The organism is Streptomyces sp. NPDC004658 (assembly GCF_040609555.1).
Lineage (GTDB): Bacteria > Actinomycetota > Actinomycetes > Streptomycetales > Streptomycetaceae > Streptomyces.
The window spans coordinates 1-47,987 of record NZ_JBEXKG010000051.1; the positions used below are offsets into that span (position 1 = coordinate 1).

Here is a 47,987-nt window from a genome sequence, read left to right on the forward strand (position 1 = left end):
CCGAGCGCGGCGAGGAACCGGCCGGGCCCCCCCCCCCCCGCGGCCCGGACACCACGGCGAGCGGGGGCGCCCGCACCCTGCACAGGACCGGCCTCCGCGAAGCCGCACGCGTGCGGGAGCAACGGGCCCCTCCGAACCGTCACGGCAGGCCCACCCCCGGTGCCACGGCGCCCCGTGCGGTCAGCGTTCGTCTTCCTGTTCCGGCGTCTCCATGGCCTTGGTCAGCTCGCGCCGGTAGTCGGCGTAGGCCGTCCGCAGGGCCTCCCCCGGCCAGTCGGGGGGCAGCAGTACGGGCGGCAGGACCGGGTCGGTGAGCAGGTGACGGACGGCCGCCGCGTACGCGGTGAGGCGGACCGCCGGATGGTCGGCCCGGGTCGCGTGGGCGAGCAGTGAGCGCGCGGTGGCCGCCCAGCCGGCCAGCGGCCAGAGCCGTGCGGCCAGGTCGCGCGGGGGCTCGTCGGGGCGTGCGGCGTACGTCAGCGCCACCTGGCGCAGGTCGGCCGGCAGTGGGCGGTCGAGGTTGGCCGGCCGCAGCCACACGCCCTCGCGGAGCTCGGCCAGGCGCAGGCCGGTCAGCCGGGCGCGCAGGTCGGCGCGTTCGGCGGGGCCGCGGCCCGTCGCCGTGATCACCACCATCTCCCAGTCGCCGTCCCACGCGCGCGTGCGAGGACGCACGGCTTCGTCCTGGCGGCGCTGCCGGGCCAGCAGCCGGTCGCTGAGCCGGTAGACGGAGTCGGTGCGCCGCAGATCGCCGGCGGCCACCATCCTGCTCAGCGCGGCCCGCAGCGTGGAGCCGCCGACGCCGAACGGCTCCACCAGCCGCACCAGGTCCTTCACCGGCAGCTGGGGCGGATGCACACCGAGGAGCAGGCTCAGCACGACCGACCGGGCGGACAGCGGTCGCAGACCGGCCGCGTCGGTGTCCGTGTCGTCTGGCTCCGCGGAGACGTTCATGCGCATGGCCCCGTACTGTACGCGCGCCCCCGTGTTGCATCATTGCTACAGCCGCAGGAAGAGTGCAACATGCTGTCATGGTCTCGATTTCCGGGCAGTCGCAGTTGCCGTCGCCGTCCCAGCCGTCGTACGCCACGCACGACGTGACCAACCAGCCTCCGCCGCTCGCGCCCTACGACGCCTCCGCCGACCCGGCCCTGCTGGAGGGGCTGCGCCGGGAGGGCGCGGAGTGGGCCGAGGAGGGCATCCGGCGGCTGGGGGCGCGCGCCGGCAGCGAGGAGGCGCAGGAGTGGGGTGAGCTGGCGAACCGGTACGAGCCGGTGCTGCGCACCCACGACCGCTACGGCCACCGTGTCGACGAGGTGGAGTTCCACCCCAGCTGGCACCACCTGATGCGCACGGCGGTCGCCGAGGGTCTGGCCGGCGCCCCGTGGGCCGACGACCGGCCGGGCGCGCACGTCGCCCGGACCGCGGGCGGCCTGGTGTGGGGGCACACGGAGGCGGGACACGGCTGCCCCACGTCCATGACGTACGCCGCCGTGCCCGCCCTGCGCGCACAGCCGGATCTCGCCAAGGTGTACGAGCCGCTGCTCACCAGCCGGGAGTACGACCACCGGCTGCGCGTTCCCACCGAGAAACCCGGGCTGCTCGCCGGGATGGGCATGACCGAGAAGCAGGGCGGCTCCGACGTCCGGACGAACACCACCACGGCCACGCCCACGGGTGAGGTGGGCGTCTACACGCTGAGCGGGCACAAGTGGTTCACCTCGGCGCCGATGTGCGACGTGTTCCTGGTGCTCGCGCAGGCCCCGGGCGGGCTGTCGTGCTTCCTGGTGCCGCGCGTCCTGCCGGACGGCAGCCGCAACACCTTCCGCATCCAGCGGCTGAAGGACAAGCTGGGCAACCGCTCCAACGCCTCCTCGGAGCCGGAGTTCGACCGGACCGTGGCCTGGCTGGTGGGGCCGGAGGGGCGGGGCGTGAAGACCATCATCGAGATGGTCAACTGCACCCGTCTGGACTGCGTGATGTCCTCGGCGACCCTGATGCGCAAGACGCTGGTCGAGGCGGGGCACCACGCCCGGTACCGCAGCGCGTTCGGCGCCCGGCTGATCGACCAGCCGCTCATGCGCAACGTCCTGGCCGATCTCGCGCTGGAGTCGGAGGCGGCGACGACGCTCACGCTGCGGCTGGCCGGCGCGGCCGACCGCGCGGTGCGGGGGGACGCCGGGGAGCGGGCCTTCCGGCGCCTCGCCACCGCCGTCGGCAAGTACTGGGTCACCAAGCGGGGACCGGCCTTCACCGCCGAGGCGCTGGAGTGCCTGGGCGGCAACGGGTACGTCGAGGACTCCGGCATGCCCCGGCACTACCGCGAGGCTCCGCTGCTGTCCATCTGGGAGGGCTCCGGCAACGTCAACGCGCTCGACGTGCTGCGCGCCCTCGGCCGCGAACCGGACACCACCGAGGCGCTGTTCGCCGAACTCGCCCTCGCGCGCGGGGCGGACGCCCGGCTCGACACGGCCGTGGCCGCGCTCAAGCGCGCGGTGGCCGGAACCGATCAGGCGGGCGCTCGCCGGCTGGTCGAGCGGATGGCGCTCGCGCTCCAGGCCTCCCTGCTCGTGCGGCACGCCCCGCACCCGGTCGCGGACGCCTTCTGCGCGAGCCGGCTGGGCGGCGACTGGGGCCACGCGTTCGGCACGCTGCCCGCCGGAACCGACCTCGACGCCATCCTGGAGCGCGCCCTGCCCGACCGGAACTGACCCCTTCCCGCGCGCGTGCGGACGACCACGTCCCGGTGGCCGGTCGGCGTCGACGGATCGCACACAGTCAGCAGGCGTCTCCGGACCGTTGTCGGTGCCGTGGTGCACACTCCCGCTCAGGTGCCACTGGCCTGGGCGGGGCAGGGAGGACGACGTGTTCACGGGGATCGACGAGGTCGACTGGGCCTCGCTGCGGCACGCGCACGGCAGCGCGGAGGACGTGCCCGGGTGGTTACGGGCCCTGGCGTCCCCGGACACCGCCGAGCGGGCGACCGCGCTCGACGGGCTGTACGACGCGGTGCACCACCAGGGGAGGGTGTACGAGGCGACACCGGCCTGCGTGCCGTTCCTGTTCGCGCTGGCGGCCCGCGAGGAGGTACCGGACCGGGGGTGCGTCGTGGAACTGCTGGTCGGCATCGGCGGGGAGAGCGCAGAAGGCGCGGGCGCGGACGGTGCGGCGAACGCGGCGCGGGAGGCGGTGCGCGCCGGCGCCGAGGCCTTCGTCGCACTCGCCGGGGACCCGGATCCGGTGGTGCGCCGGGTGGCGGCCGGGGCTCTCGTGCGCTTCCTGGACCAGCCCGTGAGGGTCCTGGAGCTGCTGCGGCGGCGCCTGCGGGCGGAGCGGGACGACCACGTCCTGACGGCCCTGACGGAGGCGCTCGCCCGGTTCGCGCGCCGGTATCCCGCCCTCGCCGACGGCGCCCTGGACCTCCTGGCCGAACAGAGCGCACCGCCCTGCGCGCCGGGCCCGCGGCTCGCGGCGCTCGGCCAGCTCGCGCTCCACGCGCCCGTCCGGCTCCCGGCCGACCTGGTGCCCACGGCGGTCCGGCTGCTGCACGAGCGGTCCGCACAGCGCCGGCCGGCCGCCGAGCGCTGCGGCACGGACACCCTGGTGCGCCGGATACGGCGGCTGCGTCCCTCGGACGAACAGGGCGCCGGCCTGCTGCGCACCCTGCACAGCGCGCTCGGAGACCGGGTCCAGGACCGGATCGCCCTGCTCGCCGGGCAGTTGGCCAGCCCGGACCCGGTGGACCGGTGCAATGCCGTCTGGATGTCGGCGGGCCTGTTCCGTGGCTGGCGCGGTGACTTCGGCGCGCCCGTACGGCTGCTCGGCGCCCAGCTGAACACCGATCAGGACCGCTTGCGCGACGCGGCGGTCTCGGTCCTGGCGGAGCTGTACGCGCTGGCCGCGCCCGCGGCGGACGACCTGCACGCGCTGGTGGCCGCCCGGCCCGACCTGTGGACGCACCGCTGGGAGCGCGGCTCCCCCACGCTCGGCGGCCCGCTCAAGGCGCTGGCCAGGGCGGGCGACCCCCGCGCGGTCCCGGCCCTGGCCCAGCTGCTGGCCGGGCCGGTGGCGCCGGTCGGACTGGGCCGCGAAGCCGCGCACCTGGGCCGGGCCGCGGCTCCGCTGGCCCCCGCGCTGCGGCTCCGCCTCGGCCGCGTCCCGCTCGCCTCCCCCACCGCCGCCGTGCACGCGGCCCCGCTGCTGGCGGCGCTCCGGGCCATCGGCGACAAGGAGGCCGTCCCCGGACTGGTCCGGCTCCTGTCGGGCGCCCCCCACGGCCTGGGGGCACGGGACGCGGTCGCCGGCCAGGTGATCGAGACACTGGCGGAACTGGGCGCCGCCGCGCGGACGGCACCGCTGCTGCGCCGGCTGCTCTCCACCCGGCACGCGGCCACCGCGGCGGGCGCGCTGTGGTCGGCGGACGGGGACGCCACCGCCGTACTCCCCGTCCTGCTGCGGGAGTTGGCGCGGGACGACCCGGGCACCCGCCGCGCCGCCACCCGGCAGCTCGGCGGGCTGGGCCCGGCCGCGCGCCCCGCCCTGCCCGAGCTGCGCCGCCTCGCCGCGTCCGGACCGGTGCGGGAGCGGATACCGGCCGCGTGCGCGCTGTGGCGCATCGCCGGGGACCCCGGACCGGTCCTGCCCGTCCTCCGCTCCGCCTGGACGGCGGACCCCCGCACCCGCGTCCCGATCGCCCGGTGCCTGACCACGATGGGCGCGGCCGCCGCGCCGCTGCGCGACCTGATCACCGCGGAACCGGCCCGGAAACGCCGGCACACGGCCCAGGATGGCCCGTACCGCAGCCGTGACATCCCTGACGACGAGGAGCTGCTGAGGAGGTGCCGGGAGCTGTCGGCGGGGCTTTAGCCGGGTGCGGGACGGCTGGGTTCGGGGCGGAGAGGGTCCGATGGGCCGGAGGGTGCCGGCGGTCGGGGCGCCCCGGGATCAGACCGTGCGGCCCCACTGGGGGCCGAGCCGGGCCCACTCCGCGTCCCAGGCCTCCATGCGCCGGCGTTCCAGCCGGCCCCGTACGGCCAGGCCCGTCACCAGGGGGACGGCGGCGGCACCCGAGCCGACCAGAAGCCCTATCAGGACGGATCGGAACGCGGCCTCGGAGGCGGTGGCGGGGCGGTTGACCAGGCTGCCCCGCGGGTCGGTCCAGACGGTGACCGGCGTACCGGGCCTGCTGCCCGGTTCCACCCGGATCCGACCGGTGTGGGCGGAGCCGTCGACGGCCGTCCAGCGGACCTCCGCCCAGACCTGTTCGCCGGAGGAGGCATGACTGCTGTGCGCCGGGGACCTGCCCGGGACCTGCGCGACGACCCGGGCCACGGTGGGCCGCCAGGTGGCCCGCTCCCGGGCGAGTCCGTGCTCCACCGAGCCGGCCGCGGCGAGGCCGGCGAGCACGCCGGCCAGGACGGTCAGCAGACAGGCGCCGAGCACCACCCAGGCCTCCACGACGTCGGCCCGGCGTTTGAGCGGGTTGCGCCGCCAGCGCCACAGCCACACCTTCGGACCACGGAACGCCTTCAAGGGCATCCTCCTCACGAGCGCACCGACCGGCCGGACCGCCCTCCCATACGCGGGAGATCGCCCCGTTGCTCACGACGAGCCGTCTCCCCGACGGTCGCACGAGACACCCCTTTCGCGCAGGCGCATCCCGGAACGGGACCGGCCGATTGTCGCCGTACCCCGGCGACACAGGCGGTGACCTGGTGGAACGTCTACTCCGGGGGAGAGTGTCAGTGGTGGGGTGCACACTGGCCGATATCTGACGGCGATCGGGACAACGGCGTCCCGGAGGTGATCGGCATGACCGAGGTACTGCTCGCGGTGGGCACCCGCAAAGGCCTGTTCATCGCGCGGCGGAGGGGTGGCGGCCCCTGGGAGTTCGACGAGAGTCCGTACTTCAACGCGCAGGCGATCTATTCGGTGGCGATCGACACCCGGGGCGCCCGGCCCCGGCTGCTGGCGGGCGGGGACAGCGCGCACTGGGGTCCGTCGGTGTTCCACTCCGACGACCTCGGCCGCAGCTGGACCGAACCGGCCCGGCCGGCCGTGAAGTTCCCGAAGGAGACCGGCGCTTCGCTGGAGCGCGTCTGGCAGCTGCACCCGTCCGCCGCCGAACCCGATGTGGTGTACGCGGGCACGGAACCGGCCGCGCTGTACCGCTCGGAGGACCGCGGCGAGACGTTCGAACTGGTCCGGCCGCTGTGGGAGCACCCGTCCCGCTCGCAGTGGGTGCCGGGCGCGGGCGGCCAGTGCCTGCACACGGTGCTCACCGACGCGCGCGACCCCGGGGCGGTGACGGTGGCCGTGTCCGCGGCGGGCGTGTTCCGCACGACGGACGGCGGCGCGAGCTGGTCGCCGTCCAACTCGGGTGTGTCGGCGGTGTTCCTGCCGGACCGGGACCCGGAGTTCGGCCAGTGCGTCCACAAGATCGTCAGGGATCCGGTGGACCCGGACCGGCTGTATCTGCAGAACCACTGGGGGGTGTACCGCAGCGACGACGCGGGCGCGCGCTGGACCGACATCGGCGAGGGCCTGCCGTCGACGTTCGGCTTCGCGGCGGCCGCGCATCCGCGCCGGGGCGACACGGCGTACGTCTTCCCGATCAACGCCGACGCGGACCGGGTGCCCGCGGGGCACCGCTGCCGGGTCTTCCGCACGGCGGACGCCGGCCGCAGCTGGGAGCCGCTGTCCAAGGGACTGCCGGAGGAGGACCACTACGGCACGGTCCTGCGGGACGCGCTGTGCACGGACGACGCCGACCCCGCCGGGGTGTACTTCGGCAACCGCAACGGCGAGGTGTACGCCTCGGCCGACGACGGCGACAGCTGGCAGCTGCTGGCCGCACACCTGCCGGACGTGCTGTGCGTACGGGCGGCGGTGATCGACTGACCCCTCATCGCCCGGACTCTCACGGAGGCGGGCCGCGGCGAGGTGCCACCCGTCCTGCTCCGGCCGTCGGTTGATCGCCGGCAGGTGTACGGCAGTAGGGTGACGCCCGTGGCACCACGACCCTTGCATGAAATCGTCGAACCGGGCTGGGCGAAGGCCCTGGAACCCGTCGCCGGACGGATCGCCGCGATGGGCGACTTCCTGCGCGCGGAGATCGCCGCGGGGCGCACGTACCTCCCGGCCGGACCGAACGTCCTGCGGGCCTTCCAGCAACCCTTCGACGAGGTACGGGTCCTGATCGTCGGTCAGGACCCGTACCCCACACCGGGGCACGCGGTGGGCCTGTCGTTCTCCGTGGCACCGGACGTGCGCCCGCTGCCGCCCAGCCTGATCAACATCTTCCGCGAGCTGCACACCGACCTGGGGCTCCCCCAGCCGTCCACCGGGGATCTCACGCCGTGGACCGAGCAGGGCGTACTGCTGCTGAACAGGGCGCTCACCACGGCGCCGCGCAGCCCGGGCGCGCATCGCGGCAAGGGCTGGGAAGAGGTCACCGAGCAGGCGATCCGGGCCCTGGCGGCACGTGGCAAGCCGCTGGTGTCCATCCTGTGGGGCCGTGACGCCCGCAATCTGCGTCCGCTGCTGGGCCGTCTGCCGGCGGTGGAGTCCGCGCATCCCTCACCGATGTCGGCCGACCGCGGCTTCTTCGGCTCGCGCCCGTTCAGCCGGGCCAACGACCTGCTGATCCAGCAGGGCGGGCAGCCGGTGGACTGGCGTCTGCCGTGACCGCGTCGCGCGGCGGACCGGCGCACCCGAAGGGGAGCCCACCGGGCGGCCTCTTCGTGAGCGGCGACGAGACAGGGACCGGCGCAGGGGGGTGACAGAGGCGCTCGCATGACCCGGCGTCGCCTCGGACCAGCGGTTCCGTCCCTGTCCCTCCACCCCGCCGGACGCATGCGGCCGGCATATGCGCCCGGCACATGCCGACCGCACGCGTCGCCGGGGCGCAACTCATCAGACAAATCCGGACGGATACCGCTCACCTGCACCCTCCCCGAACGGCGGAGGCCAGGAAGCCAGTAACATGCGGCGCCATGAGCTCCCCCACTGGACCCGCGTCCGGCCTGCCCGTACGAATGCCGCGACCCCGCCAGCCCGGACGGCACCGCCGTCCGGAACCGCTGGTGGCTCCCGAGGGCGCGCCCGCGCTCGTCCTCGCGGTGCCCGGTGTGCCCAGCACCACCACGCGCAGCCTCGCCGAGGAGGTCGTGAGCATCGCCCGCTCCGAGCTGCCCGGCCTCGACGCCCGGATCGGGTACCTCGACGGGGACGACAGCGAGTTCCCGACGCTCCGTTCCGTGCTGGCGCGCGCCGCCGAGGAGCGCACCGCCCGGTACGAGCAGGCCGTCGCCGCCGGGGTCGAGGGAATCAAGGAGCCCGACGGCCCGGTGGCGGTCGTCGTCCCGCTGCTCGCGGGTCCGGACAGCGCGCTGCTGCGTCAGATCCGTCAGGCCGTGATGGACAGCCGGGTCGCCGCCGACCTGACCGATGTCCTCGGCCCGCACCCGCTGCTCGCGGAGGCGCTGCACGTGCGGCTGTCGGAGGCCGGTCTGGCCCGCGCCGACCGTGCCCGGCTGTTCACCGTGGCCACCGCCGCGGACGGCATCATCCTGGCCTCCGTGGGCGGCGAGGAGGCCGTCCAGGCGGCCGGGATCACCGGCATGCTGCTCGCCGCGCGCCTGGCCGTGCCGGTGATGGCGGCGGCCCTGGACCAGGAGGGCTCCATCGCCTCCGTGGCCGAGCAGCTGCGCACCGCGGGCTCGCAGCAGCTGGCCCTGGCGCCGTACCTGATCGGCCCGGAGATCGACCCGGCGCTGCTGGCGGCCGCCGCCGAGGAGGCGGGCTGCTCCACGGCCGAGGCGCTCGGCGCGTACCCGGCGATCGGCAAGCTGGCGCTCGCCAAGTACACGACGGCCCTCGGCATCGCCCCGCAGCAGCCGCAGAGCGCGCCGGTCCGCTGACACCTCCGGCGTCCGGCCTGCGGACCACCGGCACCTGTACGACTTCAGGGCCCGCTCCTCTCCCGGAGCGGGCCCTTCGGCCTGGCTGTCCCTCACCGTGCCTCCGAGGTCGTGACGGCGCGTCGCGCAGCCGCCGCGGTGGCGGGGGCCGCACGCCCCGGACGACGCCGCCGCGCCCTTCTTCAGCCGAAGACCACGCAGGAGGCCGCCGGAACCCGTACGGAGCCGTCGTAACGGGGAACGCCCGTCGTCCTGTCGACGGCGAACCAGGTCACGTCGCCGGAGCGCTCGTTCGCGGCGTAGAGGAAGCCGTCGTGCTCGGCCAGCGCCCGCGGCCAGTGCCCGCCGCAGGGCACCGTGGCGGTCAGCCGCAGCCCGTCCGCCTCGACGGCGAGGACGGACAGGACGTCCTCGCCCCGGGTCGCGGTCCATACGAAGCGGCCGTCGGGCGAGACGACGATCCCCGAGGGGTAGGCGTCGCCCGAGGGCGCGCCGGGCAGCACGGGCACCTCGGCCAGGGGCTTCAGGGAGCCGGCCGCGGCGTCCCAGCGGCACACCGTGACCGTGGGGGTCAGCTCGTTGACCACGTAGGCGTGCTCGCCGTCCGGGTGGAAGGCGAGGTGGCGCGGCCCGGAGCCGGGGCGCAGGGCGATCTCGCGGTGCACGGCGGGGCTGCCGTCCGCGAGGGTGCACACGCGCACCGAGTCGGTTCCGAGATCGACGCTGACGGCCCACCGCCCGCTGGGGTCGGGCTGCACCTGGTGGGCGTGGGGGCCGCGCTGGCGCCGGTCGTGCGGCCCCGACCCGGTGTGCTGGAGCCGTCCGGAAGGGGCGCCGGCGAGCGTGCCGTCCGGGCGCAGGGGGACGGCGGTGACGCTGCCGCAGCCGTAGTTGGCGGTGAGCACGTGCCCGTCGTACAGGCTCAGGTGGGTGGGGCCGCTGCCGGCCACGGGCACCGGCGGGCAGGCGGGTTCCGGCCGGTCACCGGTGACGCGGTAGGCGGCGACGGCGCCCTCGGCCGTCTCGCTGACCGCGTAGAGCGTGTGCCCGTCCGGTGACAGGGCCAGATAGGAGGGGTCGGGTACGTCCCGCACGGCGGAGACGAGGGTGAGCGCCCCGGTGTCCGGTGCGACCCCGGCGGTCACCAGTCCGGGGCCGCCCGCCGCCGTGAACGATCCGATGAACGCCCGGCGCCTGCCCGCCCTGCCGTCCTGTGTCACCGCTGTCCCCTCTCGGTCGAGGCCGTCGAGCCCGGTCCGGGGCCGACGGTAGCAGTCGATCACCCGAGGTCTAGACCAAGAGGCCGGGGTGGCCGGGCGGTTCTTCCGCGAGTCGGGGCGTTTCGCGCGAAGCGGGGGCGCACTCGGTTCCCGTGCGCCCCGCCCGGGTCACGCCCCGACCAGCCGGGAGCCGGACGGCGCGCGCAGCGGCTCCGCGAGTTCGGCGAGGGCGCGTTCCAGGCCGTGCAGATGGGCCAGGGCGGGTTCGGCGGGCGGCTCGGCGGGGCGGTGGAAGTGTTCGGCGCGCCCTTCGGTGAGGGCCTCGACGGCGGCCTCCACGCGCCAGCAGGCGGCGGCGAGGCGGGCGTCGTGGGAGGCCTCGGGGTCGGCGGCGACCGCGACCAGACCCCGGATCTCGCGGGCGCAGTCGTCGAGCAGCGCCAGGACTCGCCGGGCCCGCGCCCTGCGCGCCGGCATCGGGTTCAGCGGGTGCACCAGCGGGGCCACGGAGAGCCGGACCCGGCCGAGCAGCTGCTCCAGTTCGGCCACGCGCGGCGCGGGGTCGGCCGTGGTGGAGCCGGCGAGGCGGGCGGCGGCCTCGGCCGTGCAGGCGTGCACGCAGCGCAGGGCCCGCTGGATCCAGGCGTCGGTGGTGGCGTGCGTGGTGACCGGCAGCACGAACAGGACGGCGAGCGCGGCGCCGAGCGCCCCGACACCGGTCTCCACGAGCCGCAGCGCGAGCAGTCCGGGGCTGAGGACGCCGAGGAGGCCGTACAGGGTCTCGGCGAGCAGGGTCACCCAGAGCATCATCCAGGTGTAGGAGACGGCGGCCGTGTAGAAGATGCCGAACACGGCGACCGCGACGAGGACGGCCGTCGGCACGGGCGCGCCGTGCACGGGCACGGCGATCAGGAAGCCCAGACCGATGCCGAGGACCGTGCCGAGGACCCGGCGGAAGCCCCGGACCAGCGTCTCGCCACGCGAGGCGGTGTTGACGAAGATCCACCAGGTGGCGCCGACGGCCCAGTACCAGCGCTGTCCGGACACCAGCTGGCCCACGACGAGTGCGAACCCGGCGCCCGCGGTGGCCTGGACGGCCTGCCGGGTGGTCACCCGGGCCAGCCCGGTCCCGGCGGGCGGAGCGGGTACGGCGGCAGGGGGCAGCCGGCGCTCGTAGCACCACAGGCCGAACCGCACGACGGCCGCGCTGAGCACGGAGAGCAGGACGGCGGCGTACAGCTCGGGCAGCTGTCCCGGGGCGGCGTGCAGGAACTGGGCCACGAAGAACGTCATGAAGGCGAACACGCCGAGGCTGTGCCCGCGCGGGCCCCACCGGCGGGCGTAGACGCCGGCGCCGACGACGGCGAGGAAGGTGAGGTCGCGGGCGACGGGGTGGTCGTGCAGCTCGGCCGCGGCGGCGAGCACCGGCACCCCCACGGCGGGCAGCAGAGCGGTGGTGACGGCCTGCCCGCGCACGGTCGGGTCGGCGACGGTGAACAGCGCGAGCAGCGCGGCGAGGCCGCCGGTGACCGCACCGGCGAGGGAGTGCCCGGCGAGTCCGCAGACCACCACCGCCAGTCCGATGCCGAGGACGGCCCGCGCGGCGAAGCGCAGCCGCGCCCGTCCCGGGTCCGGAGCCACGAACATCCTCTTCAGCACTGCTGCCCTCCCCTGGGTGTGCGAGTACACCGGCACAGAAAAGGCGCCGCGGGGGTCCGCAGCGCCATCGACACCTCCATGAGAGCATCACCGGGGTCACTGGCTCAAGTGTGACGCGAATCGCTGGGCCATTGGCACAGCACCGGTCCGGCGCATGCGCTCACCGGAATGCCAACGGACCAGGTCGGGCGGTACGGGCGACTCGGGGTGACCTGGACCATTGGTACAGTCGTCCATCATGGCCGTGGACGCACTCGACACCCGCATCCTGCGGCTGCTCCTGGAGCAGCCGCGCACCAGCGTGCGCGAGTACGCCCGCATCCTCGGCGTGGCCCGCGGCACGCTCCAGGCCCGGCTCGACCGGATGGAACGGGAGGGCGTGATCACCGGAACGGGTCCGTCCCTGTCCCCCGCCGCGCTCGGGCATCCGGTGCTGGCGTTCGTGCACATCGAGGTCACCCAGGGCCATCTGGACGACGTGGGGGACGCGTTGGCCGCCGTACCGGAGATCGTGGAGGCCTTCTCGATCACCGGTGGCGGAGACCTGCTCGCGCGCGTGGTGGGCCGGGACAACGCCCACCTGGAGGACGTGATCCAGAAGCTGATCAGCCTGCCGGGCGTGGTGCGCACCCGCACGGAGGTGGCGCTGCGCGAGCGCGTCCCGTACCGGCTGCTGCCGCTGGTCGAGTCGGTGGGGCGGGCGGCCCGCGCCTGACGCTTGGCATCCTGGACGCCATGAGCGATCTCGGCGCCCTCTCGGTCATCTTCGATCTCGACGGAACGCTGGTGGACAGCGAGCCGAACTACTACGAGGCGAGCCGCCGGACCCTGGCCGAACACGGCGTCCCGGACTTCACCTGGGCGGACCACGAGAGCTACGTCGGCATCAGCACCCGGGAGACGGTCATGATCTGGCGGGAGCGCTACGGCCTGCGCGCCCCGGCGGCGGAGTTGCTGGACGCGACGAACCGCCGCTATCTGGAGCTGGCCCGCACCCGCACGCGCGCGTACCCGGAGATGCGCGCGTTCGTGGAGCTGCTGGCCGGCGAGAAGGTGCCGATGGCCGTGGCGTCGGGTTCCTCCCCGGAGGCCATCGAGGCGATCCTGGCGGGCACCGGCCTGGCCGCCTTCCTGCGCACGGTGGTCTCGGCCGACGAGGTCCCGCACGGCAAACCCGCCCCGGACGTCTTCCTGGAGGCGGCCCGCCGACTCGGCGCGGACCCGGCCGACTGCGTGGTCGTGGAGGACGCGGCCCCCGGGGCGGCCGCCGCCCACGCGGCCGGCATGCGCTGCCTGGCCGTTCCGTACGTACCCGCCCAGGCCGAGGCTCCCGGGTTCGGCACCGCGTCGCTCCTCCTGCGGGGCGGCCAGGCGGAGTTCACGGCACGGTCGGCGTACGCGTGGCTGCGGGACACGGCCCGCTGAGACATTGGCGTCGCCCACCCCCTCCGTCCCGGCGGGACCACCCCGCTCGGCGCGGTGGGGGCGGAGGCGCCCTTTCGGAGCAAGGGCGCGCCGGTCGTCCCCGCGGGAAGACCGTGGACACCTGGGTGGCCGAAGGCCGGCCGGGGCGTGCGGACGGGGAGGCCGTGGTGCGTACGGCGCGGAGGGCGTCGTACGTCTCCTGAGCCGCCTCGGCGCGGGGAGGGGACCGGAGGGGGAAGGCGCTGTTCCGGGGTGACGGGCGGTCGTTCCCGGCGTGCGCGCGCGCCCGTGACTGCATAGCGTGACCCCATGAGCACAGAACAGGCCCGGACCGCCCCCGACGAGCGGCGGTGGAAGGCGCTCGGGGTCTGTCTGGCAGCGGGCTTCATCTCGCTCCTCGACACCTCGATCGTCAACGTGGCGCTGCCCTCGCTGGAGCGCGGACTCGGAGCCTCGGAGGCGACCCAGGCATGGGTGGTCTCCGGGTACGCCCTCACCTTCGGGCTGGCGCTGGTCCCCGCCGGCCGGCTGGGCGACATGCGCGGCCGGCGCCAGGCCTTCCTCTTCGGGCTCGCCCTGTTCACGGTCGCCTCGGCGGCCTGCGGATTCGCGCCCGGCACCGGCTGGCTGGTGGTGTTCCGGCTGATCCAGGGCACCGCGGCGGGCATCGTCGCGCCGCAGACGTCCGGGCTGATCCAGCAGATGTTCCAGGGCTCCGAGCGGGCCAAGGCCTTCGGGGTGCTCGGCACCGTCATCGGGGTGTCCACGGCGGCGGGACCGCTGGCGGGCGGCCTGCTGATCGACGCCGCCGGCACCGACGACGGCTGGCGCTGGGTCTTCTTCGTCAACCTGCCGATCGGAGTGGCCGCCTTCGCCGCGGGCCTCCGGCTGCTGCCGCGCTTCCCGGCCACGGGCAAGCACGAGGAGTTCGACCTGTTCGGCGTGTTCCTCCTCGGCTCGGGCGTGCTCGCGCTCATGCTGCCCCTGGTGCAGGAACAGCAGTGGACCGGGCGGGAGAAGTGGGCGCTGATGCCGCTGGCCGTCGTGCTGCTGGGCGCGTTCTGGGCGTGGGAGAGACGGCAGGGGCGGCTCGGCCGGGCCCCGCTGGTCGACCTGGCGCTGTTCTCCCTGCGCTCCTTCACGATCGGCGCCCTGATCAGCCTCAGCTACTTCGCGGGCTTCACCACCGTCTTCTTCCTCTACGCCCTGTACCTCCAGAACGGCGTGGGCTACAGCGCGCTGGCGTCAGGGCTCACGGTCCTGCCCTTCGCGGCGGCCTCGGCGGTCGGCGCGGCCATCGGCGGCCGGCTGGTGGTGCGCTTCGGCCGCAAGCTGGTCGTCATGGGTCTGGGCGGGGTGGCCCTGGGCGTGCTCGGGGTGGTGGCGGCGGTGGAGCTGGTGCCCGGACGCAATGTGGGATGGGCGTCGGCACTGCCCCTCCTCATCGGCGGCATCGGATCCGGCCTGACGGTCTCCCCGAACACCACCCTCACCCTCACCCGCGTCCCCGTGCACCGGGCGGGCGCGGCCGGTGGAGTCCTCCAGACGGGCCAGCGCGTCGGCTCGGCCGCCGGGATCGCGGTGGTGGGCGCGGTGTACTTCGCCCACCTCGCCAATCACGGCCGCGCCGACACGGCACTCCAGCTCGGGCTGCTCACCGTCGCGGGGATCATCCTGGTCGCCCTCGTCCTCGCGGTCACCGATCTGCGGGAGCGCCAGGTGCGTCCCGAACCGGAGAAGGCCGGCGAGCCGGTCGGGCGCGGCTGGGAAGAGGGGGGCGCCGTGGAGGGCGTCCGGCCCGGCCCGTGAGGGCCGCACGGCCTCCGGCGGAGGGCCTCACGACCTCCGGCGCGGCTTCCCCCGCTTGACGGGCTTCCCGCCGCCCGTACGGGCGCGTGCCGTGCGGCCGGCAGGCTTGCCCGAGGACTTCGCCGACGGTTTGCCGGACGACTTGGCCTGCGACTTCGCAGCCGGTGCCGGGCGGGTGCCGCTCCGGTCGGAGCCCTTGCGCTGCTCGTCGGCCGAGGACGTGGCCGCCGTACGCCCCCTGGTGCTGTTGACGGTGCGTCCGCGCACGATGCCGATGAACTCCTCCACCAGGTCGGTCGTGGCGTCCTCCGGCCAGGACAGGGCGACGCTCGACTGCGGGGCGTCGGCGACCGGGCGGTAGGTGAGGTCCCGGCGGTGGTACAGGCGGGCCAGGGACTGCGGGACGACCAGCAGGCCGACGTTCGCCGCCACCAGCTCGATGGCGTCCTGGGTGGTGGCGGGCCGCTCGAAGGCCGGTTCGCCGGGCGGCGCCTCCCAGTCGAAGACGTCGTCGAGGGGGTGGAAGAGCACCTCGTCGGCGAGGTCGGCCAGGGTCACCTCGTCCGCCGCCGTGATCAGGTGGTCCTTGGGGACGACGACCACGGTCGTCTCGGTGTAGAGCGGGATCGCGCTGAAGAACGTACGGTCGACCGGCAGCCTGACGAACCCGGCGTCGGCCTCCCCCGCGCGCAGCACCTCGGGCGCCTCGGCGGCCGGGACCTGGACGAGGGTGAGCGGGATGCCGGGCAGGCGCTCGTTCCAGATCCTCACCCACTTGGCGGGCGTCACTCCGGGAACGTACGCGAGCCGGAACGACGGTGAATCCTCCGAGCCTGTCATCAGGCCAGGCTACCGGCCCGGCCGGTGACCGCCCGCCACGGGCCGCCGGCACGGCTCTCGGCCACGGCCGCGGCGAGGCCTCGCCGACACGCGCTGCCCGGGTTCCGGCACCGGCCCCGCCAGGCCCCGACCGACGATCACCACCCAGGCTCAGGCACCGGCCCCCACCAGGCCCCGTCGACTAGCGCTGCCCACCCAGCGTCACCGCCCCTGCCAGGGCCCGCCGACAAGCGCTGCCCACCCAGCGTCACCCCCACCAGGGCCCGCCGACAAACACCACCCGCGCGCCGTCACCGCCCCCCACGAGGCTCCGCCGACAAGCGCTCCCCGCGCTCCGGCACCGGCCCCGCCGCCGCGGGCCTCCTCACCGGCCGTGGTCGGCCCTCCGGCCCGCGGCCGATACCCTTGACCGCATGAAGTCGCAGCAGAGCACCCAGACGATGAAGCCCGCGACCGCGGCGAAGAAGCTGGGTGTGTACCTCCCCGCCACCCCCGCCTCCTTCCAGGAGGGTGTGGTCACGCGCGCCGAGCTGAACCAGTTGCAGGCCGACCCGCCCGAGTGGCTGCGCGAGCTGCGGAGCAATGGTCCCCACCCGCGTCCGGTGGTGGCCGCCAGGCTGGGCGTGTCCATCGCGGGTCTGGCCCGCGGCGGGGTCACCGAGGCGCTGACCACCGAGCAGATCGAGGCGCTCCGGCAGGAGCGGCCCGAGTGGCTGGAGAAGGAGCGCGCCACCCAGGCGGAGGTCCGCAAGGAGGCCGCGCGGCTCAAGGAGCTGAAGCAGGAGAAGGCGGCGAAGGCGGCGAAGGCCGAGCAGCGGGACGGCGGCGCCGAGCGCGCCTGATCCGTCAGCCCGTCCCGACGCCCTCCGGCTCCGCCCGGGGGGCGTCGCCCGTTGTGTCGGCCAGGAGCCGGCCGGGAGGGGCAGAGGCACGTGGCGGGCGACACCGGACGGGCCGCCGTTCCCCCGTGCCGGCGGCCCCTCGGACACACTGTGTGTCCGAACAGCCGGTGTCGCCGGGTTGAAGTGTGCGACAGCCGGGGACCGCAGGGATATGCGTACAACTACGTACGCCGACGGGGAGGACGGGTACGCGAGGCAACCGGAGAGGAACCCGTGCGGCTGGAGAAGGCCTACGAGCGCATGATGGCCGTCGCCGTGGCGGCACTGCACGAACGGGAGCCCGAGCGGCTGTGGCCGATGCTGGCCGGCACGCTGGCGGACGTGTGCGGCGGCGAGGCGGTCATCCACAAGCTGGACGAGTGGAGCGAGAGCGAGGGCACGATCGGCACGCTGCCCGACGCCGCCGCGGAGCTGGCCCGGCTGGGGGAAGCCGACCTGGGCCTGCTGCGGGCGGGCTACCCCTTCGCCGGTCACTACGCCGCCGGAACCGACCGGACGCCGGTCAGCGCGCAGCGGGCGGCGGGCCGTACCTGGCCCTCCAGTGCGACGGCCCGCCTGCTCCGCGACGTGCTGGACGTCGACCATGTGCTGGGCGTGCCCCTCCCGGGGAGCGGAGCCCCGATCACCGGGTGCCTGGTGTACCGGGCCGGCACGGACTTCAGCGACGACCACCTGACCGTCGCCGAGCGCGCGCAGCCGCTGCTGGCGGCGGTCGAACGGCAGCGGCTGCTGCTGGAGGAGTGGCGGCGGGCGCTCGGCCCGGCCGGTGCGCCGGACGAGCGGGCGGCGGACTGCGCGCTGACCCCGCGCGAGACCGCCGTCCTGCTGCTGCTCACGGACGCGCTCACCGCCGACGCGATCGGCCGCCGCCTCGGCATCTCGGTCCGCACGGTGCACAAGCACGTGGAGAACATCTATCGCAAACTGGGCACCCGCGACCGCGTCGGCACGGTGCTGCGCGCGCAGCGGCTCGGCCTGGTGCCGGCGCCCGGTGCGGCCGGGGCCACCCGGGGACAGCGTTCGTGACCCGGCACCGGGTCCGTCCGGTGCCGGGGGACTCCGTCCGGTGAGCGGTGCCCCGTCCGGTGAGCCGGCACCCTGTCCGCCGGGTCGGCCGGCGGCGTTCAGCCGAGGAAGCTCAGCCGGACCCGGCGGTCCGGGTTGTCCTTGTTGGTGTCGACCAGACACACCGACTGCCAGGTGCCCAGCTCCAGGCGTCCGCCGAGCACCGGCAGGGTCGCGTGCGGCGGCACGATGGCGGGCAGGACGTGGTCGCGGCCGTGCCCGGGACTGCCGTGCCGGTGCTGCCAGCGGTCGTCGGCGGGGAGCAGGGTGTGCAGGGCGGCGAGGAGGTCGTCGTCGCTGCCGGCACCCGTCTCGATGACGGCGATGCCGGCGGTGGCGTGCGGGACGAAGATGTTGAGCAGACCGTCGCGGCCGGCCGCCGCCTCCCGCAGGAACTCCTCGCAGTCGGCGGTGAGGTCGACGACGCGTTCCCGGCTACCGGTGGAGACGTTCAGCACGCGCGTGGTGAAGGCATCGGACATGCCACCATCCTGACCCATACGCCGGTTTCCACACCCCGTGACGCCCGCGTTTTCCGCTCCACGCGGTCCACAGGACGAGACACCGTTGACCTGTCCGCCGCCATCTGGCTACGTTCAGCCGCATGTTGCGTTCAGCCCTGCTCACCACGCGCGGTCACATCGACCTGCTGCGGGTGGCCTCCGCCGCGTGTCGCCGCGGCCGCTGACGCCCTTCTCCTCGCCCCTCCCCTTCGCGGCTCTCCGTTCGCGGCGTCCCGCTTCCGGTCGCTTTCCCGCCGCGGGGCATCTTGTTCCGCCCGGCGCGCCCGTACGTCCTCCCCGACCTGCCAGTTGAGCGGGACATGACGTAACCGCGCCGAGGCGCGCCTCCTCCAGCCCTCGCTCTCTTCCCGTGGAGCAGCCATGAGCATCAGCCATGCCCCACCTCACTCCCCCGAGCCCGACATTTCGGGTATCTCCACATCACGGGCACCCGCCGCGCAGACTGCCGGTCCCGCCTCCCCCGCCCTCCAGCCCGTCGTCCCCGCCTCCTCCCGCCGCACCCGGGTCCCCCGCTGGGTGCGCCGGACCACGGGCCCGCTCCTGCTGCTGGCCCTGTGGCAACTCCTCAGCACCACCGGCGTGCTGACGGCCGACGTGCTCGCCTCGCCGGGCCGTATCGCGGGGGTCGGCTGGGATCTGATCGCCGATGGTTCGCTGCCGTCGGCCATGGGGACCTCGCTCCAGCGGGTCGCGTTCGGACTGCTGTTCGGCACGGTGACCGGCACCGGACTCGCCCTGCTCTCGGGGCTGTTCCGGATCGGCGAGGACCTGGTGGACGCGCCGGTGCAGATGCTGCGCACGGTGCCGTTCGTCGGTCTCATCCCGCTGTTCATCATCTGGTTCGGCATCGGCGAGACCCCCAAGATCGCGATCATCACGCTCGGTGTCACCTTCCCGCTCTACCTCAACGTCTACGCGGGCATCCGCGGGGTCGACGCCCAACTCATCGAGGCCGGCGAGTCCTTGGGCCTGTCCCGATGGGGACTCGTACGGCACGTGGTGCTGCCGGGGGCGCTCCCCGGAGCGCTGACCGGACTGCGGTACTCGCTCGGCATCGCCTGGCTCGCGCTCGTCTTCGCCGAGCAGGTCAACGCCGACGCCGGCATCGGGTTCCTGATGGTGCAGGCACGGGACTTCCTGCGGACCGACGTGATCGTGGTCTGCCTGATCGTCTACGCCTTCCTCGGCCTGCTCGCCGACTTCATCGTCCGCTCCCTCGAAAGGCTGCTGCTGCAATGGCGACCGACGTTCACCGGACGGTGACCGGGCCCGCCGTCCACGTGGAGGGGCTGACCCGCTCCTTCGACGGGCGCGCGGTCATCGACGACCTCCGACTCGACATCGCACCCGGCGAGTTCGTCGCCCTGCTCGGGCGCAGCGGCTGCGGCAAGTCCACCCTGCTGCGCGTCCTCGCGGGCCTCGACCGGGACATCGAGGGCACGGCCCTGGTGCCGCGCCGCCGGGCCGTCGCCTTCCAGGCGCCCCGGCTCATGCCCTGGAAGAAGGTGTGGCGCAACGTCCTGCTCGGGTTGCCGGGGAGGACCGAACGAGCGCTCGCCGTGCGGGCGTTGGACGAGGTCGGTCTCGGTCATCGCGTCGATGCCTGGCCGAAGACCCTGTCCGGTGGCGAGGCCCAGCGCGCCTCCCTCGCCCGCGCGCTGGTGCGCGAACCCGACCTGCTGCTGCTCGACGAGCCGTTCGGCGCCCTGGACGCGCTCACCCGGATCAAGGCGCAGCGCCTGGTCGGGGAGGTGTGGCAGCGCCGGGGCTGCGCGGTGCTGCTCGTCACGCACGATGTCGAGGAGGCGGTGCTGCTCGCCGACCGGGTCCTGGTCATGGACGGCGGCCGGATCGCCCACGAGCAGCACATCGACCTGCCCCGGCCGCGCGAGATCACCGACCCCCGCTTCGCCGCCCTGCGCGCCCGACTGCTGGAACGGCTCGGCGTCGACACCGCCGCCGCAGCCGCCTGAACGCCCACCCCGCGAACACGAACGGAACCGTCATGCGACGACGCATCGTCCCCGCCGCACTGCTCCTGCCCCTCGCGCTCCTGCTCACCGCCTGCGGCGGGAACACCTCCGCACGGAGCGGCGCCGACATCGACGGACAGGGCTCCGTCACGCTGAACGTCGGTGACCAGAAGGGCGGTTCGGAGGCCATCCTGCGCGCCGCCGGAGAGCTGAAGGACCTGAACTACAAGATCAAGTGGTCGACCTTCACCTCCGGCCCCCCGCTGCTGGAGGCGGTGAACGCGAAGGCCGTCGACATCGGGGGCGTCGGCAACACCCCGCCCGTCTTCGCGGCCGGCGCCGGTTCGAAGATCACCGTCGTCGCCGCCTGGCACGGCACCTCCAAGGGGGACACCATCCTCGTGCCGAAGGGCTCGAAGCTGACCAGCCCTCGGCAGCTCAAGGGCAGGTCCGTGGCCGTCGCGCAGGGCTCCTCCGCGCACTACCAGCTGGTCGCCTCCCTCAAGGCGGCCGGGCTGAGCCTCACCGACGTCCAGGTCAAGTACCTCCAGCCGGCCGACGCGCTCGCCGCGTTCACCTCCGGCAAGGTCGACGCGTGGGCCGTGTGGGACCCGTACACCTCGCAGATCCTCCAGTCCGGGCAGGGCCGCGTGCTCACCACGGGCGACGGCATCACCAACGGCCTGACCTTCCAGGTCGCCGCGCCGGCCGCCCTGAAGGACGCGAAGAAGGCCGCCGCGATCGAGGACTACCTGGCGCGGCTGCGGCGGGCCACGGCCTGGGTGTACGACCACCAGAAGGAGTGGGCCACGGTGTGGGCGAAGGACACCGGGCTGCCGTACGAGGTGGCGCTGGCCTCCGTGAAACGCACCAACTCCACCCGGGTCCCGGTCGCCGTCGACCAGCAGCTGGTCGCCTCGGAGCAGCGCATCGCCGACGCGTTCACCGAGCTGAAGCTCATCCCGCGGAAGGTCGACTTCGCCGACTTCACGGACCCGCGGTACAACGGCGGTCTCCCGCCGTCGACGACCCCGGCCAAGGGCTGAACAGCGGGAAGATCCGTGCGCGGCCGACTGTTGCTTGAAGCGTGAACGAAGTACGTGAGGTCGAGGTCGTCGTCATCGGTGCCGGTCAGGCGGGTCTGGCCGCCGCCTACCACCTGCGGCGCACCGGTTTCGCGCCGGACCGCGACTTCGTCGTCCTCGACCACTCCCCCGGGCCGGGCGGCGCCTGGCAGTTCCGGTGGCCCTCGCTGACCTTCGGCAAGGTGCACGGCATGCACGCGCTGCCCGGCATGGAGCTGACCGGCGCCGACCCGGCGCGGCCCTCGGCCGAGGTCGTCCGGGAGTACTTCGACCGGTACGAGCGCACCTTCGACCTGCGGGTGCGGCGGCCCGTGGATGTGCGCGCGGTGCGCGAGGGCACCGGAGGGCGGCTGCTCGTGGAGACGTCGGACGGCACCTGGTCGACGCGGGCGCTGATCAACGCGACCGGTACCTGGGACCGCCCGTTCTGGCCGCGATACCCCGGGCAGGAGACCTTCCGCGGCCGGCAGTTGCACACCGCGCAGTACGCCGGTCCCGAGGAGTTCGCCGGGCAGCGGGTCGTGGTCGTCGGCGGGGGTGCCTCGGGCACCCAGCATCTGCTGGAGCTGGCCCCGTACGCCGCCGCGACCACCTGGGTCACCCGGCGGCCCCCGGTCTTCCGCGAGGGCCCGTTCGACGAGGAGGCGGGTCGCGCGGCCGTCGCGCTGGTGGAGGACCGGGTGCGTCAGGGACTGCCGCCGCGCAGTGTGGTCTCGGTCACCGGGCTGCCGCTGAACGACGCCGTCCGGCAGGGTCTCGCCGACGGGGTCCTGGACCGGCAGCCGATGTTCGACCGGATCACCCCGGACGGCGTGGCCTGGCGGGACGGCCGGCAGGTGTCCGCCGACGTGATCCTGTGGGCGACCGGGTTCCGGGCCGCGCTCGACCATCTCGCCCCGCTGCGGCTGCGCGAGCCGGGCGGCGGTATCCGGGTGGCGGGCACCCGTGCGGTCGCCGACCCGCGGATCCACCTCGTCGGCTACGGCCCCTCGGCCAGCACCATCGGCGCCAACCGGGCCGGGCGCGCGGCCGTCCGGGACATCCGGCGGCTGCTCGCCGGGGAACCGGTCGCCGCGTGACGCACCGCCGGCTCAACGGAGCGCGGAGGACGCGGACGGCGGCGCCGGCGGACCGTCACCGGTCGGCTGGGCCGTCCCCGTGTTCTCGTGGAGGGCGTTGTACTCGGCCACGTTCCGCAGGTGCGTGTTGTAGTCCGCGGTGAAGCGGGTGTCCCCAGGGGCCATCGTGACGAAGTACAGCCAGTCGCCCGGCGTCGGGTTGAGCGCCGCGCGCATCGCGTCCTCGCCGGGGTTGTCGATCGGCGTGGGCGGCAGGCCCGTGCGCTGGTAGGAGTTGTACGGGCTCTCGGTCTGGGCGTCGCCCTGGCCGGCGCCCGCGGGGGTGCGGTTCAGCCCGTAGTGCAGGGTCGAATCCATCTGCAGCGGCAATCCGCTGTTCAGCCGGTTGAGGATGACCCGGGCGACCTTGCCCATGTCCGCCTTCGTGGCGGCCTCGGCCTGGACGATGCTGGCGATGGTGACCGCCTGGTAGACGTTCATCGCGTTGCGCTGGGCCCCGGCCGCGACGGGTGCGCCGTTGAACTTCCGGTCCGCGGTGTCGATCATGAGTTGCAGCATGGACTCGGGCGTCGCCCCCTTCCGGACGGGATACGTCGCCGGGAAGAGATAGCCTTCGGGGTTGCCCCCGGCCTCGTTCGGCAGTTTCAGGGCGGCCTTGCCGAGGGAGGCCCGGGTGCTGCCCGGGGGCAGCTTGAGCGCCTTGTCGATCGCGTCGTAGATCTGGCTCGCGCGCCAGCCCGCCGGGATCACCAGCGCGGCGGGCTCGGCCTGCTCGCGGCCGGCTGCCAGCGTCAGCAGCGGCACCGCCACGGCGGTGCCGGCCATGACGGCGCCGGTCACCAGGACGGCGAGTCTGCCGCGGCGTGTCAGTCGGGTCCTGCTCCGTGACGGAGTGTTCGTCTGCATGCGGGCACGGTAATACGCATATCCTCCCAAACCCGGCATATAGTCAGTTTGTCGGTGGCGGTCGCGTGTTCAGTTCGCGGGTTGCAGCTGCGCGTCCCGGCGCACCAGGGCCGCGTACCGCCCGTCCCGCTCCAGCAGTTCCTCGTGTGTGCCGCGTTCGGCGACCCGCCCGGAGTCGAGCACCACGATCTGGTCGGCGCCGCGGATCGTGGACAGCCGGTGGGCGATGGTGATCGTCGTGCGGTTGGCCGACAGCGCGTCGATGGCCTCCTGCACGGCGGCTTCCGTGCGGGTGTCGAGCGCGCTCGTCGCCTCGTCCAGGATGAGGACCGGCGGGTCGCGCAGGATGGTGCGGGCTATCGCCAGGCGCTGCTTCTCGCCGCCGGAGAAGCGGTGGCCGCGCTCGCCGACGACGGTGTCGTAGCCGTCGGGCAGCGCCGCTATGTGGTCGTGGATCTGGGCCGCCTCGGCCGCCGCGTGCAGTTCCTCGTCGGTGGCGTCGGGCTTGGCGAAGCGCAGGTTGTCGGCGACCGAGGCGTGGAAGAGGTACGTCTCCTGCGAGACGACGCCGACCGCGCGGGCGAGGGTGTCGAAGTCGAGGTCGCGGACGTCGACGCCGTCCAGGGTCACGCGGCCACCGGTGACGTCGTACAGGCGGGGCACCAGATAGCCGAGCGTGGACTTGCCGGCGCCGGTCGGACCGACCACGGCGAGGCTGCCGCCGGCCGGCACGGTGACGTCGACGCCGTCGAGGACGGGACCGCCCTTGTCGTCGTAGCGGAACTCGACGTCCTCGAAGCGGACCTCGCCCTTGATCTGGTCGAGGTGGACCGGCCGCTCGCGCTCGGTGATGTCGACGGGAAGGTCGAGATATTCGAAGATGCGCTGGAAGAGCGCCAGCGAGGTCTGGATCTGCACGCCGGTCGCGAGCAGGCTCACGGCCGGGCGGAACAGACCCTGCTGGAGCGAGACGAAGGCGACGATGGTGCCGAGGGAGACCTCGGGGCCGCCGAACCGGAGGGCCAGGCCGGCGGTCCAGTAGATGACGGCGGGCATCGCTGCCATGACGATGGAGATCACGGCCATGCGCCAGCGCCCGGCCATGTTCGACCGCACTTCCAGGTCGACCAGGCGCTCGGACTCCTCCGCGAAGGACGCCGTCAGCGAGCCGGAGCGGCCCATGGTGCGGCCGAGCAGGATGCCGCTGACCGAGAGCGACTCGGTGACCGTGGCCGCCATCGCGGCCATCTGCTTCTGCCGCTGGGTGGTGATCTTCTTGCGTTCGTTGCCGACGCGGCGGCTGATCCACACGAACACCGGCAGCAGGAGCAGCGAGACGATCGTCAGCCGCCAGTCCAGGGCGACCATCGCGACGATCGTGGCGACCACGCTGGTGGCGTTGGACACCAGGGAGGTGGCGGTGGAGGTGACGGTGGCCTGCATGCCGCCGATGTCGTTGGCGATGCGGGACTGCACCTCGCCGGTGCGGGTGCGGGTGAAGAAGGCCAGCGACATGCGTTGCAGGCGGCCGTAGACCGCGGTGCGCAGGTCGTGCATGACCCGCTGGCCGACGGTGGTCGAGATCAGGGTCTGCAGCACGCCGAAGACGCCGCCCAGGACGGCGCTGAGGATCATGCCGAGCGCGAGCAGGCTCAGCAGGCCGGTGCGGCCCTGCGGGATGGCGACGTCGAGCGTCTCCCTCAGCAGGAACGGCGTGGCCACCGAGACCAGCGACGAGGCGCCGACGAGCAGGCCGACGACGGCCAGCCGCCCGCGGTAGGGACGGAAGAGCCGCAGGATGCGGCGCACCTGCCGGGGCTGTTCGCCGGCGTCGGCAGGTGGGGTCCAGGAAGGTTCACGGTCGGGGTGCATGGGCTCCTACGGGGCGAGCGGGCGCCGGTCAGGGGTCGGCCGGCGGTGACGGAACGGATCGTAGCTCATTGTTACCTATACTCACAATGAACGGCATCCTGATATTGTTCCCGCATGACCACCCCCGATCCCGACGGCCTGCTCGCCGAGCAGTTGCTGCGGCTCACCCGCCGGGTGCACCGCATCCAGAAGCGCCATCTGGAACAGCGTGACCTGGGCGTCACCCCGGCGCAGTCCCGGCTGCTGCGCACCCTCGCGCACTACGGCTCCCCTCCGCGCATGGCCGACCTCGCCGAGCGCCTGGAGGTCGTGCCCCGCGCGGTGACGACGCTGGTGGACGGGCTGGAGGCGAGCGGCAAGGTGCGGCGGGTGCCGGATCCGGCGAACCGGCGCGTGACCCGGATCGAGCTGACGGACGACGGGCGCGCGACCCTGCGCGAACTGCGCGGCGCCCGCCGCTCGGCGGCCGAGGAGATACTCGCGCCGCTGACCGAGAAGGAGCGCCAGGTGCTCGGCGTCCTGCTGGACACCCTGATCGACGGGGACGCCGCCCAGCGCTGCTGAACGGCGACGGCCCCTTGTCCGCCTTCCCGGTGGTGACGCCCCCGGCCCTGCCCCCGTACCAGGCGTCTCAGCAGCGGCTGCGGTCCCCCGTCAGCACCCCCTGAACCGTCGTCAGCGAACGGTCGTAGCAGCCGTCCGAGCCGTGGAGACGGTAGCGCTCGGCCGATGTGCCGACGGCGTGCCGCTGGTCACGCGGGACGTCGACCGTGTACGTGGCGTCGCCACGGTAGGTGTCGTCCAGCCGTGACCACGCGGTGCGCCGGCCGCCCTCGCGGGTCACCGACGACGCCCGGTCGCCGAGGGTCAGCACGGTGCGCAGCCGGTCGTCGGCACCCAGCGTCGTGGCGCCGTTCATGGTGTACGTCCGGTGTGTTCGGGTCGTGCGGGCGGGGCCGTGGCCGGCGACAGCGACCGCCTCGTCGTCGGTCCAGGCAGCGTCGAGCCCGTCCACCGCCTCGCCGTCGGTCCAGCGGTGGACGGAGGTGTGGGCGAGCGTCCGGGTGACGGTGGTGGTCACGCGGCCGTGCGAGGTGTCCAGGTATCCGGAGACGGTGAGCCGGTGCCCGGCCTCGGTGCGTACGCGGTTCTCCGCACCGGGGGTGAAGGTGGAGGAGTCGGCGAGGCCGGTCGCCGTGTCCTCGGTGAGCGCGCCAGACACATGGGCGCGGTGCGCGTCCTGCCAGACGAGCACGTTCACCGGCGCGCTCCAGCCCGCCCGGTCCGCCGGTACGCCGACGACGGACACCTCGACACGGTGCGGGCGGCCGTCGTCGAGGAGGCCGGCGAAGGGCGTGAGGTCGTACTCGATCGGCCGGACGTCGAAGGCGCGCGGGGCGGGGACGACGTACCAGAGGAAGGGGTTGGACCAGCCGCCCGTCCACACGTGCGGGAACGGCGCCGCGATGCCGGCGAGCCGTCCGTCGACGCTGATCCGGACCTCGCGGTACGGGCCGCGGTCGGCCTTGCACGAGTACGGTGCCGGGTCCGCGACGGTCAGGTACCAGAACTCCTCGCAGCCGCCGCCCGAGCCGGTCGCGTACACCTCCGCGACGACGCGTTCGCTGTTGCGCGGGGTGGTGAGGGTCGTACCGGCGGGCGTGTCGGCGAGTGTGAGGACGCGGTCGGGGGCCGACGCCGGGCGGCGTCCCGCGTAGAAGGTCAGCGTGACGTGGACGTCGATGACCCCGGTGTAGGTGTCGTCCACGACGTTGCCGATGAGCATCTCGACGTCCTGGGCGGTACGGAAGGTGTCGCTGTAGCGGGTGACGTCCTTCTCGACGTGCCACGCGATGCCGTCGGGCGAGGGCTCCGGCGTGGAGGTGCTCAGGACCTCGACGCCGCCGACGTGCAGATAGCCGAGCCGGTCGTACTGACGGCCCTTCACCGTGCCGTCGAGGCGCAGGACCACCTTGCTCCAGCGGTCGCCACAGCCCTCGGGGGGTGTGTACGCGCCCCGGTAGGGCGTGAAGTCACGGAACCGGGCGTCGGCGAGGGTGACCTGGCAGGACTTGGTGTGCGGCCGGTCGACGGGCGGTGCCGCGGTCACCGGGTCGTGCCAGTCGGTGCCGAACTCGGCGGGTACGTCGGCCGCTTGGGCGGGCGCGGTTCCGGTGCCGAAGAGCGCGCTCACCGCGAGGGTCGCCCCGGCGAGCATGGACATGACGATCCGTCTTCTCATGGCCGGTGTTCTACGGGCAGGCGAGCCACCCCGCAATGACGCCTGGGACAGATCGGCGCCATGGCGTCATTCGCGTCGGCTTGGCACAAATACCTAGCTAAGCTGCATTTAGTGATATAAACGGATCTTACTGGCATAGTGCGGTCATGGAGATCACCCAGGGGCCAGGCGAGGAATCCGCGCACCAGGAGTCCGGACAGAGACGCCCCCGCCATGTCCTCCGCACCCGTCGCGCGACCCTCGCCCTCGCCCTCGCCGGAGCGGGTGCGTTGAGCGGCACGGCCGTCCTCGCCGGCATGCTCCCGCACGGAGCAGACGGCTCACCGGCCCCCGGCCCGGCCGCCTCGTCGGGCCCGCCCCCGGCCCCCGGCGCACCGGGCATCGGCGATCCGCTCATGCCGCTCGCCGGCAACGGCGGCTACACGGTCCGCCGTTACACCCTCGACTTCGACTGGCGGGCACCCCGCACGCCCTTCGAGGCCGGCGCCACCATCAGCGCCACCGCCACGCAGGCACTGTCCCGCTTCGACCTGGACTTCGCGGGCAACGCCCTGCACCACGTCACCGTCGACGGCCTGCCGGCCACCGCCGAACGCGACGGCGACGAACTCGTCGTCACTCCCGCACGGCCGATCCCGCGCGGCACCGCGTTCACCGTCCGCGTCGCCTACACGGCCGACCCCACACAGGGACGGCACCGCGACGACGCGATCCAGGACTACGGCTGGGTGCCCACCTCCGACGGCACCGTCGTCTGCGCGCAGCCCGACGGCGCCCGCATGATCTTCCCGGCGAACGACCACCCGAGCCTGCGGGCACCGGTCACGTTCCACATCACCACCCCACCGGGGCTCACCGCGGTGGCCAACGGACGGCTCGTCGGCACCGTCCGCCGGCCCGACGGCCGGACCCGGTGGACGTACGACTCCGAGCAGCCCCTCGCGGCACAGCTGGTCCAGCTGGCGATCGGGAAGTTCACCTTCGTCGACAGCAGCGGCCCGCGCGGACTGCCCGTCCGGGACGTGGTCCCCGACGACCTGGTCACCGACACCGAGGAGTACCGTTCGCTCACCCCGGACCATCTGGCCTGGCTGGAACGGCGGCTCGGCCCGTACCCGTTCCGCCGCTACGGCGTGCTGGTCGGGGACACCGATCTGCCGGTGGCCCTGGAGACCCAGTCGCTGTCCGTCCTGCCGCGGGAGGACCTGCTGGGCGACCGGATCGACGCCGAACGCAATCTCGTCCACGAGCTGGCCCACCACTGGACGGGCGACAGCGTCGCCATCCGGCGCTGGTCCGACCTGTGGCTGAGCGAGGGTCACGCCCGTTTCTACGAACGCCTGTACTCCGACGAGCACGGCGGCGTGAGCCTGGAGTCCGTGATGCGCTCGGCCTACGAGCAGCACGACCGGTGGCGGCACGACGAAGGGGCACCCGCCGAGCCCACCGAGGCGACCCTGTTCAAGGTGATGCGGTACGACGGCTCCGCACTGGTGCTGTTCGCGCTGCGGGAGGAGGTCGGCGCGGAGACCTTCGAGCGGATCGAGCGTGCCTGGGTGACCGAGTTCCGGGGCCGTGCCGCAGGCACCCGGGACTTCGTCGCGCTCGCGTCCCGGGTCGCCGGAAAGGACCTGACGGCGTTTCTGGATCCGTGGCTGTACGGGGCGCACACCCCGCCCATGCCGGGCCACCCCGACTGGCAGGTGGACCCGGTCGAGGACTGAGGCGCACCCGGTCGCCGTGGTTGCCCCGGGCAGCGGAGTCGCTGCCGCCGACCGGGTGGCCTCCGCCGGACCGCTGGTCCACCCCGGTGACCTTCGCCACGACACGGCGCCCTGGGCACGGAAACGTACGAGGGGTGGCGCTACGGGCAACTCCTTTGTCCTGGTGCGATCGAGCGTGGTTGGGAGAGCCTCTGCGATGAGAAGAAATGTTTCTGCACATGTCCCCGGTGCCATCAGGAGGTGCCGCCGTACGGCTTGTGTGATCGCGGGGGCGGCCCTTCTGCCGCCGCTGCTGATCCTCCCGATGTCCGGCACCGACGACGCGGCGGACCGGCGTCTGCAGGACGCCTTCACGAACGCCGCGCGCGAGTTCCACGTGCCGCGCAGTGTGCTCATGAGCGTGTCCTACATGCAGTCGCGCTGGGACTCCCATCCGGGCGCCCCCAGCGTCGCCGGCGGCTTCGGGCCCATGCACCTGGTGGACATCGAGCGCGTCCAGGCCTCCGCAGCGCCGTCCGAACCGTACGCACCGCTCGACGAACAGGCCACGCCCCGCACGGGCGCCGCCGGAACCCCCGCCACGGGCACCTCGGCGGGCCACGCCGTGCAGCCCGCCGACCTCGAGAGCGCGGCGCGCCTGATCCAGGTCCCGGCCGAACGCCTGCGCACGGACGCCGTCGCCAACGTCCGCGGCGGAGCGGCACTCCTGGCCGCCACGCAGCGACAGCTCGGCAAACCCCTGAGCTCCGACCCGGCCGACTGGTGGGAGACGGTCGCGCGCTTCCCGGGCACCCGTGACGTCGCGTCAGCCGCGGCCTACGCCGACGACGTCTTCGCCCTGATCCGGCGGGGAGCACACCGCACCACCGCCGAAGGACAGGACGTCGCGCTCCCCGCCACCCCCAGCCTGCAGCCGCACCCCCACACCCCCCGGGCGCAGGGCCCGCAGCGGCCGAAGCAGGTCGAGTGCCCCGCCGAACTGGCCTGTGACTGGCTCGGCGCGCCGTACGAGGAGATCGACGACGGCGACTACGGCAACCACGACCTGGCCGACCGGCCCAGGGACCAGCCGATCGAGTACATCGTCATCCACGACACCGAGGCCGAGCTGCCGAGCATGCTCCAGACGGTGCAGGACCCGACGGAGTCGTCGTGGCACTACTCGATCCGCTCCAGCGACGGCCATGTCACCCAGCACGTCAGGACCAAGGACGAGGCCTGGCACTCCGGCAGCCAGTTCGTCAACGCCCGCTCGATCGGCATCGAGCACGAAGGGTTCCTCACCCAGCCGGGAACCTGGTACACGGAGCGGATGTACCAGGCCTCGGCGCGCCTGGTGCGGTACCTGGCGAAGAAGTACAGCATCCCGCTCGACCGGCAGCACATCTTCGGCCACGACAACGTGCCCGCGCCGACCGCCGACACCATCCCCGACATGCACGACGACCCCGGCCCCTTCTGGGACTGGCGGCACTACTTCGACCTCCTCGGCGCGCCGTTCAAGGCCACGGCGGGACCGGACAGCGACATGGTGACGATCCTGCCGGACTTCGCCCAGCACAAGCCCGACTACACCGGATGCGGCGGCAGCGGCAAGCCGTGCCCGCCGCACGGCTCCAGCGCGGTCCGCCTGCACACCGAACCGGACGAGAAGGCCCCGCTGATCCAGGACCCGGGCCGCAAGCCCGACGGCGAGGACTCCACCAAGGACGTCAACGACCTGGGGTCACGCGTCTCCACCGGCCAGACATTCGCCGTCGCCGACCGCAGCGGCGACTGGACGGCGATCTGGTTCCAGGGCCACAAGGCGTGGTTCAAGAACCCCAAGAAGCACCCGACCGCCGTCGGGGCGAGCGGGCGCATGATCACACCGAAGGAAGGCCTGGACGAGATCCCGGTCTACGGCCGTGCCCTCCCCGAGGAGGATGCCTACCCGGAGGACGTGGACGGGCCCGCCGAGTCGCCACTCCCGTACCCCATCCTGGCGGGCCAGCGCTACGTGACCCAGGCCGGCGTCGGCAGTTCCTACACCGCCAAGTCCTTCAGCGACACGCCCAACCCGGTGGTGTGGGGACGGGAGCGGTACTACGAGATCCAGCTCGGCCACCGGCTCGCGTACGTCCGGGCCAGCGACGTGGACGTGGTGGAAGCGTCCGGCGCGGCCGGGCCGCAGGGGCAGAAGGCCACCGGCCCGGGCGGGCGCTGACCTCACCGGAGCCGGGATCCGGCCGCGGTCCGGCGGCGAGGTGCCCTTGCGTCCGTTGTGGTCGACGGCGATGACGTAGTCGGAGTCGGAGTCGGCTGGTGTGCCTCGTCCCACCCGTCCAGGGTGCGTAGACCCCTGGTCCCGGCCGGCTCTGGAGGCGGCCGGGTGCTCCGTCGGCCGTACACGGCCACGGCGTGGCGGGCGTCGGCGGGGATGCGGGAATGCGGGCGGTCGCCGACGCCCGGGACACCGGCGGGGGCCGGCCGTGGAGCCGCGGAGGATAGGGCGGGTGTCCACGCGGCGGGCTCCGGGCACCCTGTGCGCCGTTCCCTCTGGCCCGGCCCCGGGCACCCTGTGCGCCGTTCCCTCTTCCGGACACTCTCGGTCTGCGGCACGGCCGCCGCCGCGAGGGCTGCCCGGGGCCATATGGGTGCATGGGGCTTGAGCAGGCGGGTGTCGGGGCCTTGCCGGAACGACGGTCCTGGGCGGAGTGGCCGTCCTGTCCGGAAGGGCCGCCCTGTCCGGAAGGACCGTCCTGGCCGGAACTCGGCGAATGGTGCGGGCCCCGCGGAAAACCGTTTGAAATTCACCACTCTGCGACGCGAACCTTTCACGGCTTGTCGCCGCTCACCGCGGCGTTCCGCTCCTTCCCCTGCCCTGACACGAGCCACTGGGACGTCATGCAGATCCAAGACCTTCCGTATCCCGATCCGGGCGTGCCCGACACGCGTTCGGGTCCCCGATTCCTGTGGTGGCTCTGGCGCAACCAGCTGGGCGGGCAGCTGAAGTCGCTCGCCTGGGGCCTGCTGCACTTCGTCTCCGTCTCCGCCCTCCCCTTCTGCGTCGGCCTCGCCGTGCAGGCGGCCGTCGACCGCTCCGGCACCCGGCTCGCCCTGACGGGTGCTCTGATGCTGCTGTGCGGCACGGGGATCGCCGTCGGCGACACCTTTCTGCACCGGACCGCCGTGACCAACTGGATCACCGCCGCCGCCCGCGTCCAGCAGCTGCTGGCGCGCAAGGCCGCCCAGCTGGGCTCGGCCCTGACCCGGCGGGTGGCCGCCGGTGAGGTGGTGGCCGTGTCCACCGGCGACGTCGAGAAGATCGGCTGGTTCGTCGAGGCCGTCTCCCGGTTCACCGCCGCCGCGCTCACCGTCCTGGTCGTCTGCGTCGGCCTGCTCGTGTACCAGCCCGCGCTCGGTGTGGTCGTCGCCGTGGGCCTGCCCGTCGTGGCCCTCGCGGTACTGCCGCTGCTGCCCCGGGCGACGCGCCGCGCCGACGTGCAGCGCGAGAAGGCGGGGCGGGCCACCGAACTGGCCTCCGACACCGTCGCGGGCCTGCGCGTGCTGCGCGGCATCGGCGGCGAGGAGCTGTTCCTCGACCGCTACCGCCGGGCCTCGCAGGAGGTACGGCACGCCGCCGTGCGCAGCGCCCGGATGTGGTCGCTGATCTCCGCCGTCCAGGTGCTGCTGCCCGGCCTGCTGCTGATCGCCGTCGTCTGGCACGGCACCGACCTGGCCCGCCAGGGCCGGATCTCGGTCGGCGAACTCGTCACGGTCTACAGCGCGGTGATGGTCCTGAACTATCCGCTGCGGCACTTCGAGGAGATCGCCATGGCGTACTCCTTCTCCCGCCCCTCGGCCAAACGCGCCGCCCGCGTGCTGTCGCTCGAACGGTCCACGGTCACCGACGGAACCCGCGCGGCCGAGGTGCCGGGCGGCGACCTGTACGACCCAGCGACCGGTCTGCTCGCTCCCGCCGGCCGGTTCACCGCCGTGGTGTGCGGCGACCCGGACGCGGCGGGCAGGCTCGCCGAACGGCTGGGCGGCCACCCCGCGGAGCCGGGCCGGTCGGTCCTGCTCGGCGGGGTCCCCCTGGACGAACTCCCCCTCGACAGTGCCCGGACCGCCGTCCTCGTCCAGGACAAGGACCCGGTGCTGCTCTCCGGCACGCTGCGCGAACTGCTGGACGTGCCCGCCTCCGGCGCCGTACGGGCCGACGACGCTCTGGCCGCAGCGCAGTGCGAGGACGTGCTGGACGCGCTCGTGCAGGGGTCGCTGGACGCGGCCGACCCGATGGACGCCCACATCACCGAGCGCGGACGCTCCCTGTCCGGCGGCCAGCGCCAGCGGCTCGCCCTCGCCAGGTCGCTCATCACCGATCCGGAGGTGCTGGTGCTGGACGAACCGACCTCCGCCGTCGACTCGCACACCGAGGCCAGGATCGCCGACGGGCTGCGCCGGCTGCGGTCGGGGCGGACGACGGTGGTGTTCACCTCCTCGCCGCTGCTGCTCGACCGCGCGGACCGGGTGGCCCTGGTGCACGACGGCGAGGTCGTGGCGGTCGGCGTGCACCGGGAACTCGTCGACGACGAGCCGCGGTACCGGGCCGTGGTCACCCGGGAGACCGACGAGGAACTGGCCGCGACGGACGACAGCATGCTGCTGGACGCGCTCCAGGAGCTGGAAGAGATCGAGGAGAGCGCATGATCGGCGTCGCGCCACCGGCCTACGACCCGGCGGCCCCGACCACCGCCACCACCCTGCCCGTCGGCGCCGCCGCGACCGTGCGCGCCTACGTCACCGAGCTCTTCCGCCGGCACCGGCGTGCCTTCCTGCTGCTCATCGCCGTCAACACGGTCGCCGTGGTCGCCTCCATGGTGGGCCCGTACCTGCTCGGCGGCCTGGTCGAGCGGGTGACGGACGGGGCCGGGGACCTCCATATGGGCCTGACCGCCGGTCTGTTCGTGCTCGCGCTGGCCGTGCAGGCCGGGTTCGTCCGGCAGGTGCGGCTGCGGGGCGCGATGCTCGGCGAGCGGATGCTGGCCGACCTGCGCGAGGACTTCCTCGTACGGTCCGTCGGACTGCCGCCGGGCGTGCTGGAGCGGGCCGGCACCGGAGACCTGCTCTCCCGCATCACGACCGACATCGACCGCCTGGCCAACGCCATGCGCGAGGCCGTGCCGCAGCTGGCCATCGGCGTCGTGTGGGCGCTGCTGCTGCTCGGCGGGCTTGTGGTGACGGCCCCGCCGCTGGCCGCCGCCGTGCTGCTCGCCGTCCCGGTCCTGGTGGCCGGCTGCCGCTGGTACTTCAAGCGGGCGCCGTCCGGCTACCGCTCGGAGGCCGCCGGGTACGCCGCCGTCGCCGCCGCTCTCGCCGAGACCGTGGACGCCGGCCACACCATCGAGGCACATCGTCTCGGCGCCCGCCGTGTGGCCCTGTCGGAACGGCGGATCAAGGAATGGACGGCGTGGGAGCGCTACACCCTCTGGCTCCGCTCCGTGCTCTTCCCGGTCATCAACACCGTCCACCTCCTCGTGCTCGGTTCGGTCCTGATGGTCGGCGGTGTCTTCGTCCTGCACGGCTGGATCGGGGTGGGCCAGCTGACCACCGGGGCGCTCATCGCGCAGATGCTCGTCGATCCCGTGAACCTGATCCTGCGCTGGTACGACGAGGTCCAGGTCGCCCAGGTGTCGCTGGCCCGGCTGGTCGGCGTGCGGGACATCGAGCCGGAGGCCGGAGAGGCCGCGCTGGCCCCCGACGGCCGGGTCGTGCACGCCGACCGGGTCCACTTCGGCTACCGCGAGGGCGTCGACGTGCTCCGCAAGGTCTCTCTGGAGGTGGCACCGGGCACCCGGCTCGCCCTCGTCGGCCCGTCCGGCGCGGGCAAGTCCACGCTGGGCCGGCTGCTCGCCGGGATCTACGCGCCCCGGGAGGGCCGGGTCACCCTGGGCGGGGCGGAGCTGTCCCGGATGCCCGCGGAACGCGTCCGCTCGCACGTCGCTCTCGTCAACCAGGAGCACCACGTCTTCGTGGGCTCGCTGCGCGACAACCTCCTGCTGGCCCGCACCGGCGCCACGGACGCCGAGCTGTGGGCGGCCCTGGGTGCGGTCGACGCGGACGGATGGGCGCGGGCGCTGGACGACGGCCTGGACACCGAGGTCGGCTCCGGAGGCCTGGCGCTGACCCCGGCGCAGGCCCAGCAGATCGCGCTGGCCCGGCTGGTGCTGGCCGATCCGCACACGCTGGTCCTGGACGAGGCGACCTCGCTGCTCGACCCGCGTGCGGCCCGCCACCTGGAACGGTCCCTGGCGCGTGTCCTCGACGGCCGCACCGTGGTCGCCATCGCCCACCGGCTGCACACCGCCCATGACGCCGACGTGATCGCCGTCGTCGAGAACGGTCGCATCAGCGAGCTGGGCAGTCATGAGGAGCTGGTCGCGGCGGAAGGGGCGTACGCGGCGCTCTGGCGGTCCTGGCACGGGTGAGACCGGGCCGGCGGGCGCCGGAGCTACGGAGGTGGCCGGGCCGGCCGGGGCCGCGGGCATGACCGGGCGTGCCGGGTCGGTGGAGGTGCCTGGGTCGTCGCGGTGGACGGGGGACCTCACCGCCGCCTTTGGAAACCGGGTGCCGCGGCCGTCGGGGTGCCGGGGCCGGGACCCGTTGGGTCCGGCCGGGCCCCCGTGCAGGAGCGCGCGGCCCCGCCGGGACTCGTGCCGTTGCGCGGTGCCGAGCCGGGGTGGAAGGCTGGAAAGCGGCACCGGCCCGGGGTGTGTCCGGGAACCTGGCGGTTCGCCGTATGCCCCCGTGCCCGGCCCGCCGACGGCCCGCCGCCCACTGGGACGGCACCGGGCCGTGCTGACCACCTGGAGGTAGTCGTGGACACGGACGGCTGGGGGGACGACGTCTACCAGCCCGATCCCTCGGAGATCCCGGAGGACTCGGGGGTGCTCGACGTCGAGGACACCCTGGATTTCGACGGCGTCGCCGAACCCCTCGACCGCGGCTGGTCCCCTCCGGAGCGCCCGTGGGCGGTCGAGCACACCGGTGTGACCGCGGCCGAACGCCAGGCGGGCGAGACCCTCGACCAGCGGCTCGCCGAGGAGCAGCCGGACCTCGCCGCTCCCGACGGCGACGGCATCGGCGACTGCGACGGCACGGACGGTGAGCTTCTGGACAACGAGGTCGGCAACTTCCGCTCCGGCCGGCTGGTGGCCCCCGACGAGGGTGCGCACGAGGACGATGAGGCCGCCCTCGTCGCGACCGACGTCGGTATCGACGGTGCCGCCGCCTCCGCCGAGGAGGCCGCGATGCACATCGTCGACGAGGACTCCCTCCCCGGCTGAGCCGGCCCCGTCGGCCGCCCCCGCCCCGAGCGCCCCGCACAAGGAGCCGCCATGCAGCAGGACAAGCACCCCGACTACCACCCCGTGGTCTTCCGGGACCGCGCCGCCGGCTACGCCTTCCTGACCAGGTCCACCGCGCGGAGCGAGCAGACCATCGAGTGGGACGACGGCCGCACCTACCCGGTGATCGACGTGGAGATCTCCTCGGAGAGCCACCCCTTCTACACGGGCAAGGCCCGCACGGTCGACACCGAGGGCCGCATCGCCCGGTTCGAGCGCCGGTACGGCGCGGCGGACGCGGACGAGGCGACCTGACCCGGAGGGCCCCCTCACCCCCGCGGAATCCCTCAGATCACGTTGAGGGCGGCGGCGCAGCCCACTCCTCCGAGCAGCATGAACGCCGGCATCAGCACCTTCAGCTCGACCCAGCTGCCCGCGCGGAACCGGATCGCCTTCGGCGGCCCCACCGGGTACCAGCGCTTCCGGCCGATCGGGATCGGCCACAGGATCGGGCAGCCGGACACGGTCAGCGCGTCCCCGATGTCGTGCACCAGGGCGCCCAGCACGATCGGCAACCCCAGCCAGAGGTACTCCTGCCCGGGTGCGGTGAACAGCCAGTCGGAGCCGTTGCCCGGCTTGTCCAGGACTCCCGCCAGGATCCACGCGCTGGTCGCCGCCAGCAGCCAGACCAGGACATCGCTGCTGGAGCCGCGCGCCGCCCGCCACAGCAGGCCTTCGATGGCGAGCACCATGTGCGCGAACAGGATCGCCAGCACCGCCCAGCGGCCCCCCGTGATCGCGGCGGCCGAGCAGCCGGCGCCGATCATGACCGCCCACAGCCAGGTGTGCGTCAGCGTGCGGTGCCCGCCGGAGCGGCGCGGGTCGCCCTGCTTCCTGGTGGCCTTGTAGACCGCGTACGACAGCTTGTCCACGATCTCGCAGAGCCAGCGGGAGAGGGGGCCGAAGGCCCGGGAGATGGTGGCGGCCTTGTGGTCGAGGTCCGGGGCGAGTGCGGCGCCGGCGCAGATCAGGGCGCCGGAGAGAAGCACCGGCCAGGGCATCGGGTGCCCCGCCGCCGCGGCGGCGGCTCCGACGCCGAGCCAGGCCGCGGCCCCCGACAGTGAGTGTGCTGGTCCCATCATGGCCGCTTCCCGCCCCATTCCTCGTGTGCCGCTGACCAGTTGACCTGGTGCGCTGACGCCGCGTCGGCGACACAGCGTAGCGGTCATGATCTTCGCATCCGCAGCCGATTCCCCGCTCGGGCGGAAGGCCAGGCAAGATGGGGGCGTGACCCTCATCGATCGTCTGCCGCCGACCGCCGACCCCGACGCCCTGTACGAAGCCTTCGAGTCGTGGACGCAGGAGCGCGGCCTCACCCTCTACCCCCACCAGGAGGAGGCGCTGATCGAGGTGGTCTCCGGGGCGAACGTGATCGTCTCGACGCCCACCGGCTCCGGCAAGAGCATGATCGCCGCGGGCGCGCACTTCGCCGCGCTGGCCCGGGACGAGGTCACCTTCTACACGGCGCCGATCAAGGCTTTGGTGTCGGAGAAGTTCTTCGAGCTGTGCAAGCTCTTCGGCACCGAGAACGTCGGCATGCTCACCGGCGACGCCTCCGTGAACGCGGACGCACCCGTCATCTGCTGCACCGCCGAGGTGCTGGCATCGATCGCGCTGCGCGACGGCAAGAACGCGGACGTCGGCCAGGTCGTCATGGACGAGTTCCACTTCTACGCCGAGGGCGACCGCGGGTGGGCCTGGCAGATCCCGCTGCTGGAGCTGCCGCAGGCGCAGTTCATTCTGATGTCGGCCACTCTGGGCGATGTGTCCTTCTTCGAGAAGGACCTCACCCGCCGCACCGGCCGCCCCACCTCGGTGGTCCGTTCGGCGACCCGCCCGGTGCCCCTGTCCTACGAGTACAAGCTGACCCCGCTCACCGAGACGCTCACCGACCTGCTGGAGAGCAAGCAGGCGCCGGTGTACATCGTGCACTTCACACAGGCGCAGGCCGTGGAGCGGGCGCAGGCGCTCATGAGCATCAACATGTGCTCGCGCGAGGAGAAGGACCAGATCGCCGAGCTGATCGGCAACTTCCGCTTCACGACCAAGTTCGGACGCAACCTCTCGCGCTACGTACGGCACGGCATCGGCGTCCACCACGCCGGCATGCTGCCCAAGTACCGGCGCCTGGTGGAGAAGCTCGCCCAGGCCGGTCTGCTCAAGGTCATCTGCGGCACGGACACGCTCGGCGTGGGCGTCAACGTGCCGATCCGCACGGTGCTGTTCACCGCGCTGACCAAGTACGACGGCAGCCGGGTGCGCACGCTGCGGGCCCGTGAGTTCCACCAGATCGCGGGCCGCGCCGGCCGGGCCGGCTTCGACACGGCGGGGCTCGTGGTCGCGCAGGCGCCGGAGCACGTCATCGAGAACGAGAAGGCGCTGGCCAAGGCGGGCGACGACCCGAAGAAGCGGCGCAAGGTGGTGCGCAAGAAGGCGCCGGAGGGCTTTGTCGGCTGGACGGAGAACACCTTCCAGAAGCTGATCGAATCGGAGCCGGAGCCGCTGACCTCGCGCTTCCGGGTGACGCACACGATGCTGCTGTCCGTGATCGCCCGGCCGGGCAACGCGTTCGAGGCGATGCGCCATCTCCTGGAGGACAACCACGAGCCGCGCCGTCAGCAGCTGAGGCACATCCGCCGGGCGATCGCGATCTACCGCTCGCTGCTGGACGGCGGGATCGTGGAGAAGCTGGACAAGCCGGACGCCGAGGGCCGCATCGTCCGGCTCACCGTCGACCTCCAGCAGGACTTCGCGCTGAACCAGCCGCTGTCCACCTTCGCCCTGGCCGCGTTCGAACTCCTCGACCCCGAGTCGCCGTCCTACGCGCTCGACATGGTCTCCGTCGTCGAATCCACCCTGGACGACCCCCGGCAGATCCTCGTCGCCCAGCAGAACAAGGCGCGCGGCGAAGCCGTGGCCGCGATGAAGGCGGACGGCGTCGAGTACGAGGAGCGCATGGAGCGCCTCCAGGACATCACGTACCCGAAGCCGCTGGAAGAGCTGCTCTTCCACGCGTACAACACCTACCGCAAGAGCCACCCGTGGGTCGGCGACCACCCGCTGTCGCCGAAGTCGGTGGTCCGGGACATGTACGAGCGGGCACTGTCCTTCACCGAGCTGGTGTCCTTCTACGAGCTGGCCCGCACCGAGGGCATCGTGCTGCGCTACCTCGCCAGCGCGTACAAGACCCTGGACCACACCATCCCGGACGACCTGAAGTCCGAGGACCTCCAGGATCTGATCGAGTGGCTGGGCGAGATGGTCCGCCAGGTGGACTCCAGCCTGCTGGACGAGTGGGAGCAGCTCGCCAACCCCGAGGAGATGACCGCCGAGGAGGCGCAGGAAAAGGCGGACGAGGTCAAGCCGGTCACCACCAATGCCCGCGCCTTCCGCGTCCTGGTCCGCAACGCCATGTTCCGCCGCGTGGAGCTGGCCGCCCTGGACCAGGTCGAGGAACTCGGCGAGCTGGACGCCGAGTCCGGCTGGGACGCCGAGGCGTGGGGCGAGGCGATGGACAAGTACTGGGACGAGTACGACGACCTCGGCACCGGTCCCGACGCCCGCGGCCCCAAGCTGCTCGTCATCCACGAGGAGCCGGAGAACGGGCTGTGGCGCGTGCGCCAGATCTTCGACGACCCGAACGGCGACCACGACTGGGGCATCAGCGCGGAGATCGACCTCGCGGCTTCGGACGCCGAGGGGCGTGCGGTCGTCCGCGTCACCGATGTCGGCCAGCTGTGACCCGTCCCCGGCCAGGGGCAAGCCAAGGAGAATCCCACCGATGACGAATCCGGCCGAGAGACTGGTCGACCTCCTCGACCTGGAGCAGATAGAGGTCAACATCTTCCGTGGCCGCAGCCCGCAGGAGTCCTTGCAGCGGGTCTTCGGCGGCCAGGTGGCGGGCCAGGCCCTTGTCGCCGCCGGCCGTACCACGGACGGCGAGCGCCCGGTGCACTCGCTGCACGCGTACTTCCTGCGCCCGGGGCGCCCGGGCGTGCCGATCGTGTACCAGGTGGAGCGGGTCCGCGACGGGCGCTCCTTCACGACGCGCCGGGTCACGGCCGTGCAGCAGGGCCGCACGATCTTCAATCTGACCGCCTCCTTTCACAAGCCTGAGGAAGGACCGTTCGAGCACCAGCTGCCGCCGGCCCGCGAGGTGCCGGACCCCGAGTCGCTGCCGACGGTCTCCGAGGAGATCCGCAAGCATCTGGGGGCCTTGCCGGAGCAGTGGGAGCGGATGGCACGCCGCCAGCCGTTCGACATCCGGTACGTCGACCGGCTGCGCTGGAACGCCGAGGAGATCGATGGCGCCGAGCCGCGCAGCGCCGTGTGGATGCGCGCGGTCGGCCCCCTCGGCGACGACCCGCTGGTCCACACGTGCGCGCTGACCTACGCCAGCGACATGACCCTCCTCGACGCGGTGCGCCTCCCGGTGGAACCCCTGTGGGGTCCGCGGAACTTCGACATGGCATCGCTGGACCACGCCATGTGGTTCCACCGCCCGTTCCGCGCGGACGAGTGGTTCCTGTACGACCAGGAGTCGCCGATCGCCACCTGCGGGCGCGGTCTGGCCCGCGGGCGCATCTACGACCTGGAGGGACGGCTGCTCGTCTCGGTCGTGCAGGAAGGCCTGTTCAGGGCCCTGTAGCAGCCGACGGCCAAGGCCGGGAGCGGGTGTTCAGACCCGCGCGGGCTGAGCCGGCCGTGTGCTTCTCCGCCGCAGCCAGGCCCGGAGGCCGCGGGACGGGGGTGGCGGAGCGGGCGGCGCCGGCTCCTGGTCACCAACCGCTGGCATCGTCGGCCGCGCGGCCGGCTCCCGCGGTACGACGTACAACTCCCTGGTCCGCACCCGCGGTTGGGGGTGCAGCCCGGCCGGCTCCGTGGTCGCTGCCGTCGCCTCCATGAGCTGTGTCGCCACCGGCTCCGGAAGCCGCGTCCGCATTTCAAGGACGCGGGGTCCCACCCCTCGGGGCCCCGTCGCCGACTCCGGAGGCCGTGTCACCGGCTGCGGCAGAGGTGTCGTCGTCTCCGGGGACGGTGTCAGCCCACGCAGCGGCTTCGGGAACTGTGCTGCCTGCTTCGGAGGTGCTGTCGCCGAGTCCAGGTGCCGTGCGGCCGACGTCCACGGCGTCGCCGCCTCTTTGGTGGGCCGGGTGACCGTCCGCGCCATCGGCGGGATCGGGCGCGCGACCGCTCGCATCGCCGGCGGAACCCGGGGAGCTGCCGGACGCGGGGCCGGCGAGATGTCGCGGGCCTCCTCCACCGAGCGCGCCAACTCGCTGCGCAGCCAGCCGACCTCGTCCGCGTCCTGCGCCGTCATGATCCGCTCGGCAAGATGGGCGGAAGGAGACCCGGGAACGCCGCGGCCCGGCGGCACGGGTCGGAACCGGTGCAGACGGGCTCGCTCGGACGGGTCCTCGAGGACGCCGGCGACCTCGCCGGGCGCCAGGAAGGCGGCCACGGCTCCGGCTCGGGCCCACGGGTCCTCGGCCTGCCGGAGCAGGAACCCGACCTGGCGTGCGCGCCAGTTGCGTGCCCGCAGATCCACTCCCGCCGCCAGCTGGCCCCGCAGGGTCTCGGGCGTACGGCCCTTGAGCAGGTGCGCGTGCTCCGGGTTCGCCGTGAACTGGCGCAGTTCTTCCGCGAGATAGAGCCAGACCACGGCACGGTAGCGGTTGAGGTAGAACTTCACGGGCACGAGGAGGCCCAGGCGGGCGAGCCGGGTGAACCGGCCGGCCGGGATCTCCATGAGGGCGGCACCCTCCGCCGTGCCCACGACCCGCACACGCTCGCGAAGGGAGTCGGGGAAGCCGTCCTGTGCGCGGAGGCGCTCGATCTCCGCGTGCTCCACGCGCCGGCCTCCTCCCCCGCCCTCGTCGGGCACGGTCCGGATGCGGCCGAGCTGGACGGCCAGGTCGAACTCCATTCGCTTGAGGCCCAGTTCGCGAGCGGCACGGCTCGGCGTACAGGTACTGGGGCGGGTTGGGTCGAAGGTGCTTCGCGTCATGGCCGTACTCCCCCGTGGAGTCTGCGGCTCACGCCTTGTGCGTGCGCCGTGCACTCACCGTAGCCGGTATGTCGCGTCCTGTGGCGACCCTGTGGATAAGTCCACGGGGGTAGGGAAAGCAGCAGGTCAGAGGTCTGTGGTCGGAGACGTCTCGGGCTTCCTGGCATCGACGCGGAGGTGTTCGCCGACCCGGTTGACGAGGAGGGTCATCTCGTAGGCGATCTGGCCGATGTCGACCTGGGCGCCGCTGAGCACGCACAGACAGCTGCCGGTGCCGGCCGCGGTCACGAACAGCACGGCGTCGTCGTACTCGATCATCGTCTGGCGCACCGTGCCCGCGCCGAAGTGGCGTCCCGAGCCCTTGGCCAGGCTGTGCAGCCCGGATGCCACGGCCGCAAGATGTTCGGCGTCCTCCCGGCGTAACCCCGTGCTCGCCGCGGTGACCAACCCGTCGTTCGACAGGACCAGTGCGTGGCGCACGTGGTCCACCCGCTCGGTCAATTCGTCCAGGAGCCAGCCGAGACCCTGGTTCTGCGCCATGTCCGTCTCCCCGTGTGATGTCTCCCCCTGGCTGGAGGAACTCCCCGCCAGCCTTCCCCACGACCGGCGTGCGGGCAAGGAGGATGGGCCCATGGCAGAGAAGATGACCGATGAGGAATGGCGGGCGTTCGTCCTGGACGGCACCCGCACCGGCAAGCTCTCCACCGTCCGCGCCGACGGAAGCCCGCATGTGGCTCCGATCTGGTTCCTGCTGGACGGGGACGAGTTGGTGTTCAACACCGGCAAGAAGACGGCGAAGGGACGCAATCTGGCCCGTGACGGCCGGGTGGCCCTGTGTGTGGACGACGACCGTCCGCCGTTCCACTTCGTGGTGCTGAACGGCCGCGCCCGGCTGTCGGAGGACCTGGCCGAGGTTCGTCTGTGGGCGACCCGGATCGCCGCCCGGTACATGGGCGAGGAGCGCGCCGAGGAGTACGGCGCCCGCAACGGCGTACCCGGGGAACTGCTCGTCCGGGTGACCATCGACAACGTGCAGGCCATGCGGGACGTAGCCGCCTGAACGGCGGGCTCAGCCGACCGAGTCCAGAAGCCGGGCGGTGTGCATGCGCCCGGCGTACTCGACGAGCCTGATCAGCACTTCCTTGCCGGAGTCGCGGTCGCGCGCGTCGCACAGCACCACGGGTGTGCCCCGGTCGAGGTCGAGCGCCCGGGACACATCGTGGGCTCCGTAGGAGCGGGCGCCCGCGAAGCAGTTGACGGCCACCACGAACGGGATGCGCCGGTGCTCGAAGTAGTCGACGGCCGGGAAGCAGTCCTCCAGTCGCCGGGTGTCCGCGAGGACCACGGCGCCGAGGGCTCCCTGGGCCAGTTCGTCCCACAGGAACCAGAAGCGGTCCTGTCCCGGTGTGCCGAAGAGATAGAGCGAGAGGCCGGAGCGGATCGTGATGCGGCCGAAGTCCATGGCCACGGTGGTGGTGACCTTCTGGTCCACCCCGTCGGTGTCGTCCACCAGTTGGCCCGCTTCGCTGAGCAGTTCCTCGGTGCGCAGCGGCCGGATCTCGCTGACGGCCCCCACCAGGGTCGTCTTGCCGACGCCGAAACCACCGGCGACCAGTATCTTCAGCGCCAGGGCGGAGGTGTCGCCGATGGCGTCGGTGTGCTCGGAGACCATGATCACTTCTCTCGGGAGGGCCGGCCGCGGCCGGCGTCCGCGTGCTCCGGGGGTGAAGGCAGCATCATGACAACGCGGACACGTGCCGGGGCGAGGGGACCGAAGTACGCCTGATATGAGCGGCTGCGGCCCGATCGTTGGCGCAACGTGCCCGGATCGGACGGACCGGGGCACGGCCGGGCGTTCAGATGCTGACACGGGGCGGTGTACGGCGGTGTCGGGACGTCCATCTACAGCGCTCGCAATCCCTCGATGACCTCGCGCAGGATCCGCTCGTCGGGCAGATGTGCCGGGGGCACGGGGCGGCTGATGGTCACGCAGCCGAGTTCCAGCAGGTCCCCCAGGAGCACCCTGACCACGCCGACCGGAAGGTCCGCGTCCGCGGCGAGTTCGGCGACGGACTGCGTCTCCGGACGGCACAGGTCGATCAGCGTCCGGTGCTCGGGGCCGAGCGCGGTGTCGTCGTCCAGCGCCGGAGCTGCGGGATCGAGGGTCACGAGTGCGATCAGGTCGAAGCGCACTCCGGTCGGCCCGGGCTGGGTGCGGCCACCCGTCATGGCGTACGGGCGGACCAGCGGCCCCGCCTCGCCGTCGTACCACTGGCTGCCCGGCTCCCGCGGCCCGCCGGTCGGGTTCTCTGTCATCCGTGCCGCCTTCCCGGCTCATCCGGCGGCGGGCGGCGCCGCGACGCGCGGCGCCGTGTAGAGGTGCTCGCCAACCTGTTTGACCAGCCGGGCCATCTCGTAGGCGACCAGCCCGATGTCGGCCGTGACCGCGGTGAGCAGGGCCAGGCAGGAGCCGTCACCGGCCGCGGCCACGAAGAGGAACGCGTCGTCCATCTCGACCATGGTCTGGCGCACTCCGCCCGCTCCGAAGTGCCGTCCCGCGCCCTTGGCGAGGCTGTTGAAGCCGGACGCCACGGCGGCGAGGTGCTCGGCGTCCTCCCGCGCGAGGTCGGTGGAGGCGCCGACCGCCAGGCCGTCATTGGACAGTACGACGGCGTGCCGCACCTCGCGCACACGCGTCACCAGGTCGTCGAGCAGCCAGTCCAGTTCGCCGGACCGCTGGCCGGTGTTCGGTGTCGGGTCCTGGATCATGCCGGGTCTCCTTCGCTGCTGTGACTGCCCGTTTCCGGATCCGGGGCGGCGCCGCGGCCGGGCTGCCTGCCACCGCCGCGCGCCCAGCCGTCGCGGTATGCCGCCATGCGGTCCCGTACGAGTTCGGGGGTGCGCCGGTCGTCGCCGTGACGGGTGGGCTGCCCGGCCGGCTCTTCGGAGCGCTGGTGGCGCAGTTGCGGGGCGAGGCTCGCCTGGCGCACACGGCGCGGGAGATCGTCGGAGCGCTCCGAGTCGTCCGGCGAGCGGTGCAGTCTCAAGGCGGTGACGCCGGGAGGCGGGGGTTCATGGGCGGTGTCGTGGGAGCGGGCCGCCGCGCCGGTGCCTTCCGGGCCTGGTGCCGACCGGGTGCCCCGAGCATCGTCTGGCCCTGAGATGTGCTGGGGTCCCGGTGTCCGCTCGGCACCGTGCGGGCCGGGTGCGGTGACCGCCAGGACGGGCCGGTCCGGCCACGCGGTGACGGCGGCCTCCTGCGGCGAGGTCGCGCCGGGCACGCGCGCGTAGGCGCGTTCCTCATCAGGAATGGCCTGTTCACCCTGCCGGGTGGACGATTCGGCCGCCCCGCTGTGCAGCAGGGCCTTGGGCAGCAGGACCACGGCGGTGGTGCCTCCGTACGGGGATGTCCTCAGGTGCACCTTGATGGCGTGCCGGGAGGCGAGCCGGCTGACCACGAAGAGTCCGAGTCGGTCGCTGTCGAAGAGGTCCAGCGCCTCTGACTGCTCGATGCGGCCGTTGGCCTCGGCCAGGGTCTCCGCGCCCATGCCGAGCCCCCGGTCCTCGATCTCCAGGGCGTAGCCGTTGCCCACGGGTTCGCCGGTCACCCGCACGCGCGTGTGGGGCGGTGAGAACTGGGCCGCGTTCTCGACGAGCTCGGCAAGCAGGTGGGTGAGGTCGGCGACGGCCGCGCCGATGACGTACGCCTCGGGGAACTGGCGCACCTCCACGCGCGCGTAGTCCTCGATTTCCGACACGGCGGCGCGTACGACGTTGGTCAGGGACACCGGCATCCGCCAGGCCCGGCCCGGCGCGGCGCCGGACAGGATGATCAGGCTCTCGGCGTGGCGCCGCATCCGGGTGGTGAGGTGGTCGAGGCGGAACAGGTCGCTGAGTTCGTCGGGGTCGTCGGAGCGCCGCTCCATGCTGTCCAGGAGGCTGAGCTGGCGGTGGACCAGGACCTGGCTGCGGCGGGCCAGGTTGACGAAGACACCGGAGATGCCGCTGGCGAGTTCGGCGCGTTCCACGGCGGCCCGCAGCGCGGCGCGGTGCACGGTCGTCAGGGCCTCTGCGACCTGACCGGTCTCGTCCTCGGCCGGCGGTCCGGAGGGGGCCTCGGCCTGTACGTCGATCTCCTCGCCCGCGCGCAGTTTCCGCATGGCTTCCGGGAGTTTGCGGCGGGCGATGTCCAGCGCGTCGTTGCGCAGGCTCACGAGTTCGACCACGAGAGCCCGTCCGATGCGGACGGAGATGACGAGGGAGGCGGCGACGGCGGCGAGTCCGAGGAGTACGGCGGCCCCGGCCGGGCTGAGCAGGCCGCGGGTGACCGGGTCGGCGCGGCCGGCGACGGCACGGCCCGCGGCTGCCGCGATGGTCCGCATGCCGTCCTGCACGCGCGCGTGGGCGGCGCCCCAGGAGGCCTGCGGCGCCGTGTCGGAGACTCTGGCGCCCGGACCCGCGGCGAGCAGGCGGTCCTCGGCGGCGCCCAGGGCGGTGTAGGAACCGGCGGCGGTCAGATCCCGCCAGGCGGTGCGCTGGGCGGCGGGCAGATCGTCGACGGCGGTCTCGGTGAGGGCACGGCGCGTGGCGACGGCGGCGCTGAAGAGCCGCAGCTGCTCTCCCCGCAGGGTTCCGGCGGTCCGCGCGCTGCCCAGCAGGGCGTCCTCCTGGGCCAGCGCTTCGGCGGCGCGGGAGAATTCGAGCAGCACGCGCGCGTCGGAGGCGACGTCGGACTGCTGGATGCCGGTGAGGGCACCGTCGACCGCCAAGCCGGCGCCTATGGTCTTCGTGTACTGCGTGTACGCCTCGTCCCAGCCTCTCCTGTGGCCCCGTACGGCTGTTCTCAGGGTGCTGAGGTGCTCGGCGCCGGTGACGAAGGCATCGAGGCGTTTGGAGACGCCGGCGGGCAGTTCCTGGCTGTCGGCGACCGTGCTGTTCCGGCCGAGCCGCAGCCGGTCCACGGCCCGGTCGGTGCGGGCGGCGAGGTCTTCCAGATCGCCGCCGTCGACGGCCCGCGGATCCGTGGCGAAGCGGACGGCCGCGGTGCGCTCGGCCTGCAACGCGGTGACGGCCGCGGCCACCGGGGTGCGCAGTTCGGCGTCGACCCGCTGCGACTGGCGCAGCCGGGCGACGTCCTGGGCGGTGGTGACGGTGGCGTACGCCCAGAGGGCGAGCAGGGAGACGACAGGCACCATCAGGAGGCTGACCACCTTGGCGCGCACGGTCCGGGGGCGCAGGTGCCGACGGCTCCCCCGCGCTACCGCCCGCCTGCCCGCGCCTACCGGTGCGACCTGTGCCCGGAGCCGGCCGCGTTCTGGGACCACTGCCACGACCACGGCCTGATCC

40 protein-coding genes and 1 pseudogene are annotated in these 47,987 nt (G+C 73.3%); 25 read left to right on the plus strand and 16 right to left on the minus strand.

The features are described 5' to 3' along the window. Positions 1-180: 180 nt before the first annotated feature. The gene (locus ABZV94_RS19340; protein ID WP_356341613.1) at positions 181-960 is read right to left on the minus strand and encodes a PaaX family transcriptional regulator C-terminal domain-containing protein; all 780 of its coding nucleotides are present in this window, start codon (positions 958-960) and stop codon (positions 181-183) included. Positions 961-1,031: 71 nt separating this feature from the next. Here ABZV94_RS19340 and ABZV94_RS19345 point away from each other — a divergent pair, with 71 nt between their 5' ends. Next, the gene (locus ABZV94_RS19345) at positions 1,032-2,711 is read left to right on the plus strand and encodes an acyl-CoA dehydrogenase family protein (RefSeq protein WP_356341614.1); all 1,680 of its coding nucleotides are present in this window, start codon (positions 1,032-1,034) and stop codon (positions 2,709-2,711) included. A 154-nt stretch (positions 2,712-2,865) separates the two neighbouring features. Continuing rightward, positions 2,866-4,866 carry a HEAT repeat domain-containing protein gene (locus tag ABZV94_RS19350; RefSeq protein ID WP_356341615.1) on the plus strand — a complete coding sequence of 667 codons (2,001 nt, stop codon included), beginning with the start codon at positions 2,866-2,868 and terminating at the stop codon, positions 4,864-4,866. 78 nt (positions 4,867-4,944) lie between these two features. On the opposite strand, the gene ABZV94_RS19355 is transcribed toward ABZV94_RS19350, so the two are convergent. Next, on the minus strand, positions 4,945-5,538 hold the full coding sequence (locus ABZV94_RS19355; protein ID WP_356341617.1) for a hypothetical protein: 594 nt from the start codon (positions 5,536-5,538) through the stop codon (positions 4,945-4,947). A gap of 273 nt (positions 5,539-5,811) precedes the next feature. Here ABZV94_RS19355 and ABZV94_RS19360 point away from each other — a divergent pair, with 273 nt between their 5' ends. From ABZV94_RS19360 to ABZV94_RS19370, 3 genes are all read left to right on the plus strand, one after another. After that, positions 5,812-6,900 carry an exo-alpha-sialidase gene (locus ABZV94_RS19360; RefSeq protein ID WP_356341618.1) on the plus strand — a complete coding sequence of 363 codons (1,089 nt, stop codon included), beginning with the start codon at positions 5,812-5,814 and terminating at the stop codon, positions 6,898-6,900. A 108-nt stretch (positions 6,901-7,008) separates the two neighbouring features. Next, positions 7,009-7,686 (plus strand): uracil-DNA glycosylase, encoded by a 678-nt coding sequence (locus ABZV94_RS19365; RefSeq protein ID WP_356341620.1) that lies wholly within the window; start codon positions 7,009-7,011, stop codon positions 7,684-7,686. A 308-nt stretch (positions 7,687-7,994) separates the two neighbouring features. After that, the gene (locus ABZV94_RS19370; RefSeq protein ID WP_356341621.1) at positions 7,995-8,921 is read left to right on the plus strand and encodes a hypothetical protein; all 927 of its coding nucleotides are present in this window, start codon (positions 7,995-7,997) and stop codon (positions 8,919-8,921) included. Between the two features lie 182 nt (positions 8,922-9,103). Here the strand turns inward: ABZV94_RS19370 and ABZV94_RS19375 are convergent, their stop codons facing one another. Both ABZV94_RS19375 and ABZV94_RS19380 read right to left on the minus strand, forming a co-directional pair. Beyond that, the gene (locus ABZV94_RS19375; RefSeq protein WP_356341623.1) at positions 9,104-10,141 is read right to left on the minus strand and encodes a lactonase family protein; all 1,038 of its coding nucleotides are present in this window, start codon (positions 10,139-10,141) and stop codon (positions 9,104-9,106) included. A 168-nt stretch (positions 10,142-10,309) separates the two neighbouring features. Beyond that, positions 10,310-11,800 (minus strand): FUSC family protein, encoded by a 1,491-nt coding sequence (locus tag ABZV94_RS19380; RefSeq protein ID WP_356341624.1) that lies wholly within the window; start codon positions 11,798-11,800, stop codon positions 10,310-10,312. Positions 11,801-12,038: 238 nt separating this feature from the next. On the opposite strand from ABZV94_RS19380, the gene ABZV94_RS19385 reads away from it, so the two are divergent. From ABZV94_RS19385 to ABZV94_RS19395, 3 genes are all read left to right on the plus strand, one after another. Beyond that, positions 12,039-12,515, plus strand: a complete 477-nt coding sequence (locus ABZV94_RS19385; RefSeq protein WP_356341626.1) for an Lrp/AsnC family transcriptional regulator — start codon at positions 12,039-12,041, stop codon at positions 12,513-12,515. 20 nt (positions 12,516-12,535) lie between these two features. After that, entirely contained in the window at positions 12,536-13,225 is a 690-nt protein-coding gene (locus ABZV94_RS19390) for an HAD family phosphatase (RefSeq protein WP_356341628.1), read from the plus strand. 309 nt (positions 13,226-13,534) lie between these two features. Continuing rightward, on the plus strand, positions 13,535-15,034 hold the full coding sequence (locus tag ABZV94_RS19395; protein WP_356341629.1) for an MFS transporter: 1,500 nt from the start codon (positions 13,535-13,537) through the stop codon (positions 15,032-15,034). Between the two features lie 27 nt (positions 15,035-15,061). On the opposite strand, the gene ABZV94_RS19400 is transcribed toward ABZV94_RS19395, so the two are convergent. Then, entirely contained in the window at positions 15,062-15,874 is an 813-nt protein-coding gene (locus tag ABZV94_RS19400; protein ID WP_356341631.1) for a LysR substrate-binding domain-containing protein, read from the minus strand. Between the two features lie 413 nt (positions 15,875-16,287). On the opposite strand from ABZV94_RS19400, the gene ABZV94_RS19405 reads away from it, so the two are divergent. Beyond that, positions 16,288-16,716: a DUF5997 family protein gene (locus ABZV94_RS19405; RefSeq protein ID WP_356341632.1), complete on the plus strand. Its 429-nt coding sequence runs from the start codon at positions 16,288-16,290 to the stop codon at positions 16,714-16,716. A 273-nt stretch (positions 16,717-16,989) separates the two neighbouring features. Continuing rightward, positions 16,990-17,802: a LuxR C-terminal-related transcriptional regulator gene (locus tag ABZV94_RS19410; RefSeq protein WP_356341633.1), complete on the plus strand. Its 813-nt coding sequence runs from the start codon at positions 16,990-16,992 to the stop codon at positions 17,800-17,802. 98 nt (positions 17,803-17,900) lie between these two features. On the opposite strand, the gene ABZV94_RS19415 is transcribed toward ABZV94_RS19410, so the two are convergent. Next, complete coding sequence (locus ABZV94_RS19415; protein WP_356341634.1) at positions 17,901-18,323, minus strand: secondary thiamine-phosphate synthase enzyme YjbQ; 423 nt, start codon at positions 18,321-18,323, stop codon at positions 17,901-17,903. A gap of 122 nt (positions 18,324-18,445) precedes the next feature. Here ABZV94_RS19415 and ABZV94_RS19420 point away from each other — a divergent pair, with 122 nt between their 5' ends. The 5 genes from ABZV94_RS19420 (at position 18,446) to ABZV94_RS19440 (ending at position 22,502) form a co-directional block, all read left to right on the plus strand. Beyond that, the gene (locus ABZV94_RS19420; RefSeq protein WP_313884353.1) at positions 18,446-18,529 is read left to right on the plus strand and encodes a putative leader peptide; all 84 of its coding nucleotides are present in this window, start codon (positions 18,446-18,448) and stop codon (positions 18,527-18,529) included. Positions 18,530-18,725: 196 nt separating this feature from the next. Beyond that, positions 18,726-19,628: an ABC transporter permease gene (locus ABZV94_RS19425; protein WP_356341636.1), complete on the plus strand. Its 903-nt coding sequence runs from the start codon at positions 18,726-18,728 to the stop codon at positions 19,626-19,628. Next, a complete protein-coding gene (locus tag ABZV94_RS19430; RefSeq protein ID WP_356341637.1) occupies positions 19,601-20,338 on the plus strand; it encodes an ABC transporter ATP-binding protein in 738 nt (245 codons plus the stop codon). Before ABZV94_RS19425 ends, ABZV94_RS19430 begins: the two co-directional genes overlap by 28 nt. A gap of 32 nt (positions 20,339-20,370) precedes the next feature. Next, positions 20,371-21,384 carry an ABC transporter substrate-binding protein gene (locus tag ABZV94_RS19435; protein ID WP_356341638.1) on the plus strand — a complete coding sequence of 338 codons (1,014 nt, stop codon included), beginning with the start codon at positions 20,371-20,373 and terminating at the stop codon, positions 21,382-21,384. A gap of 41 nt (positions 21,385-21,425) precedes the next feature. Further along, on the plus strand, positions 21,426-22,502 hold the full coding sequence (locus ABZV94_RS19440) for an NAD(P)-binding domain-containing protein (protein WP_356341640.1): 1,077 nt from the start codon (positions 21,426-21,428) through the stop codon (positions 22,500-22,502). Positions 22,503-22,514: 12 nt separating this feature from the next. On the opposite strand, the gene mltG is transcribed toward ABZV94_RS19440, so the two are convergent. Further along, positions 22,515-23,408, minus strand: a complete 894-nt coding sequence (gene mltG, locus ABZV94_RS19445; RefSeq protein WP_356341641.1) for an endolytic transglycosylase MltG — start codon at positions 23,406-23,408, stop codon at positions 22,515-22,517. Between the two features lie 69 nt (positions 23,409-23,477). Then, positions 23,478-25,280 (minus strand): ABC transporter ATP-binding protein, encoded by a 1,803-nt coding sequence (locus tag ABZV94_RS19450; RefSeq protein ID WP_356341643.1) that lies wholly within the window; start codon positions 25,278-25,280, stop codon positions 23,478-23,480. Between the two features lie 114 nt (positions 25,281-25,394). On the opposite strand from ABZV94_RS19450, the gene ABZV94_RS19455 reads away from it, so the two are divergent. Continuing rightward, complete coding sequence (locus ABZV94_RS19455) at positions 25,395-25,844, plus strand: MarR family transcriptional regulator (protein ID WP_356341644.1); 450 nt, start codon at positions 25,395-25,397, stop codon at positions 25,842-25,844. Positions 25,845-25,911: 67 nt separating this feature from the next. Here ABZV94_RS19455 and ABZV94_RS19460 read toward each other — a convergent pair whose 3' ends face one another. Beyond that, positions 25,912-27,522 carry a peptide-N4-asparagine amidase gene (locus tag ABZV94_RS19460; protein WP_356341645.1) on the minus strand — a complete coding sequence of 537 codons (1,611 nt, stop codon included), beginning with the start codon at positions 27,520-27,522 and terminating at the stop codon, positions 25,912-25,914. Between the two features lie 146 nt (positions 27,523-27,668). On the opposite strand from ABZV94_RS19460, the gene ABZV94_RS19465 reads away from it, so the two are divergent. The 6 genes from ABZV94_RS19465 (at position 27,669) to ABZV94_RS19490 (ending at position 36,889) form a co-directional block, all read left to right on the plus strand. Beyond that, positions 27,669-29,246, plus strand: coding sequence for a M1 family metallopeptidase (locus ABZV94_RS19465; RefSeq protein ID WP_356341646.1), 1,578 nt, complete (start codon positions 27,669-27,671; stop codon positions 29,244-29,246). A 304-nt stretch (positions 29,247-29,550) separates the two neighbouring features. Next, positions 29,551-31,452: an N-acetylmuramoyl-L-alanine amidase gene (locus ABZV94_RS19470; protein WP_356341647.1), complete on the plus strand. Its 1,902-nt coding sequence runs from the start codon at positions 29,551-29,553 to the stop codon at positions 31,450-31,452. A 680-nt stretch (positions 31,453-32,132) separates the two neighbouring features. Beyond that, positions 32,133-33,938: an ABC transporter ATP-binding protein gene (locus ABZV94_RS19475; protein ID WP_356341649.1), complete on the plus strand. Its 1,806-nt coding sequence runs from the start codon at positions 32,133-32,135 to the stop codon at positions 33,936-33,938. Continuing rightward, the gene (locus tag ABZV94_RS19480) at positions 33,935-35,716 is read left to right on the plus strand and encodes an ABC transporter ATP-binding protein (protein WP_356341651.1); all 1,782 of its coding nucleotides are present in this window, start codon (positions 33,935-33,937) and stop codon (positions 35,714-35,716) included. Before ABZV94_RS19475 ends, ABZV94_RS19480 begins: the two co-directional genes overlap by 4 nt. 390 nt (positions 35,717-36,106) lie before the next feature. Beyond that, a complete protein-coding gene (locus ABZV94_RS19485) occupies positions 36,107-36,574 on the plus strand; it encodes a DUF5709 domain-containing protein (RefSeq protein ID WP_356341653.1) in 468 nt (155 codons plus the stop codon). A 51-nt stretch (positions 36,575-36,625) separates the two neighbouring features. Continuing rightward, positions 36,626-36,889 (plus strand): type B 50S ribosomal protein L31, encoded by a 264-nt coding sequence (locus tag ABZV94_RS19490; RefSeq protein WP_356341655.1) that lies wholly within the window; start codon positions 36,626-36,628, stop codon positions 36,887-36,889. Between the two features lie 32 nt (positions 36,890-36,921). Here the strand turns inward: ABZV94_RS19490 and ABZV94_RS19495 are convergent, their stop codons facing one another. Continuing rightward, positions 36,922-37,716: a metal-dependent hydrolase gene (locus tag ABZV94_RS19495; RefSeq protein WP_356341657.1), complete on the minus strand. Its 795-nt coding sequence runs from the start codon at positions 37,714-37,716 to the stop codon at positions 36,922-36,924. A 145-nt stretch (positions 37,717-37,861) separates the two neighbouring features. Here ABZV94_RS19495 and ABZV94_RS19500 point away from each other — a divergent pair, with 145 nt between their 5' ends. Together ABZV94_RS19500 and ABZV94_RS19505 are read left to right on the plus strand one after the other, a co-directional pair. After that, positions 37,862-40,375, plus strand: coding sequence for a DUF3516 domain-containing protein (locus tag ABZV94_RS19500; protein WP_356341659.1), 2,514 nt, complete (start codon positions 37,862-37,864; stop codon positions 40,373-40,375). 40 nt (positions 40,376-40,415) lie between these two features. After that, positions 40,416-41,282, plus strand: coding sequence for an acyl-CoA thioesterase II (locus ABZV94_RS19505; protein ID WP_356341662.1), 867 nt, complete (start codon positions 40,416-40,418; stop codon positions 41,280-41,282). A gap of 573 nt (positions 41,283-41,855) precedes the next feature. Here ABZV94_RS19505 and ABZV94_RS19510 read toward each other — a convergent pair. Further along, positions 41,856-42,641, minus strand: a pseudogene (locus ABZV94_RS19510) (DUF6397 family protein); the annotation flags it as partial. A gap of 126 nt (positions 42,642-42,767) precedes the next feature. After that, positions 42,768-43,181, minus strand: a complete 414-nt coding sequence (locus ABZV94_RS19515; RefSeq protein WP_356341664.1) for a roadblock/LC7 domain-containing protein — start codon at positions 43,179-43,181, stop codon at positions 42,768-42,770. A 91-nt stretch (positions 43,182-43,272) separates the two neighbouring features. On the opposite strand from ABZV94_RS19515, the gene ABZV94_RS19520 reads away from it, so the two are divergent. After that, positions 43,273-43,701, plus strand: a complete 429-nt coding sequence (locus ABZV94_RS19520) for a PPOX class F420-dependent oxidoreductase (protein ID WP_356341666.1) — start codon at positions 43,273-43,275, stop codon at positions 43,699-43,701. 9 nt (positions 43,702-43,710) lie between these two features. On the opposite strand, the gene ABZV94_RS19525 is transcribed toward ABZV94_RS19520, so the two are convergent. The 4 genes from ABZV94_RS19525 to ABZV94_RS19540 all read right to left on the minus strand — a co-directional run bounded on the left by ABZV94_RS19525 (position 43,711) and on the right by ABZV94_RS19540 (position 47,836). Continuing rightward, positions 43,711-44,313 carry an ATP/GTP-binding protein gene (locus ABZV94_RS19525; RefSeq protein ID WP_356341668.1) on the minus strand — a complete coding sequence of 201 codons (603 nt, stop codon included), beginning with the start codon at positions 44,311-44,313 and terminating at the stop codon, positions 43,711-43,713. 230 nt (positions 44,314-44,543) lie between these two features. Further along, on the minus strand, positions 44,544-44,957 hold the full coding sequence (locus ABZV94_RS19530; RefSeq protein ID WP_356341670.1) for a DUF742 domain-containing protein: 414 nt from the start codon (positions 44,955-44,957) through the stop codon (positions 44,544-44,546). An 18-nt stretch (positions 44,958-44,975) separates the two neighbouring features. Further along, positions 44,976-45,410 (minus strand): roadblock/LC7 domain-containing protein, encoded by a 435-nt coding sequence (locus ABZV94_RS19535; protein WP_356341673.1) that lies wholly within the window; start codon positions 45,408-45,410, stop codon positions 44,976-44,978. After that, entirely contained in the window at positions 45,407-47,836 is a 2,430-nt protein-coding gene (locus ABZV94_RS19540) for an ATP-binding protein (protein ID WP_356341676.1), read from the minus strand. Before ABZV94_RS19540 ends, ABZV94_RS19535 begins: the two co-directional genes overlap by 4 nt. Positions 47,837-47,987 lie beyond the last annotated feature (151 nt).

Excerpts from the sequence above, each read along its gene's own strand:
- ABZV94_RS19340 (WP_356341613.1), bottom strand. The coding sequence starts at position 960 with ATGCGCATGAACGTCTCCGCGGAGCCAGACGACACGGACACCGACGCG.
- ABZV94_RS19345 (WP_356341614.1), top strand. The coding sequence starts at position 1,032 with ATGGTCTCGATTTCCGGGCAGTCGCAGTTGCCGTCGCCGTCCCAGCCG.
- ABZV94_RS19355 (WP_356341617.1), bottom strand. The coding sequence starts at position 5,538 with ATGCCCTTGAAGGCGTTCCGTGGTCCGAAGGTGTGGCTGTGGCGCTGG.
- ABZV94_RS19360 (WP_356341618.1), top strand. The coding sequence starts at position 5,812 with ATGACCGAGGTACTGCTCGCGGTGGGCACCCGCAAAGGCCTGTTCATC.
- ABZV94_RS19370 (WP_356341621.1), top strand. The coding sequence starts at position 7,995 with ATGAGCTCCCCCACTGGACCCGCGTCCGGCCTGCCCGTACGAATGCCG.
- ABZV94_RS19385 (WP_356341626.1), top strand. The coding sequence starts at position 12,039 with ATGGCCGTGGACGCACTCGACACCCGCATCCTGCGGCTGCTCCTGGAG.
- ABZV94_RS19390 (WP_356341628.1), top strand. The coding sequence starts at position 12,536 with ATGAGCGATCTCGGCGCCCTCTCGGTCATCTTCGATCTCGACGGAACG.
- ABZV94_RS19395 (WP_356341629.1), top strand. The coding sequence starts at position 13,535 with ATGAGCACAGAACAGGCCCGGACCGCCCCCGACGAGCGGCGGTGGAAG.
- ABZV94_RS19400 (WP_356341631.1), bottom strand. The coding sequence starts at position 15,874 with ATGACAGGCTCGGAGGATTCACCGTCGTTCCGGCTCGCGTACGTTCCC.
- ABZV94_RS19405 (WP_356341632.1), top strand. The coding sequence starts at position 16,288 with ATGAAGTCGCAGCAGAGCACCCAGACGATGAAGCCCGCGACCGCGGCG.
- ABZV94_RS19415 (WP_356341634.1), bottom strand. The coding sequence starts at position 18,323 with ATGTCCGATGCCTTCACCACGCGCGTGCTGAACGTCTCCACCGGTAGC.
- ABZV94_RS19420 (WP_313884353.1), top strand. The coding sequence starts at position 18,446 with ATGTTGCGTTCAGCCCTGCTCACCACGCGCGGTCACATCGACCTGCTG.
- ABZV94_RS19425 (WP_356341636.1), top strand. The coding sequence starts at position 18,726 with ATGAGCATCAGCCATGCCCCACCTCACTCCCCCGAGCCCGACATTTCG.
- ABZV94_RS19430 (WP_356341637.1), top strand. The coding sequence starts at position 19,601 with ATGGCGACCGACGTTCACCGGACGGTGACCGGGCCCGCCGTCCACGTG.
- ABZV94_RS19435 (WP_356341638.1), top strand. The coding sequence starts at position 20,371 with ATGCGACGACGCATCGTCCCCGCCGCACTGCTCCTGCCCCTCGCGCTC.
- mltG (WP_356341641.1), bottom strand. The coding sequence starts at position 23,408 with ATGCAGACGAACACTCCGTCACGGAGCAGGACCCGACTGACACGCCGC.
- ABZV94_RS19450 (WP_356341643.1), bottom strand. The coding sequence starts at position 25,280 with ATGCACCCCGACCGTGAACCTTCCTGGACCCCACCTGCCGACGCCGGC.
- ABZV94_RS19455 (WP_356341644.1), top strand. The coding sequence starts at position 25,395 with ATGACCACCCCCGATCCCGACGGCCTGCTCGCCGAGCAGTTGCTGCGG.
- ABZV94_RS19460 (WP_356341645.1), bottom strand. The coding sequence starts at position 27,522 with ATGAGAAGACGGATCGTCATGTCCATGCTCGCCGGGGCGACCCTCGCG.
- ABZV94_RS19465 (WP_356341646.1), top strand. The coding sequence starts at position 27,669 with ATGGAGATCACCCAGGGGCCAGGCGAGGAATCCGCGCACCAGGAGTCC.
- ABZV94_RS19470 (WP_356341647.1), top strand. The coding sequence starts at position 29,551 with ATGTCCGGCACCGACGACGCGGCGGACCGGCGTCTGCAGGACGCCTTC.
- ABZV94_RS19475 (WP_356341649.1), top strand. The coding sequence starts at position 32,133 with ATGCAGATCCAAGACCTTCCGTATCCCGATCCGGGCGTGCCCGACACG.
- ABZV94_RS19480 (WP_356341651.1), top strand. The coding sequence starts at position 33,935 with ATGATCGGCGTCGCGCCACCGGCCTACGACCCGGCGGCCCCGACCACC.
- ABZV94_RS19490 (WP_356341655.1), top strand. The coding sequence starts at position 36,626 with ATGCAGCAGGACAAGCACCCCGACTACCACCCCGTGGTCTTCCGGGAC.
- ABZV94_RS19495 (WP_356341657.1), bottom strand. The coding sequence starts at position 37,716 with ATGATGGGACCAGCACACTCACTGTCGGGGGCCGCGGCCTGGCTCGGC.
- ABZV94_RS19505 (WP_356341662.1), top strand. The coding sequence starts at position 40,416 with ATGACGAATCCGGCCGAGAGACTGGTCGACCTCCTCGACCTGGAGCAG.
- ABZV94_RS19515 (WP_356341664.1), bottom strand. The coding sequence starts at position 43,181 with ATGGCGCAGAACCAGGGTCTCGGCTGGCTCCTGGACGAATTGACCGAG.
- ABZV94_RS19520 (WP_356341666.1), top strand. The coding sequence starts at position 43,273 with ATGGCAGAGAAGATGACCGATGAGGAATGGCGGGCGTTCGTCCTGGAC.
- ABZV94_RS19525 (WP_356341668.1), bottom strand. The coding sequence starts at position 44,313 with ATGGTCTCCGAGCACACCGACGCCATCGGCGACACCTCCGCCCTGGCG.
- ABZV94_RS19530 (WP_356341670.1), bottom strand. The coding sequence starts at position 44,957 with ATGACAGAGAACCCGACCGGCGGGCCGCGGGAGCCGGGCAGCCAGTGG.
- ABZV94_RS19535 (WP_356341673.1), bottom strand. The coding sequence starts at position 45,410 with ATGATCCAGGACCCGACACCGAACACCGGCCAGCGGTCCGGCGAACTG.
- ABZV94_RS19540 (WP_356341676.1), bottom strand. The coding sequence starts at position 47,836 with ATGGTGCCTGTCGTCTCCCTGCTCGCCCTCTGGGCGTACGCCACCGTC.